48 protein-coding genes, 1 other RNA gene and 2 pseudogenes (1 of these 51 running past the window's edge) are annotated in these 57671 nt (G+C 37.3%); 18 read left to right on the top strand and 33 right to left on the bottom strand.

Annotated features, from left to right (window positions below):
* Positions 1-1591, bottom strand: a 1591-nt coding sequence (locus DHD80_RS08325) for a hypothetical protein (RefSeq protein ID WP_251740708.1), incomplete at its 3' end; no start/stop codon positions are given.
* Positions 1592-2167: 576 nt separating this feature from the next.
* Here DHD80_RS08325 and pdxH point away from each other — a divergent pair.
* From pdxH to DHD80_RS08345, 4 genes are read left to right on the top strand one after another with little or no spacing between them, the layout of a single operon-like run.
* Entirely contained in the window at positions 2168-2812 is a 645-nt protein-coding gene (pdxH, locus tag DHD80_RS08330) for a pyridoxamine 5'-phosphate oxidase (protein WP_251740709.1), read from the top strand.
* A gap of 1 nt (position 2813) precedes the next feature.
* Entirely contained in the window at positions 2814-3299 is a 486-nt protein-coding gene (locus DHD80_RS08335) for a histidine phosphatase family protein (RefSeq protein ID WP_251740710.1), read from the top strand.
* 5 nt (positions 3300-3304) lie between these two features.
* Complete coding sequence (gene ppk1 / locus DHD80_RS08340) at positions 3305-5419, top strand: polyphosphate kinase 1 (RefSeq protein ID WP_251740711.1); 2115 nt, start codon at positions 3305-3307, stop codon at positions 5417-5419.
* Positions 5416-6315: a rod shape-determining protein gene (locus DHD80_RS08345; RefSeq protein ID WP_251740712.1), complete on the top strand. Its 900-nt coding sequence runs from the start codon at positions 5416-5418 to the stop codon at positions 6313-6315. The genes ppk1 and DHD80_RS08345 overlap by 4 nt, the downstream gene beginning before the upstream one ends.
* Here DHD80_RS08345 and DHD80_RS08350 read toward each other — a convergent pair.
* Complete coding sequence (locus tag DHD80_RS08350; RefSeq protein WP_251740713.1) at positions 6312-6893, bottom strand: tRNA-(ms[2]io[6]A)-hydroxylase; 582 nt, start codon at positions 6891-6893, stop codon at positions 6312-6314. The two genes, DHD80_RS08345 and DHD80_RS08350, sit on opposite strands and share 4 nt — an antisense overlap.
* A 1-nt stretch (position 6894) precedes the next feature.
* Entirely contained in the window at positions 6895-8724 is a 1830-nt protein-coding gene (locus DHD80_RS08355; protein WP_251740714.1) for a DNA polymerase III subunit gamma/tau, read from the bottom strand.
* Positions 8725-8837: 113 nt separating this feature from the next.
* Between DHD80_RS08355 and rnpB the strand changes: the two genes are divergently transcribed.
* Positions 8838-9158, top strand: an RNA gene (gene rnpB / locus DHD80_RS08360) — RNase P RNA component class A.
* 23 nt (positions 9159-9181) lie between these two features.
* Here rnpB and DHD80_RS08365 read toward each other — a convergent pair.
* The 5 genes and pseudogenes from DHD80_RS08365 to DHD80_RS08385 form a co-directional block, all read right to left on the bottom strand.
* Positions 9182-9961: pseudogene (locus DHD80_RS08365) on the bottom strand (glycoside hydrolase family 16 protein); the annotation flags it as partial.
* A 2-nt stretch (positions 9962-9963) separates the two neighbouring features.
* Positions 9964-10341, bottom strand: coding sequence for a hypothetical protein (locus tag DHD80_RS08370; protein ID WP_251740715.1), 378 nt, complete (start codon positions 10339-10341; stop codon positions 9964-9966).
* 15 nt (positions 10342-10356) lie between these two features.
* Positions 10357-10890: an RsmD family RNA methyltransferase gene (locus DHD80_RS08375; RefSeq protein ID WP_251740716.1), complete on the bottom strand. Its 534-nt coding sequence runs from the start codon at positions 10888-10890 to the stop codon at positions 10357-10359.
* On the bottom strand, positions 10881-11732 hold the full coding sequence (locus DHD80_RS08380; RefSeq protein WP_251740717.1) for a DUF3822 family protein: 852 nt from the start codon (positions 11730-11732) through the stop codon (positions 10881-10883). Before DHD80_RS08380 ends, DHD80_RS08375 begins: the two co-directional genes overlap by 10 nt.
* Positions 11692-12354 (bottom strand): hypothetical protein, encoded by a 663-nt coding sequence (locus DHD80_RS08385; protein ID WP_251740718.1) that lies wholly within the window; start codon positions 12352-12354, stop codon positions 11692-11694. The genes DHD80_RS08380 and DHD80_RS08385 overlap by 41 nt, the downstream gene beginning before the upstream one ends.
* A gap of 122 nt (positions 12355-12476) precedes the next feature.
* Between DHD80_RS08385 and DHD80_RS08390 the strand changes: the two genes are divergently transcribed.
* Both DHD80_RS08390 and kdsB read left to right on the top strand, forming a co-directional pair.
* Entirely contained in the window at positions 12477-13913 is a 1437-nt protein-coding gene (locus tag DHD80_RS08390) for an AAA family ATPase (RefSeq protein WP_251740904.1), read from the top strand.
* Between the two features lie 26 nt (positions 13914-13939).
* The gene (kdsB, locus tag DHD80_RS08395; protein WP_251740719.1) at positions 13940-14674 is read left to right on the top strand and encodes a 3-deoxy-manno-octulosonate cytidylyltransferase; all 735 of its coding nucleotides are present in this window, start codon (positions 13940-13942) and stop codon (positions 14672-14674) included.
* A gap of 121 nt (positions 14675-14795) precedes the next feature.
* On the opposite strand, the gene DHD80_RS08400 is transcribed toward kdsB, so the two are convergent.
* From DHD80_RS08400 to DHD80_RS08410, 3 genes are read right to left on the bottom strand one after another with little or no spacing between them, the layout of a single operon-like run.
* Positions 14796-16103, bottom strand: a complete 1308-nt coding sequence (locus tag DHD80_RS08400) for a deoxyribodipyrimidine photo-lyase (protein ID WP_251740720.1) — start codon at positions 16101-16103, stop codon at positions 14796-14798.
* Positions 16103-16798 carry an SDR family oxidoreductase gene (locus DHD80_RS08405; RefSeq protein ID WP_251740721.1) on the bottom strand — a complete coding sequence of 232 codons (696 nt, stop codon included), beginning with the start codon at positions 16796-16798 and terminating at the stop codon, positions 16103-16105. Before DHD80_RS08405 ends, DHD80_RS08400 begins: the two co-directional genes overlap by 1 nt.
* A 4-nt stretch (positions 16799-16802) precedes the next feature.
* Entirely contained in the window at positions 16803-17312 is a 510-nt protein-coding gene (locus DHD80_RS08410) for an SRPBCC family protein (RefSeq protein ID WP_251740722.1), read from the bottom strand.
* A gap of 291 nt (positions 17313-17603) precedes the next feature.
* On the opposite strand from DHD80_RS08410, the gene DHD80_RS08415 reads away from it, so the two are divergent.
* Positions 17604-18446 (top strand): DUF2911 domain-containing protein, encoded by an 843-nt coding sequence (locus DHD80_RS08415; protein ID WP_251740723.1) that lies wholly within the window; start codon positions 17604-17606, stop codon positions 18444-18446.
* A 43-nt stretch (positions 18447-18489) separates the two neighbouring features.
* On the opposite strand, the gene DHD80_RS08420 is transcribed toward DHD80_RS08415, so the two are convergent.
* From DHD80_RS08420 to DHD80_RS08490, 15 genes and pseudogenes are all read right to left on the bottom strand, one after another.
* A complete protein-coding gene (locus DHD80_RS08420) occupies positions 18490-18792 on the bottom strand; it encodes a hypothetical protein (protein ID WP_251740724.1) in 303 nt (100 codons plus the stop codon).
* A gap of 27 nt (positions 18793-18819) precedes the next feature.
* Entirely contained in the window at positions 18820-20364 is a 1545-nt protein-coding gene (locus tag DHD80_RS08425) for a class I SAM-dependent DNA methyltransferase (RefSeq protein ID WP_251740725.1), read from the bottom strand.
* A gap of 79 nt (positions 20365-20443) precedes the next feature.
* Positions 20444-21535 carry a Fic/DOC family N-terminal domain-containing protein gene (locus DHD80_RS08430; RefSeq protein WP_251740726.1) on the bottom strand — a complete coding sequence of 364 codons (1092 nt, stop codon included), beginning with the start codon at positions 21533-21535 and terminating at the stop codon, positions 20444-20446.
* Positions 21536-21632: 97 nt separating this feature from the next.
* A complete protein-coding gene (locus DHD80_RS08435) occupies positions 21633-23078 on the bottom strand; it encodes a restriction endonuclease subunit S (protein ID WP_251740727.1) in 1446 nt (481 codons plus the stop codon).
* Positions 23078-24706 (bottom strand): type I restriction-modification enzyme R subunit C-terminal domain-containing protein, encoded by a 1629-nt coding sequence (locus DHD80_RS19995; RefSeq protein ID WP_347709966.1) that lies wholly within the window; start codon positions 24704-24706, stop codon positions 23078-23080. Before DHD80_RS19995 ends, DHD80_RS08435 begins: the two co-directional genes overlap by 1 nt.
* A gap of 42 nt (positions 24707-24748) precedes the next feature.
* Positions 24749-25894: pseudogene (locus tag DHD80_RS08445) on the bottom strand (DEAD/DEAH box helicase family protein); the annotation flags it as partial.
* A gap of 162 nt (positions 25895-26056) precedes the next feature.
* Positions 26057-27022 carry a Gfo/Idh/MocA family oxidoreductase gene (locus DHD80_RS08450; RefSeq protein WP_251740728.1) on the bottom strand — a complete coding sequence of 322 codons (966 nt, stop codon included), beginning with the start codon at positions 27020-27022 and terminating at the stop codon, positions 26057-26059.
* On the bottom strand, positions 27019-28725 hold the full coding sequence (locus DHD80_RS08455; RefSeq protein ID WP_251740729.1) for a sodium:solute symporter: 1707 nt from the start codon (positions 28723-28725) through the stop codon (positions 27019-27021). The genes DHD80_RS08450 and DHD80_RS08455 overlap by 4 nt, the downstream gene beginning before the upstream one ends.
* A gap of 111 nt (positions 28726-28836) precedes the next feature.
* Positions 28837-31326 carry a PIG-L family deacetylase gene (locus DHD80_RS08460; RefSeq protein ID WP_251740730.1) on the bottom strand — a complete coding sequence of 830 codons (2490 nt, stop codon included), beginning with the start codon at positions 31324-31326 and terminating at the stop codon, positions 28837-28839.
* Between the two features lie 249 nt (positions 31327-31575).
* Positions 31576-32115: a mechanosensitive ion channel domain-containing protein gene (locus tag DHD80_RS08465; RefSeq protein WP_251740731.1), complete on the bottom strand. Its 540-nt coding sequence runs from the start codon at positions 32113-32115 to the stop codon at positions 31576-31578.
* On the bottom strand, positions 32115-32966 hold the full coding sequence (locus DHD80_RS08470) for a septum formation inhibitor Maf (RefSeq protein WP_251740732.1): 852 nt from the start codon (positions 32964-32966) through the stop codon (positions 32115-32117). The genes DHD80_RS08465 and DHD80_RS08470 overlap by 1 nt, the downstream gene beginning before the upstream one ends.
* A gap of 53 nt (positions 32967-33019) precedes the next feature.
* Positions 33020-33610: a Maf-like protein gene (locus DHD80_RS08475; protein ID WP_251740733.1), complete on the bottom strand. Its 591-nt coding sequence runs from the start codon at positions 33608-33610 to the stop codon at positions 33020-33022.
* A gap of 1 nt (position 33611) precedes the next feature.
* A complete protein-coding gene (locus DHD80_RS08480; RefSeq protein ID WP_251740734.1) occupies positions 33612-34523 on the bottom strand; it encodes a geranylgeranylglycerol-phosphate geranylgeranyltransferase in 912 nt (303 codons plus the stop codon).
* Between the two features lie 3 nt (positions 34524-34526).
* Positions 34527-35042 carry an HAD-IIIA family hydrolase gene (locus tag DHD80_RS08485; RefSeq protein WP_251740735.1) on the bottom strand — a complete coding sequence of 172 codons (516 nt, stop codon included), beginning with the start codon at positions 35040-35042 and terminating at the stop codon, positions 34527-34529.
* Complete coding sequence (locus DHD80_RS08490) at positions 35026-35787, bottom strand: Rossmann-like and DUF2520 domain-containing protein (protein ID WP_251740906.1); 762 nt, start codon at positions 35785-35787, stop codon at positions 35026-35028. Before DHD80_RS08490 ends, DHD80_RS08485 begins: the two co-directional genes overlap by 17 nt.
* 126 nt (positions 35788-35913) lie before the next feature.
* On the opposite strand from DHD80_RS08490, the gene ccsA reads away from it, so the two are divergent.
* Positions 35914-39087 carry a cytochrome c biogenesis protein CcsA gene (gene ccsA, locus DHD80_RS08495; protein WP_251740736.1) on the top strand — a complete coding sequence of 1058 codons (3174 nt, stop codon included), beginning with the start codon at positions 35914-35916 and terminating at the stop codon, positions 39085-39087.
* A 919-nt stretch (positions 39088-40006) separates the two neighbouring features.
* On the opposite strand, the gene fumC is transcribed toward ccsA, so the two are convergent.
* The gene (gene fumC, locus DHD80_RS08500) at positions 40007-41404 is read right to left on the bottom strand and encodes a class II fumarate hydratase (RefSeq protein ID WP_251740737.1); all 1398 of its coding nucleotides are present in this window, start codon (positions 41402-41404) and stop codon (positions 40007-40009) included.
* 270 nt (positions 41405-41674) lie between these two features.
* On the opposite strand from fumC, the gene DHD80_RS08505 reads away from it, so the two are divergent.
* Positions 41675-41854, top strand: a complete 180-nt coding sequence (locus tag DHD80_RS08505; RefSeq protein WP_251740738.1) for a hypothetical protein — start codon at positions 41675-41677, stop codon at positions 41852-41854.
* 46 nt (positions 41855-41900) lie between these two features.
* Here the strand turns inward: DHD80_RS08505 and DHD80_RS08510 are convergent, their stop codons facing one another.
* The 4 genes from DHD80_RS08510 to prfB all read right to left on the bottom strand — a co-directional run bounded on the left by DHD80_RS08510 (position 41901) and on the right by prfB (position 46408).
* A complete protein-coding gene (locus DHD80_RS08510; RefSeq protein WP_251740739.1) occupies positions 41901-44399 on the bottom strand; it encodes an outer membrane beta-barrel protein in 2499 nt (832 codons plus the stop codon).
* Between the two features lie 87 nt (positions 44400-44486).
* A complete protein-coding gene (locus tag DHD80_RS08515; protein WP_251740740.1) occupies positions 44487-44855 on the bottom strand; it encodes a hypothetical protein in 369 nt (122 codons plus the stop codon).
* A gap of 9 nt (positions 44856-44864) precedes the next feature.
* Complete coding sequence (gene arsC, locus DHD80_RS08520) at positions 44865-45206, bottom strand: arsenate reductase (glutaredoxin) (RefSeq protein ID WP_251740741.1); 342 nt, start codon at positions 45204-45206, stop codon at positions 44865-44867.
* A gap of 103 nt (positions 45207-45309) precedes the next feature.
* Positions 45310-46408, bottom strand: a protein-coding gene (prfB, locus tag DHD80_RS08525; protein ID WP_251740742.1) for a peptide chain release factor 2 whose coding sequence is annotated in 2 segments (ribosomal slippage) — positions 45310-46344 and positions 46346-46408 — 1098 coding nt in all. Because the reading frame shifts where the segments join, the coding sequence is not laid out codon by codon here.
* Between the two features lie 99 nt (positions 46409-46507).
* Here prfB and DHD80_RS08530 point away from each other — a divergent pair.
* The 3 genes from DHD80_RS08530 to DHD80_RS08540 all read left to right on the top strand — a co-directional run bounded on the left by DHD80_RS08530 (position 46508) and on the right by DHD80_RS08540 (position 50790).
* Positions 46508-48901: a zinc-dependent metalloprotease gene (locus DHD80_RS08530; protein ID WP_251740743.1), complete on the top strand. Its 2394-nt coding sequence runs from the start codon at positions 46508-46510 to the stop codon at positions 48899-48901.
* 274 nt (positions 48902-49175) lie between these two features.
* On the top strand, positions 49176-50204 hold the full coding sequence (locus tag DHD80_RS08535; protein WP_251740744.1) for a GntG family PLP-dependent aldolase: 1029 nt from the start codon (positions 49176-49178) through the stop codon (positions 50202-50204).
* A gap of 70 nt (positions 50205-50274) precedes the next feature.
* Positions 50275-50790, top strand: coding sequence for a redoxin domain-containing protein (locus DHD80_RS08540; protein WP_251740745.1), 516 nt, complete (start codon positions 50275-50277; stop codon positions 50788-50790).
* Between the two features lie 33 nt (positions 50791-50823).
* Here DHD80_RS08540 and DHD80_RS08545 read toward each other — a convergent pair whose 3' ends face one another.
* Complete coding sequence (locus tag DHD80_RS08545) at positions 50824-51147, bottom strand: YbaB/EbfC family nucleoid-associated protein (protein WP_251740746.1); 324 nt, start codon at positions 51145-51147, stop codon at positions 50824-50826.
* Between the two features lie 60 nt (positions 51148-51207).
* Between DHD80_RS08545 and DHD80_RS08550 the strand changes: the two genes are divergently transcribed.
* The 3 genes from DHD80_RS08550 (at position 51208) to DHD80_RS08560 (ending at position 55858) form a co-directional block, all read left to right on the top strand.
* Positions 51208-53331 (top strand): S9 family peptidase, encoded by a 2124-nt coding sequence (locus tag DHD80_RS08550; RefSeq protein ID WP_251740747.1) that lies wholly within the window; start codon positions 51208-51210, stop codon positions 53329-53331.
* Between the two features lie 78 nt (positions 53332-53409).
* Entirely contained in the window at positions 53410-54450 is a 1041-nt protein-coding gene (locus DHD80_RS08555) for a cysteine synthase family protein (RefSeq protein ID WP_251740748.1), read from the top strand.
* Between the two features lie 142 nt (positions 54451-54592).
* Positions 54593-55858, top strand: coding sequence for an aminotransferase class I/II-fold pyridoxal phosphate-dependent enzyme (locus tag DHD80_RS08560; protein ID WP_251740749.1), 1266 nt, complete (start codon positions 54593-54595; stop codon positions 55856-55858).
* A 56-nt stretch (positions 55859-55914) separates the two neighbouring features.
* Here DHD80_RS08560 and DHD80_RS08565 read toward each other — a convergent pair whose 3' ends face one another.
* Complete coding sequence (locus tag DHD80_RS08565) at positions 55915-56889, bottom strand: transporter (RefSeq protein ID WP_251740750.1); 975 nt, start codon at positions 56887-56889, stop codon at positions 55915-55917.
* 108 nt (positions 56890-56997) lie between these two features.
* Between DHD80_RS08565 and DHD80_RS08570 the strand changes: the two genes are divergently transcribed.
* Complete coding sequence (locus DHD80_RS08570) at positions 56998-57276, top strand: DUF4834 family protein (protein WP_251740751.1); 279 nt, start codon at positions 56998-57000, stop codon at positions 57274-57276.
* A gap of 67 nt (positions 57277-57343) precedes the next feature.
* A protein-coding gene (locus DHD80_RS08575; protein WP_251740752.1) for a YfhO family protein crosses the window boundary here: on the top strand, positions 57344-57671 show its 5' portion. 2087 nt of this gene lie beyond the right edge of the window; only the first 328 of its 2415 coding nucleotides appear in the window; it begins with the start codon at positions 57344-57346; the stop codon falls past the right edge of the window.

A 57671-nucleotide genomic window follows, 5' to 3' on the forward strand; every position in this document is an offset into this window, starting at 1 on the left:
AGTCCCCGGCAGTGGCTACTTCAATAGCAGCAGTAGTGGCCCCGGTGTTCCACAGGTAATCAACATTGCCGGTAGTGGTGGCATCTAAAATGATACTTTTGGTCTCACAGTTTAATTCTTTGTTCCCGGAGATTGCTGCGTTCACGGCATCGGTATTTTTAGAAACCGTTACCATATCCTCATCGAAACATTTACTGTCATTATTGGTGATCAGTACGGAATAGTCCCCGGCAGTGGCTACTTCAATAGCAGCAGTAGTGGCCCCGGTGTTCCACAGGTAATCAACATTGCCGGTAGTGGTGGCATCTAAAATGATACTTTTGGTCTCACAGTTTAATTCTTTGTTCCCTGAAATGTCCGCAACTACAGGAGTGTTATCCTGCTTAATGATTACGAAAGCTGTACCAGTACAACCGTTCGCTGCAGTTGCAGTTACAGTAAAAGTTCCCGCGGTACTAACTTTAAGTAAAGCGTTAGTTCCTATAACAGAAGTTCCATCAGACCATAAGTAGCTTACACCACCGGAAGCGGTAAGTGTTGTAGAATCATTTTCACAGGTAAGATCTAGTCCATTATCATTACTAATAATAACGGAAGGTGTAGAAATTGTAACTGAAGTAGAGGTAGAGTAATCACAACCGTTAGCATTAAATCCATAGGTAATGGTATAAGTGCCCTCAGTAGTATTCGCTAAATCAATTTCTCCAGTTGAAGTATTTATAATTAAATTACTAGAAGAAGATGAATATTCACCGCCGGCAACTCCTGTTCTGTTAACTGTTGCAGAACCACTATTTGTACATAGAGGATCTGTATAGGATATAGAAGCATCGCCCGGTTCAAAAACCTCAACTGTTTTAGTTATTTCTTTAGTTAATATACCGTCTGAAGAAGCTAAAGTCACTTCATAAGTACCAGAGGGACTAAATTCATAAGTTGGATATTGATCATCTTTACTAAATAAAACATTTGTACCAGCTTCATTCTTAAAAAACCATTCATAAGTATATCCGGAAACGGGTGGGTCGCCACCAGTTGTTAGATCTGTAAATATCACCTTTTTAGAATTACATTCCTGTGTATAAGAAAAATTAGGCACAAGAGGGGTTTTTACTATAAATCCACCCGGATTAGCATAACATTGGGAATTTTTATTTGTATCAAAGGAAGCACATTCTGTATTATCAAGTTTAGGTTGACCAGTTTTCCAACGCATAAAAATATCGCGAATTTCGAGCTTATCTCCCCAGGTCCAATCAAAATCACCTATGTAAACCGCATCTCCTTGTGGTATTTTCTCAGTTAAAAATAAACACACTTCTTGAGGCATAACGAGGACATCATTTACATAAACGTTATACCTAACGTTTAAAGCATAAGAATTAGAAGTGCTTCCGCCAAATGTCGCAAAGATTTGCCCCTCGATTACGGGGTCTATAGGTTCGTAACCTTCGGTGAAAACTTCTCCCTTATCATTTCGGAATTCAACATTCGTTACAACTCCATTTTCTTGTGGACAGGAGAACTGGGCATAAATTCCCAAAGAGAAAAATAATGCAGCGATAAATGAAATAGTAGTTTTCCAAATCATATTAATAATGTTTAGAATTATAAATTATTGGTATGTCGCACAAACGACTTTAATTAAAATTTCAATAATGTGAACTGCAATATTTTATATTGCCTGTGGGGGATTCAAATTGTATTCAATGAGGAAAAAACAGTCGGTAATTATTAGAGGATTACCAAATAGAAGTACGTGGGGGTGACTCTAATTGTTTTTCAGATAGTAAAATTATATCAAAATCACAGCTAAAAAAGGATTCCTTAAATTTTTAGATATAAGGGGTTAGATATTCGTTAAAGTGCATAAAATTAAAGCAGAACTAAGTTTGATTACCTAATAGAAAATTGAATTTTTGTAGGAATTTTGTAGGAAAAATATAATTGGTATGCTTCTCAAAAGTCCCTAAAAGGCTAATTTTCAATTAATTCTTACAAATAATGTAAAATAAATCCGCACCTTTTATATTCCTATTTTGAAAATGTTAAGATGAAAGAAAACATCTATGTTGAGCTTTAAAATATATATGTTTTCTAATTTTTTGTTACAGTCATTCCTCCTTCATTTTATTCCTTGTAAATTGGTAGAATAGAAATTTCAATTATGAAGAATAATATTTCAGGGTATAGAAAATCCTACGAAAAAGGAACTTTATCGAAAAAAAATATTCCAGAAAATCCTTTAGATCTTTTTAAGACCTGGTTTCAACTTGCTGATGAAAATCATGCTATAGAGGAAGTGAATGCAATGAGCCTTTCTACAGTTGGTAATGATTTGCTTCCAAAAACACGCGTGGTCCTTCTAAAATCTTTTGATGAAAATGGATTTGTTTTTTATTCTAATTACACTTCACAAAAAGGACAGGATCTAAAAGAGAATCCGCAGTGTTGTATTTCATTTTTCTGGCCAGTGCTCGAGAAACAGATTATCATTAAAGGGAAGGTCGAAAAGATTAGTCGGGATGAATCTGAAAAGTATTTTCATTCCAGACCTCGTGGCTCACAGCTTGGGGCGTTGGTCTCTAACCAAAGTGCGGTTATTGATTCCCGCGAATATCTGGAATCAAAACTCCAGGATTATGAAAATGAATATAAAAATAAAGAAATTCCTATGCCAAATGATTGGGGCGGCTATGTAGTATCTCCAATTTCGTTCGAATTCTGGCAGGGAAGGGAAAACAGACTGCACGATAGATTACGATTTTCAAAAGCAGAAAAAAACTGGATTGTAGAACGCTTAGCACCTTGATATGAAAAGACTTATTTTAGTTAGACACGGGAAATCATCCTGGGATAATAATTTACCAGATAATAAAAGACCTCTCAAAAAGAGGGCAATTAAAGATGCAAAAGCGGTTCTAAAATCCTACAAGCATTTTTATTCAGGTACAGGGATGTTTTGGACCAGCCCTGCAGTACGGGCACATGAAACAGCGAAGATTTTCAAGAAGACGCTGGATGTGAAAGACGACAATTTTAATATCATTGAAGATCTATATACATTTAATCAAAATGAATTGCTCACTGAAATTCAATCTTGTCCAGATTCTATTGAGGAACTAACCATATTTGCGCATAATCCTGCCTTAACGGTTCTCGTTAATCATTTAGGGGATAAACCTTTGGACAATCTTCCTACAACCGGGTTGTGCCTCATAGAATTTGAAACAAATTCCTGGAAAGAAATTGAAAAAGGAAAAACTATTTTAACTTTATTGCCTAAAAATCTTCGCTAACCTAAATGCTCGAAAAACGTTATATCAACAGAGAATTAAGCTGGCTGTCCTTTAATGCCCGCGTTTTGCAGGAAGCAGCTGATGAAACGGTACCACTCATTGAAAGATTACGTTTTCTGGGGATCTTTTCAAATAATCTTGATGAATTTTTTAAGGTACGCTACGCCACAGTTAAACGTATTGATTTAGCCGGAAAAGCCGGTAAAAGTGTATTGGGCGGAATTAAAGCCAGTAAATTACTTGCTGAAATCACCAAAATAGTTATTGAACATCAGTCAGAAAGTTTGAAAATCCTGGATGATATCCAGACGAAACTTAAGGATCACGACATATATATTATTAAAGAAGATCAGGTTACCGAAAATCAGCAGGAATTTATTAGAAACTATTTTCTAAGTAAAGTAAGCCCGGCACTGGTGACCATGATTCTAAATGACCTTCCCGAAATGCCGTCCCTTAAGGATAGTGCGGCTTATCTTGCCGTCAAAATGGTGATGAATGAGGACGGGACAGAAGAGAATCAGCATGGAATTTCTAAAATTCTAAACAGGTCGGTACGTGAAAAACGTTATGTTTTAATTGAAATTCCGAAAAATATCGAACGATTTGTTGTGCTTCCTGAAGAGAATGGAAAGCAATACATCATCTTACTCGATGATCTCATTCGGTATAATCTTCATACGATTTTTAATATTTTCAGTTACGAGAGTTTAAGTGCGCATATGATCAAGATTACTCGTGATGCTGAACTCGACCTGGATAGTGACCTGAGTAAAAGTTTTATTGAAAAAATTTCAGATTCTGTTAAGGACCGACTTAAGGGCGATCCTGTTCGATTTGTCTACGATAAAAATATAGACCAGGACACGCTTTCCTATTTAATGAATAAAATGGGAATCGAGTCTACTGATAGTATTATCCCGGGAGGGAGATACCATAACCGGAGGGATTATATGGATTTCCCAGGCTTAGGTCGGGAAGATTTGCATTATGAAGTTAGGGATCCTTTGCCAATTCAGGGCTTGATCTTGCAAACCAGTGTATTAAAAGGAATTGCCGAGAAAGATTATTTGCTGTATACCCCTTACCAAAGTTTTGCCTATGTTGTGAAATTTTTGCGAGAGGCGGCTTTAGATCCCAAGGTAAAATCCATCAAAATCACTATTTATAGATTGGCAAAGATTTCCCATATTGCCAGTTCCCTGATCAATGCAGTTAAAAACGGTAAAAAAGTTACTGTTCAAATTGAATTAAGGGCAAGGTTTGATGAAGTTGCCAATATAAGATATGCGGAACAAATGCAACAGGAAGGAGTGAAGCTGATATTTGGCGTTCCCGGTTTAAAAGTACATTGCAAAACCTGTGTTATTGAGCGGGAAGAAGAAGGTAAACTGAAACGTTACGGTTTTATAAGTACAGGAAATTTTAATGAAAATACCTCCCGCCTTTATACAGATTATACACTATTCACTGCCGATGCTGAAATATTAAAAGAAATAAATAAGGTATTTGATTTTTTTGAAACTAATTACAAGGTAAATAAATACAATCACCTTATCGTCTCCCCCCATTACACCAGGAATGCGATCTATAAATTAATCCAGAATGAAATCGATAATGCTAAGAGTGGAAAACCTTCCGGAATTCGGTTAAAATTGAATAGCCTCTCAGATAATGGGGTGATCGATAAATTATATACCGCCAGTAAAGCCGGGGTGAAAATTAAACTGATCGTTCGTGGAATTTGCTGTTTAGTGCCTGGAGCACCCGGAATTAGTGAAAATATTGAAGCTATTAGTATTATAGATAAATTTCTGGAACATCCACGTGTCTTTATTTTTGAAAATGAGGGAAATAAGAAAGTCTATATTTCTTCCGCAGATTTTATGACCAGGAACTTAGATCAGCGAGTGGAAATTTCCTGTCCTATTTATGATGAAGATATAAAACAGGAAATAATTGAAACTTTTGATATTAGCTGGAATGATAATGTTAAAGCAAGATATCATGGGCCGGGAATGATCAATGAATATAGAGAAACGAATGGAGCGAAAATAAGGTCCCAATTTGCCCTTTATGATTACTACTTAAATAAAATTGAATATAAAGCCACCAAATGATTAAACAGAGAACCTACGCAGCCATAGATATAGGATCAAACGCAGTGAGATTATTGATTAGCACCATCACTGAAAAGGAAGGCACGGAAACCAATTTTCGTAAAACTTCCCTGGTTCGTGTTCCCATTCGACTGGGGGCCGATGTGTTTTTAAAACAAAAGGTTTCTGAAAAAAATACGACCCGAATGATCGATACCATGCAGGCCTTTCAACTAATCATGAAATCACATGGTGTTGAAAAATATAAAGCCTATGCCACTTCTGCAATGCGCGAGGCAAAAAACGGAAATCAAATCGCTGAAATAATTCAGGAAAAAACGGGAATTGAAATCGAAATTATTGATGGATCTCACGAAGCGGCAATTATTGCGGCAACAGATCTTCATGCGCTAATCCAGAATGATTGTAATTACTTATATGTAGATGTGGGTGGTGGTAGTACGGAATATACCTTATATAGTAATGGTAAAACAATCACTTCCCGATCATTTAAAGTGGGAACGGTTAGAATGATGGAAGATCTTGTGGAGCATAAAACCTGGGATGAAATGCGTACATGGGTAAAAGAAGTGACCAAAGATTATGAAGATATAGACCTGATTGGTTCCGGGGGAAATATCAATAATATATTTAAAACAAGTGGAAAAGTGGAAGGAAAACCGCTTACATTAAAGTATATGAAAGATTATGATGAAAAATTAAATTCATATACCTACGAAGAAAGGATCACCGAACTGGATTTAAAAAATGATCGGGCAGATGTTATTATCCCTGCTTCCAAGATCTATTTAAATTCGATGAAATGGGCTCGTGCAAATCGCATCTTTGTTCCCAAAATAGGTCTGGCAGATGGTATTATTAAATCTCTTTACAACCGGTCAAAGAATAAAGCCTAACCGTGAATACTTTGATTTTTGCTAAGGTTTTTAATAATCCCCGCCTCAAAATCTAATAATTGCCCCCATTTTTGATCTACTTTTTCAAGATCGCCATAGTGTCTGGCAAATTTCAAAAACATGGTATAATGCCCCGCTTCACTAATCATGAGTTTTTTATAAAATTCGGCCAGCTCTTTATCTTCAAGTTTTTCAGAAAGCATTCTGAAGCGTTCACAACTTCTGGCTTCAATTAAACCTGCAATCAACAACCTGTGGACTAATTGATCGGTTCTGCTCCCACCTTTGGGAAAAAACTTCAGCAACGCAAGGACATATTCATCTTTTCTATCCCAGCCCATGGTATAACCCCTTTCCAGGATTTTATCATATACCATTTTAAAATGGCCCATTTCTTCGCGCGCCAATGCAGTCATTTCCAGGACTAATTCTGAATATTCAGGAAACGAAACTATTAAGGAGATCGCGGTGGAGGCCGCCTTTTGCTCGCAATAGGCATGATCAACAAGAATATCTTCAATATTTTTTTTGGCGATATCTGCCCAGCGTGGGTCTGTGGGTAATTTTAATCCTAACATATTAAACGTCTAAATCAAAAGTTGCTCTTAGTTTATCAATTAATGGGTTCGCTTCTTTTAGCTTCTCATATTTTTCCTGAGCGGTGAACGCATATTTTCGGGAAGTAGACTCATCCACATTTATTTGAAGCACAATATGTGTATTCCTAAGTTTTCGTTTTAAAAAACCCATCAACCTGGGTTCTTCTTTTTCAAGATCAATTTTCATTGTCTCATTGGGAAAGGTGAGCACGATATTTTTATCTTCCAGTTTGGGCTGTTGCGATTCTAAAATAGAAGCCAGGATTTTCTCTCCTTTATCCTTAAGTTTTTCGGTGTAAGCAATCCAGTTTTCAATAAGGTTCTCTTCGGAAAAACTTTCGTACATCACCTCTTCCTTGGGAAGGTTCGCCTGTATTTTTTCCTGAAGCTCCTTTTTCTTACTAATACTTTTTAGGGATAAACCTGACACTTTTCCAGTATCGATCCTCGAAATAGGTTTCTGTACTTCTTGAGCCTTTGGTTCTTCTTCTGAAATTGAAGTGCTGGCCTCTGGATCTAAATCTTTTTTATATTCAGTTGATTTCGGACTTTCTTCGGAATAATATTTTTCTTCTTTTTCTGAAGCACAGGTTTCAGGAGCATTTTTAGAATTGGGAAGGTTATTTTCCGTGGCTTCGGAATCATCATATTCCTGATCACGAATCACCTGTTTCTCTTCCGAAGAAATTTTTACGGGTTTTTCTATAAAATAGGAGGCGGGAATTATGCCAGATTCAGACTTTTTTTTTTCGCCGCTATACGTTATAGAGGCTAATTGCATGAGGCATAATTCTACAAGCAGTCGCTGGTTATGGCTGGTTTTGTATTTTTGATCGCATGAGTTGGCCATTTCAATAGCCTGCAATAAGAATTGATGCGAAGTTTTTTGCGATTGCTCAAAATATTTTGCTTTGGTTTGATCGCCAACCTCCAGTAATTCAATCGTTTTTTCATCTTTACAAACCAAAAGGTCTCTAAAATGAGAGGCCAGTCCACCAATAAAATGATGACCATCAAAACCACTGGAGAGAATGGAATTGTATTTTACCAATAACTCCGGAATGTCATTTTTAAGTATAAGATCTGTCACCTGCATATAGGTATCATAATCTAAAACATTCAGGTTTTCGGTAACTGCCTGGCGGGTTAAATTATTTCCGCTAAAACTTACTACGCGATCATAAATGGATAAGGCATCCCGCATGGCACCATCAGCTTTTTGAGCAATAATGTGCAATGCATCATCTTCAGCCTGAACCCCTTCCTGTTCCGCGATGTAAGCTAAGTATTTTCGCGCATCACTAACGGTGATGCGTTTAAAATCGAAGATCTGGCAACGGGAAAGGATGGTTGGAATAATTTTATGTTTTTCCGTAGTAGCCAGGATGAAAATAGCATGTTTAGGTGGTTCTTCCAAGGTCTTTAAGAAGGCATTGAAAGCCGCTGCCGAAAGCATATGGACTTCATCAATAATATAAACCTTGTAATGTCCTGTTTGTGGGGGAATTCGAACCTGATCTGTAAGTTCTCTAATTTGATCCACCCCATTATTAGAAGCGGCATCCAGTTCAAAGATATTAAAGGCAAAATCTTCATCGGGGCTTTGTGTCCCATCCTGATTGATCATTTTTGCCAAAATACGGGCGCAGGTAGTTTTACCAACACCTCTGGGACCGGTAAATAATAATGCCTGTGCCAGGTGGTTATTATTTATGGCGTTTGAAAGAGTATTGGTTATGGCTTGTTGCCCCACCACATCTTTAAAAGTTTGTGGGCGGTATTTTCTTGCCGAGACTACAAAATGCTCCATTAAAATCTATTGATCTACAAATATAAAAATCACAACGCTAAACGCCAGAGGTTAGGGGGTTATTTATGAACAATAGGAGAAAGAAATAAACATAATTAGACTTATCTTTGCTATAAGCAGGCCGCCTTATCGCTTCATTTAATTGAAGAGGAAAGTCCGGACACCAAAGGGCAGCGTAGTGGGTAACACCCACCGGTCCCGATAGCTATCGGGATCAGGACCAGTGCAACAGAAAGAATGTACAGGTAATGCTGTAGTGAAACCAGGTAAACTCTATGCGGTGCAATGCCATGTAAACCGGCCTCGCAGGATGACCCGTCCTCATGCCGGAGGGTAGGCAGCTAAAAATTAACGGTAACGTTAATTTCAGATAAATGATAAGGATCCTGATATGTATCGGGGTACAGAATCCGGCTTACAGGCCTGCTTTTTTATAAACCCTGATGTAATCGATTATAAATTTCTGTGGAAGGAGATTTTGATCAATTATTCCAGCCCAGTTTCCGCCAAGGGCGAGATTCAGTTTAAGAAAAAAAGGTTTTCTGAAAGGATTATTTTCACTTCCTGCTTTATCTAAATTGAAAGTGTGATAGATGTTCTCATTAATTAAGAACTTAATTTCATCTTCATTCCAAATCACGGTATACACATGAAAATTTTCAGAAGGATCCTCTATATATATTGAATTTCCATCTGAGCTATAGCCATTTTTATGATCTGAAGGATAGTGCACCGTCCCATGTATTTCGTTAGGAACTTTCCCTACATGTTCCATAATGTCGATCTCACCGGTTGCGGGCCAGCTGAGTTTATCAAAATCGGCACCGAGCATCCAAATTGCCGGCCAAACTCCATTACCGGAGGGAAGTTTTGCTCTTACATCTATTCGGCCATATTGAAATTCAAAATTTCCTTTGGTTTCAATACTTCCGGAAGTGTATTTGGAGAATTTTTCTGTATGCCGATAATTTGAAGAATCTGCTTTAAATTTTTTATTTCGGAAAGACTCTTTCCTGGCTATAATTTCAAGTTGGCCGTTTCTCACCCGAGCGTTTTTTCTTCGACTGGTATAATATTGTTCTTCTAAATTCCGAATAAAACCTTCTTCAAAATTCCATTTTTCAGGATTGGGTTTTCCGGAATAATCAAATTCTTCACTCCAGATTAGTATAAAATCCTGTGCCGCCATACGTTGAGAAAAGTTCAGAAAATATAAAATGAGAAAGAGAATTCTCATCGTTACTCATTTAAATAACCAGATGCCCAGGCTTTCGCTTCATCTAAAGAATTAAAAATCTCATAAGGAATAGGGCAGAACTGTTTTTCGAAATTGGCAATTTGTAGTCTGCTAAAACTTTCACTTACAATCCCAATAGCTTTTAAAGATTTAATATCAATTAGGCTGCTGTATAATAAAGGGTTTACGCTGTAATCGTTTTTGCGGTAGGAGAGGTAAATATATTCATTGCCCTTATAATAGTCTTCAACGATATCTTCAAGAATTCTAACTTGAGGCAAATCAAGATTCTCTTCAGGATTGATAATAGCCACTACGAAATTTGGATAAAACTCAATGGTGGCAAAGTCTATTTTTTGGATTTTTAGGGCGTCTACCATACTCTAAGTTAAGGATTATTCAAAGAAACTAAAGGTGCTGCCCCCATATTTTCGGGAATTTGAGAAATTTTTAGAATTCGAAAGATCGGTATGTTTAGAATGTTCGATGATCAATTGCCCACCCTCTTCCAGCATATTATTTTCAAAAACAAGTTCGGCTATTTTTAGAAACTGCCCAGTTTCAAAATTATAAGGCGGATCTGCAAAAATAATATCGGCTTTTACCGGAACTTTTTCCAGATATTTATAAACATCACTTTTAATGGCAGTTATAGGGAAATTGAGTTCCTCAGTAGTTTTTTTTATGAATTTTATGCAGTCAGGATTGGCATCTATAGCGATAATGTTCTGGCTACCGCGCGCAGCAAATTCGTAAGAAATATTTCCGGTACCACTAAAAAGATCCACGATTTTTAACTCCCGAAAGTTATACTGGTTGTTCAAAATATTAAAGAGCGCCTCCTTAGACATATCTGTTGTTGGGCGAACCGGTAATTTTGAAGGAGCGGTAATTCTTCTTCCTTTATGACTTCCTGAAATTATGCGCATTCAAAGGATTTTAATAATAAATATTCTGCCCGCTCTTCTTCAGGTTTTTCTTCCGAAATAAATGTATAAGGATGAAATGCTCCCAAAAATGAGACATTTTTCACATAATCCCATGTAATCCTATATTCTTCCGAATCCTTTTTAATATCCCCTAGCAGAATAAGATTGAAGTTTTTAGAATCCATTTTCAACTGCTCTGCAGTAAAGAGGAGATAATATAAAAAATCTTCCCTGGTTTCGAATTCGAAGGTATTGGCAAAAAGGAGCTTATCATTATCTAGAATTACCAAATCATAATTTTTGCCGTAAGTATGAAGATATACATTTTCCCGGCCATCCTTTTGATTATGTGCAATCAGGGAATTTATCAAAATACTAAGGCTATGCTGGTATTCATATTCACCATATTTATCAAAAAAGTAATTTGTGATATTGGCATAGGGGATATAAACATTAACGATTTCAGGATCCAGCCGATCAAAAGCAATAAAATCTGTCTTTAAAATCTTTGTATTGAATTTTAAATATCCGGAAGCGTTTTGTTCTTCAAATAATGTAGATGGAACTAAAGTAAATAGCGAATTCGTAAAGAAAACCTTTACTTCATCCACCTTAACATTCAAATTATGATCGTTCTCGTAAGCCAGTTCAATTTGTGCCAGCACCTTTATTGGGTCCAGCTGTTTTTCAAAAGGGATCTTTTTATAATAAATAATTTCTTTAGTTTCCTCATTTAGGATACAAAAAGAAAGTCCATTCAAGCTTACCTGAATGGACAATTTATTTTTATAAAGATTTTTGTTACTGGTTGTTTTTCTCCCCACCATACTTATCAAATCCATTACCACTGGTAGTCACTTCGGTCATGGAGCCAACACTAATATAACGACCATTCACATCATCTACCGATTGTATTTCATTTTCCTGCAGGACCATTGTTTTGTCCTGATCAAATAGAACCACAGACTTGGCAACTTTTGCTTCGAAAACAGGAATTTTATTCTCTCCTTTTTTGATGAAACCTGCATCAAGATCAAATTCTTTATCCACACCCTTAATAGGGATAAACCTCATATTTTCATAACGTTCACGGTCCCCGCCAAAAAGTGAATCTTTAACTGATGCGAACCCCAGCGTATCAATAACAACTTTTTCAATATTCTTGTCTACACCGTAAGTCTTTCTATACTCTTCATCCATCACCACAGTATCCCTACGCTGAGTAATTGCAAACTGTGCTGTATCTAAGAACTTAATTAATTTATCAAAATCTCCCTGGAATTCACCGGTTACTTCTTGATGCGCGATTTCCGCAGCTCTAATATCTTTAAGGTTCTTTATAACTTTCGTATACCTTATTTCTTTAACCTTATTAAATTGAATGGGTTCGTATACCGCATTAAATGTAAGATAGGCCAGTCCAATAATAACAATCCAAAGAAATATCTGAATTACAAATCTCATGTGTACTAAATTTTATTTTGTTGAAGGTTTAAGCTATAATAACAAATCTACAACTTTTTTTTATTCGTAAAAGTTTCTGTCATAAAAATCCATTGTTATCTTTGAGTTTTTATGCCCTTTCTATGCAAAAACCTACTCCCGATTCTTTTTTTAAAATTCTGATAGAAGATCTGGGATTTCCTCCAACTACCAATCAGGATATCGCTTTAAAAATGTTGGCAGATTTCGCGGTAACCGGTGGAAAGGATAAATTATTTGTGCTGAAAGGTTTTGCCGGGACTGGTAAGACAACCATAATCAGCACTTTAGTAAAAAATATCTGGAAAATTAGAAAAACAGGAATTTTACTTGCCCCAACGGGCAGGGCGGCAAAAGTAATCGCCAATTACTCTCAAAAGGAGGCTTTTACTATCCATAAAAAGATCTATTTTCCGAAGAAAACATCGGGTGGTGGGGTTCAATTTACCCTTCAGCCAAATAAGCATAAAAATTCTTTATTCATTGTAGATGAAGCCTCAATGATCTCTGATGATGGTGGAAATTCGAAACTTTTTGAGAATGGATCTTTGCTGGACGATCTCATTGAATATGTTTATAATGGTAATAATTGCCAGTTGATCCTTATTGGTGATACTGCCCAGTTACCGCCGGTAAAAATGGATTTAAGCCCCGCACTCGAGGAACAAAAGCTTCAGCAAAACTATAATAAAGAGGTTTCTTTTATTGAACTGGATGAAGTGGTTAGGCAAAGTGAAACCAGCGATATCCTGCACAATGCCACTTTAATTCGCGAAAACATACACGACTCGACCTATGAAAGCTTCAAGTTTGAACTTTCTGAAATTGGTGATGTAATCAGGCTAAAGGACGGTTATGAAATTATGGATGCCATTCAGGATTCCTATACAAGTTTGGGATATGAGGAATCCAGCATCATTGTTCGTTCTAACAAGAGAGCAAACATGTACAATAAACAAATTAGGTCCAGAATTCTTTTTCAGGAAGATGAAATATCTGCCGGGGATTATTTGATGGTCGTGAAGAATAATTATTTTTGGATCAAACCAACTTCAGAAGCCGGATTTATCGCCAATGGCGATATTTTAAAAATTCTGGAGATCTTCGGTTTTAAGGACCTCTACGGATTCCGTTTTGCTGAAGTACAGGTTCAAATGGTAGATTATCCCAAAATGCGGCCTTTTGAAACAGTAATTCTGTTAGACACTTTAGAAAGCAATACCCCATCCCTTACCTATGAACAATCAAATTCCTTATATGAAGAGGTGAAGAAAGATTATGCAGAAGAAAAGTCTAAATACAAGCAATTTCTAAAGATCAAAAACAATAAATACTTCAACGCCTTACAAATTAAATTTTCTTATGCCATTACCTGCCATAAATCCCAGGGAGGGCAGTGGGATACAGTATTTATAGAACAGCCTTATTTACCCAATGGAGTTGAAAAAGAATATTTGCGCTGGTTGTATACCGCGGTGACCCGGGCAAAAAATAAATTATATTTGATTGGTTTCGGCGATGAATTTTTTGTCGAAAACTAACTGCTGAAAACTTCCAATTAAAAAATATGAAGAATAAGATAATTGCGATGATTCCCGCGCGTTATGAAGCGTCTCGATTTCCGGGAAAACTGCTGAAGGATTTAAATGGAAAAACCGTGATACGAAGAACCTGTGAGGCTGCGGTAAGTACGGGATTATTTCAGGAGGTATATGTGGTGACAGATAGCGATGCTATTTTTGATGAAGTAATTAATTTTGGGGGAAAAGTTGTTCGGAGTATTAAAGAACATGAATGCGGAAGTGATCGTATTGCCGAAGCGGTTGAGAAGATGGAGGTGGATATCGTGGTGAATGTTCAGGGGGACGAACCGTTTATCGACAAGGAAAGCTTAACTAAATTGATCGAGGTTTTTAAAACCGATCCAAATAAAGAAATTGATCTGGCAAGTTTAAAAACTGCTTTGAGCGATAGTGATGAGATCACCAATCCCAATAATGTGAAAGTGATTACAGGCAAAGATGGTTTTGCACTTTACTTTTCAAGATTCCCGGTGCCTTATCCCAGAGATACTGAAGCATCTGTAACCTATTATAAGCATATTGGAATATATGCATTTAGAAAGGCGGCTTTAATGGACTTTTATACTTTGCCTATGTTGCCCTTGGAAGCTGCGGAAAAAATAGAATGTATTCGGTATTTGGAATACGGGAAGAAGATTAAAATGGTAGAGACAAATATACATTCCATTGGAATTGATACTCCTGAAGATCTTGAAAAAGCGAGGAAAATGCTTAGTTAGTTGTGGTTTTTCTGCTGTCTGTTATGTGATATCCATTCTGGTTTACAAAAATTTTGAATTCTGAATGCGAAATGTTGAATTGAACTATTCTTTATTCTAAAAAACTCCAAACTCATAACTATCAACCACTTACTGCTTCCTTAAACACCTTTAACGCCCTTTCCCTGGCTTCTTTATGATCGACCATTTTTTCCGGGTAAGCATCGGTTCCAAATTCCTCAACCCATTGCTTTATATATTCGTGGTCCTTATCAAATTTTTCAATTTGGGTAGTGGGATTAAATATTCTGAAATAAGGCGCGGCATCAACTCCGCTTCCGGCAACCCATTGCCAGTTCCCTATATTAGAAGACATTTCATAATCTAAAAGTTTTTCAGCAAAATAAGCTTCTCCCCACCGCCAGTCTATTAACAGATGCTTGGTTAAAAAACTTCCCACCAACATCCTCACCCGGTTATGCATAAAACCAGATGCATTTAATTGTCGCATACCTGCATCCACCAGGGGATAACCGGTTTTGCCCTGCTTCCATTTTTCAAAATCTCTTGAATCATTTCGCCAATTAATCCGATCGTATTTCTTTTTAAAAGCATTGGTAACTGTTTCAGGATAATGATATAAAATCTGCATAAAAAACTCCCGCCAGATAAGCTCTTCCAAATAGGTTTTTTTGGAGTATTTATCAGCTTCGCGAACAATTTGCCGAATGCTTACCGTTCCGAATCTTAGATGTGCACCAATTCTTGAAGTACCTTCCTGGCCGGGAAAATTTCGGGTGTCTTTATAATCCTTTATCAGGCCAGGTGTAAGTGTATAATTTGGAACTTTTAAAGCAGATTTTTTAAAACCAATATCGCTAAGCGTCAAATTTGGCAATCTTGAATTTTGGATCAAATTGTCCAAATATCGTTTTGTATAGTGGAATTCCAGATCGGTATTTTTGAATTTCTCCATCCAAACGTTTTTATAAGGTGTATAAACGAGATAGGGATCGCCATCCTGTTTTACCACTTCATCCTTTTCGAAAATAACCTGATCTTTAAAATCTTTAAATTCAATATTTTCCTTTTCAAGCAATTCTTTTATCGCGCCATCCCTTTCTTTGGCATACGGCTCATAGTCGCGATTGGTAAAAACTTTTTTGATGTCGTAATCTCTGATTAGTTTGTTGAAGACTTTTTCGGGCTTATCAAAATGCATAGCGATAGAACTTCCATGCTCTTTCTGAAGTTTTTCCCGCATTTTCTGCAATTCTTCATATATAAAAGTTACCCGTGCATCGTCTTTCGGAAGTTTTTCCAGGATTTCAGGATCGAATATAAAAATAGGCATTACTAGTTGTTCACCTTGTAAGGCAGCTTTAAAACCGGCATTATCATCTAACCTTAAATCTCTTCGGAACCAAAAAATAGTAATTGTATCCTTCATTAATTTACGTTAAGAGTGGAAAGTCCGCCGTCCAAACCAATTACCTGACCGGTCATCCAGCTGCTTTCATCACTAATTAAAAATTCAGCAAGCTTGGCAATATCTTCTGAAGTTCCCACTCGTTTTAGCGGATGACGGTTTTCCATTTTCTTCTTTTTCTCTTCCGAATTTAAGAGTTTCGCCGCTAGCGGAGTTTGGGTTAGGGAAGGGGCAATTACATTTACCCGAAAATTCGGAGCATATTCAGCGGCAAGTGACTTAGCAAAACCTTCCACGGCACCTTTTGCTGCAGCGACACTTGTATGAAAGGGCATACCCATCTTAACCGCGACTGTACTGAAAAATATCAAACTCGCCTGATCTGTGGCTTTCAATTTATCTAAAATGCCATGAACCGATTTTACCAACCCAAAAAAATTGAGATGCATTTCCTTTTCAAAATTTTCAGGTTTTAGCATTTTAAAAGGTTTTAAATCGATACTTCCGGGACAATAGATAAACGCATCAATTTTCTCAGGAAGATCTAAAGTGCCAATATCATCTTTCATCACGTCGAATTCAAAGTGATTTATAACATTTGGAAGGTCGTTTCCATTTCTTGAGGCAACCAGTATTTCATGCTCCTTTTTTAAATTCTCGGCTATTTTTCGCCCAATTCCTGAAGATCCTCCAATAAGTAAGATGTTCTTTTTCATAATTTTAATTTAAAATATCCTGTTTTAAAATTGCTTCAGGAGACTTATCTTCTTCATATTCTCCAAAAAGTTCAATCAATTTGTTCTTTCGATACTCAAAAATTTCCCGGAGTTTATTTTTAACGATTAAAGGATGGGCGATTCTTCCCAATATTCCGAAGGGTAATTTATAATCTATCACATCTTCCATTTCCACACCGCCGGGAATAGCCTTGATGAAATGTTTATGATGCCATAAGGCATAAGGCCCAAACCGCTGTTCATCTACAAAATATTCCCCTTCCTGAACATGCGTAATTTCAGTGACCCATTTAGTTTTTATGCCCACGACCGGCCTTACCACATATTGGATCATTTGTCCCGGAAACATGGGTCTTTCTGCTCCCGAAACAATTTCAAAACCCATATAATCTGGAGTAATAACTTTCAGATTTTTAGGATCTGATAAAAAATTCCAGGCTTTCTCTTTAGAAATGGGCAATTTTTGAATGCTTTTAAGCTGATAAAGCTTCATCGGTTTGATTTTCAGTAAAGATAAGGTTAGTTTTGTTTAATAAAAAATATAAACAGTTAAACAAAATTCAAAAGATTAAATCACCATCAAAGGTTTAAGACAATCAATTGCAGGTGTTTACCTCACCAGAACTGCGAAAAATCAGTTCCGACCTCTCCCAAGGAGAGGTAAGGTGGAAACCCCGAGGCAGAGCCGTCAGGAAATTATTTAGATCAATGAGGTAACTCTTAGTCAATCAATGAAAAAGAAGATTGTTCTGCTTATCTTTGGGAAAACAAAAAACTAAAATTCATGAAACAAGTAGCATTTTTAATAGTGGTATTCTTCGGTTTGCAGCTTAATGCACAAATTGAAGCACCACAACCAAGTCCGTTTGGTAAAATTGAACAAAAAGTTGGCCTTACCGATGTAAGTGTGGAATATTCCAGACCGGGAATGCGGGGGAGAACAATCTTTGGAGACCTGGTGCCTTATGGTAAAATATGGAGAACAGGGGCCAATGAGAATACCAAAATCAGTTTTAGCGATGATGTTAAGATTGATGGAAAAGATTTGAAAAAAGGAACTTATGCCATTTATACAATTCCGAAAGAAGGCTCATGGGAGATAATGTTTTATAGTGATACCAACAATTGGGGGAATCCGCAGGAATGGGATGAAAGCAAAGTTGCTTTAAAAACCACTGCCAAAACTATGGAAATGCCCATGGCTATGGAAACTTTTACCATTGTGATCGACGAATTAAAGAACGACGGTGGGCAGCTGAATTTTCTTTGGGAAAATACCATTGCCATGCTTCCATTCACGGTTCCCACCAATGAGAAAACACTGGCAAGTATCGAAAGAGTCATGAATGGACCATCTGCCAATGACTATTTTGCGGCAGCAAGTTATTATCACGATTCCAAACAGGATATGAACAAAGCTTATGAATGGGTGAGCAAAGCTGCTGAAATGGCCGGTGATGATGCTTTCTGGATTTTAAGAAGAAAGTCTTTGATCGAAGCTGAAATGGGTAAAAAAGATGCGGCTATTGCAACAGCAAAGAAATCGATGGCTTCCGCGGAAAAAGCTAAAAATGCCGATTATGTAAAAATGAATAAAGAGTCTATTGCAGAGTGGGAAGGCCAATAGAATTTTAATAACTACTTAAGAAGCCGCCTCGTGCGGCTTTTCTTTACGAATAGCTTAAGCCAATTTTCTTCTTCACTTTGTCGATAAGCCGAATTAAATTCAGGGATTTTTCAAAGCTCATAAGAGGACTTTCTTTTTTACCCTGCCGAAGCATTTCCGTGACATGTTTTACTTCAAAATAGTAAGCATTGGAAGGGATCTCAAATTCAAAATTTTCTTCATCTTCTGGTGTAAAAACCTTTACTGAAGTTGGTTCATGAAACCTGGAATCTACATGTATTTTTCCTTTTTCAACTATTGGCGAAGCGTTGGCTCGTGCGAATTGTAAACCTGCCTGGTGTACCACGCAGGTGTGGATGGCGCGTGCGTTGACTTATTCCGACTCTCCGTTCATAGTTTCCATTATTTCTCTAAAACTATTAAGTCCTGACTCAATATTTTCAATAATTTCTAATGCTAAAATGTCCGGATCTGGTAAATTATCCAAGTCAGTCAAACTTTTGTCTTTCAGCCAAAAAATATCCAAACTCGTTTTGTCTCTCGCTATTATTTCGTCATAAGTAAATTTTCTCCATCTTCCTTCTTCGTTTGCAGCCTGTCCTGAGCTTGTCGAAGCGCTCCACGTTTCTTTTCGCTTGCTAATATTCCTGCCATTGTAAAGTTCAATAAATTCTGAAAGATGTTCTTGACGCATTGGATTCTTCTTGGGCGTGTGATGCACATTTGTTCTGTAATCATAAAACCAAATATCTTTTGTCCATGCTTCTTTGCTCGCAGGTTTATTGTTGAAAAACAATACGTTTGCCTTAACTCCTTGTGCATAAAATATACCTGTGGGCAATCTTAAAATCGTATGCAGTTCCGCAGTTTTCATTAACTGTTTTCTTACTTCTTCACCTGCACCACCTTCAAACAAAATATTATCTGGAAGTACAACTGCTGCCTCCCCATTAATTTTTAGCTGAGTTTTTATATGTTGCAAGAAGTTTAATTGCTTGTTAGAGGTAGTTTCCCAGAAATCTTGTCTATTATAGCTTAAATCCTCTTTTACAATTTCACCTTGTTCATTGGTAAACGTCATACTACTTTTCTTTCCAAAAGGAGGATTAGCCAGCACATAATCATAGCGTTCGCCATCATCAGCAATTAAAGCATCATTCGGATTGATAAATGATTCCCCATCTATTTCGCCAATATTGTGCAAATACATATTCATTAAACACATCCTACGGGTATTGGCAACAATCTCATTCCCGTGAAATGTTTTATTTTTAAGAAATTCCTTTTCTTCTCGGTCTAAATTGTTGTTATCTACAATCCAATCATACGCTGCTAAAAAGAAGCCGCCAGTTCCACAAGCTGGGTCCACAATAGTTTTCATCGGTTTTGGCTGTACACAAGCCACCATTGTTTTTATTAATGCTCTCGGAGTAAAATATTGTCCTGCGCCACTTTTGGTATCTTCTGCATTTTTTTCAAGTAAACCTTCGTAGATTTTTCCTTTGATGTCTGCACCCATCATACTCCACTCTTCTTTGTCAATTAAATTTATAACCTTAAGCAATTTAGCAGGGTCTTGTATTTTATTTTGGCTCTTGGTAAAAATCTGTCCTAACGTCCCTTTTTCTGTGGAAAGTGTGCGCAATAACTGACTGTAAAAGGATTCTAATTCTGCACCACGCTTGCTAGAAAGGGTTTCCCAATTAGCAACTTCTCCATCGGAGATTTCCTTGCCTTCTACATCTTTTAATTTAGGAAATTTTAAACCTTTATTATAAGGAGGTTTATTAAGTTCATCTGCCATTTTTAAGAATAGCAAATAGGTAATTTGTTCTAAATAATCTCCGTAACCTACACCATCATCACGTAGTACATTGGCAAGGTTCCATATTTTGGATATAATTGATGAGTCTGTCATTTTTGTATTTATAACTTTTATTTTAAAAAATATGAGTCACAAATTAGTTTGTGACTCATTGATGAATAGAATACTGTTCTTATCCATTTACAATAGTTAGCAGCCTCTTAAATGCATAAATAGTGGGTCTTCTGCCTGCTCCAAGTTGCGCAATTTCAATGACCTTTTCTTTTACCAATATATCTAAAAGTCGAGTAACACTAGATTTTGGGATGCCCGAGTTTCTTGAAAAATAATTAGTAGAAAAAATAGGCTGAATGAAAATAGTATCTAAACAATGAATTGCATACTGGCTATGTGTGCTTTCTGTCACCTCTTTTTTTACTTGTTCATAAAGATTTATAATAGCTCTAGTCTTTTTAATATTTTGTTCTGCCTGCACAATAATTGCATTAAGAAAAAACCGGATCCAGTTAATCCAACTTCCACTATCTGTTATATCTTTTAAAGCATCATAATAGTCAGATCTATGACTTTCTAAATAATCACTCAAGTAGAAAACAGGTTCGTGAATAATGCGTTTATGATACAGAAATAATGGTATTAAAATTCTACCCATCCTACCGTTTCCATCTAAAAATGGATGAATTATTTCAAACTGGGCGTGCACAATTGCCAACTGTACAATCACATCTAACTCTTCGTGATGCATGTAGTGCTCCCAATCGCCCAAGGCCTCTTTCATCACTGGAACTGCTGGTGGAACAAACCTTGCGTTGTCTATCGCAGAACCTGGTGTCCCTATAAAATTTTGAATACGTCTAAAGTTGCCTGGATCTGCACTATTACCTCTAACATCGTGCATTAAAATTTCGTGCATCTTGCGAATAAGATTTAAAGTAAGTGGCTTAGTCTGCATTTGTTCACGGCCTTCGCGCAATGCGATACGATAGTTTATAACTTCATAAATATCTCCTTTTTTGTATTCTTCTACATCTTGGTCGCCTTCATACTCCAATACATCTTTTAAAGATGCCTGTGTCCCTTCGATTTTAGAGGATTGGACTGCTTCTTGGGTACGCAATGGTGCCAACAGCACATCTGGATTAATTACAGATTGTAACAAGCCATCATATCTGGCTATATAACGATTAGCTTTTCCCATAAGGTCTATAAGTTTAGACCAATCGATGTCATTTAATGGTAATTTATGAGGTTGATACGGTTTCATTTTGTGACTTATGTATGAGTAGCAATCTATTTTGTAAACCAAATATAACAAAATATGAGTTACAAATTAGTTTGTGATTAATTTGTGGGTTACAAGATTAAGGATGTTTTTCTGCTTTTATCCGCTCCAACAAAACACTGGCAGACTCGTAATCTTTATGTTGTTTGCATTGTTCAATTTCTTCTTCACTTAACAATTTCCCCTCAAAAGCTTTTTTAAGGATGCTCAGGCGGAGTGCTTGGGCTTTTTCTAAACTTTCTTCGATACTCTCCTCTACTTTATCACAAATCGATAAACGGCTTTCTATTTCTTGAACGATTTGGTGCTGTTCATCGATGCTACATAATGGAAAAGGAAGACTATTGCATTTAGTTTTATTTAAATATTGCACAGTAGTAGCAGTAGATGAACGTTCTAAATATGAAATATTAAATCTTATCAAATAAGCCAGATATTCAGGTAAATAGGTTTTTGAAGGTAAAAAAGCGTGTAATTGTTGATTAATCACTAACTCTTCCTCAACTACTGAACTAGTGCCAAGCATTCCAACACAAGTCATTATAACACTCTTAATTGGGATAATTCTAGCGTTATAATTCTGACATTCTTCTTTGGTTAATCCTTTTTCAATATTTCTATAATTGATTTTTATTGAGTTCAAATTTAAATCAGGTGTTGTAACCCAATGAATATTTCCGCTGAAAGATTTTGGTTTATCTCTATTTGGGACAATAGAACCAGTAATATTTCCAATTTTTTTATAAACCCAATTTTTAGGAATTGTAATTTCTGACTTTAATTCTTCAGTATTAATTTCAGGTAAATCTTTATATTTAGAAGGTTTCACAGGCATCTTACCAGTTTTATCACTTTTCTCCCAAAACTTAACAGCTTCTTTCCAATTAGCAACTTGCATTAGATAATGCTTTTGGCGTTCCTCTTTTATCTGTTCTAATAATTCATCAGCAGAAGGTAAGTTGGTTTGTTTCTCTCTCCATTCCTTGGTAAATTTTCCCTCAAAAGCCTTTTTTAAAACCGCTTGCCTATAAATAACCAATTGGTCTTGTGCTTTTTTAAGGTCTGCAATACCCCTATCTAAACTGCTAAAAAGTTCTTCTATTTTTTTGACAATGGCTTTTTGTTCTGGAACAGAAACTAGTGGGAAATTTTCCTTTTCAATATATTGGTAGTGTCTAGCATAGCCTTTGTCTTTTATCTTAAAGACTAGAACTTCAGTTATATAATATAAATAGGAAGGTGAAACATATGTTTTAGGTTGTAAAACCTTAGTTCCATCCGCTCCAGGTACAAAAGGAAATTTTATTAGTTTAACGTTTTTCGTATGGTCGCCAAATATAATGACTGGCAATTCACAATTTAGAATTCTATTTTTATCGTTTGTATATCCACCTATTATATATTGGCCTTGGTCAATAACAGGAATTTCTCCTATTTGTAAATATTCTTTCTGTTTTAATTTTTGTTTAGTAGTTGAAATTTTAAAAACAGCATCTTTATAATTTATTTCACAATATTCTTTCATTATGCTGCTAATACTTCATTCAATTCGTTAATAATCTCGTTCATTTGGTCTCCAAATAATTGATGCATTCTTCCTTTACCACCTTTGGCATCAAAAGGGGTGTAATCTAAATCATCAATTTCTATATGGTAACTGCTCACTACGTGGTCTTTTATCATTCTAAGCCAATCCAATTGTTCTTGCGTAAAGCGATTGTGTTGCCCGGTATGCTGTTTAAAAATCCATTTATTAAAGTTAGCTTCAATAGTACTGTCATAAGGCTTTAATTCTTTATCTATACCACAGGCTCTTCTAATTAGAGACACTAAAATAGTTAATTGGTCTTTGGGTTTATGAGACCCTTCGACTGCGCTCAGGGTGACATAGGCATCCCAAACATAGTCTGGAGCTAACAATGGTTTTTTCAATTGCAATTTTTCCATCACCTCTTGGATCATTTTAAAGGTGATGTTTCTTCGATTGTAAGGCTGGTCATAAAAAATGCTTAATGCTTTTATCTCGTCTTTGTTTGCTTCTAAATATTCGGTAAAATCTTTTATAATTTCTGTTGCTTTATCTATAGAAGTGGTATCCCATTCGCTTTTAATAATAGTATCTATGTTTATGCTGTCCATAATTTGTTCATGTTGTTTCCGAACGTTTTCAACATAGTTGTTTAATTCCTCGTTAAAGGTCTTGCTCGCATCTAAAATCAATTGTTCTTGGGCTTGCTTTTTAGCGTTTTCTATTAAAACAGGAGTTTGGTCTTCTATAGGAATTTTGTCAATCTCAATTTGAGCTTTAGAATCTATAGCATCATGATCGAAAGCTGTAATTAACTCTTTGGTAATTTGCTTTAGGTTTTTACCACCAGAAAACTCCATTAACTTATCTTTTTCCTTTTCTGTAATTTGCTTTTCTAATCGAATTAATCGGTTTGCTAGAGACAAAAACAAATCTTCATCTGCAACTCCCATTGTTACTGCTCCCAATAAATCTTTCATAGGGACAGAAGGTTTTCGCTCTAAAGGCCTACTATCTGTCTTTTTAGATTTGGTTGCACCCACAGCATCAACTATCACAAAATGTGTTTTGCTTTTTGCTGTTTTTGTAACTAGTTGTAAGGAATCGCTATTGATAGTCCGTGTTCCACGACCTTTCATCTGTTCAAAATAGTTGATGCTTTTTACATCACGCATAAACAACAAAACCTCTAAAGGTTTTACATCTGTTCCCGTGGCAATCATATCTACAGTAACTGCAATACGAGGATAATAAGAATTTCTAAAACGGTTCAGTACCGATTTTGGGTCTTCCTCAATTTTGTAGGTTACCTTTTTGCAAAAGTCGTTGCCTTCGTCAAATTCTTCTCTGATGATTTTTATAATATCATCTGCGTGACTGTCGGTTTTTGCAAAGACCAATGTTTTAGGCACTTCGTAATCACCGTTTTCATCTACTCGTTTTGGGAAAATAGTTGTTTTTAAAGCCTTCTTATATTCTCGAAAAATATTTCTAATCTGGCTAGGATTTACAACTTTCTTATCTAAATCGTTACGCTTATAATCTGTGTCTTCATCTTCCTGTTGCCAGCGTTTTGCCCTTGTAAGCTTATCTCGTCTATCCACCAACCAACCAGATTCTATCATTGCGCCATTTTGTGAAATATCGGTCTCAATTGTGTACACATCATAAGGCACATTCACCCCATCTGTTACCGATTCTTCATAGGTATATTGACTAACCACGTTTTCATTGAAAAAACCGAAAGTTCTTTTATCTGGGGTTGCAGTTAAACCAATAAGGAAAGCATCAAAATAATCCAGTACTTGCTTCCATAAATTATAAATAGAACGGTGAGCTTCATCTACTACAATAAAATCAAATTGTTCTATGGGCACTTTTGGCGTGTACTCCACGGGAACAGCTTTATTTTTAGAGATTTTATTCTGTAGCCACGAATTCTCGTTGGGATTCTCGAGCTCCGCACTTTCGTCTAAATCTTCTCCTTTTAAAATAGAGTAGAGGCGTTGTATTGTTGAAATACAAACCTAGCTGTCTGAAGCAATGTAGCTTGATGATAACCGCTGCACATTATATAATTCTGTGAATTTCCGATTATCGTCATTGGGCTGAAAGGTCATAAATTCCTGTTCTGCCTGCTCGCCAAGGTTCTTGGTGTCCACCAAAAACAAAATACGTTTTGCGTCCGCGTGTTTTAGCAATCGATATACAAATGTTGCTGCGGTAAATGTTTTACCGGCACCAGTTGCCATTTGAATTAAGGCTTTCGGTCTGTTCTTTTTGAAAGAATGTTCTAGATTATTTACTGCTACAATTTGAGCCGGACGAAGCCCTGTAATATCTAAAGCAGGTATTGTCAACAATCTTTCCCGAATACTTTTTCCCTTTTTTAACCATTCAGCAATCGTTTCCGGTTTATGAAAACTAAAAACATTTCTACCTCTTGGTTTAGGATCTCGATAATCTGTAAATCTTGTTATTGTTCCTGTGCTTTCATAAACGAAAGGCAGAGGGTCGTTATTTAAGTATTTTAATTTTGCGTTAGCATAATTAGTGGACTGATCTTCAACAACCGTAAGCCTATGCCCTTCATCCTCGCGTTTGGCTTCTATAATCCCGACAGGTTTTCGATCTACAAATAACACATAATCGGCTGGGCCAACATCTGTTTGGTATTCACGTACTGCAATTCCTTTGTTTGCAGATAAATCAATTCTGTTTTTCGACTGAACTACCCATCCAGCTTCTCGTAGCATTGCGTCTATCTTATCACGAGCTATTTGTTCAGGATTTTGGTTACTATTTACAGTCATTCACTGGTTTAATTTTTATTCAGTTCACAAAGTACTTATTTTTTTGGCTAACTGATGTCCAGCGTTGGGAAGAAACAGCTCGTTGGATTTTTGAGTTTTGGCTTGTCTGTCATTTTAAATATTTTATAGAAATACTGAAAGCGCCTCTCCTTGCGGCTTTTTTTATGAATAGCTTAAACCGATCTTACTTTTTACCTCGTCGATAAGGCTGATTAAATTCAGGGATTTTTCAAAACTCATAAGAGGACTTTCTTTTTTGCCCTGCTGAAGCATTTCCGTAACATGTTTTGCTTCAAAATAGTAACCATTGGAAGGAATCTCAAATTCAAAATTTTTTTCATCTTCTGGCGTAAAAACCTTTACTGAAGTTGGTTCATGAAACCTGGAATCTAAATGTATTTTTCCCTTCTCCAGGGTAATTTCAGCAGTTGTTGGCGTTTCCTGCTGAATAGTGGAGAAGAGTGAAGCTTTTACGTTATGCGGATATTGGAACTCCATGATACATTCTGAATCTACATTTGTTTCAGTAAATTTTGCATCAGCTACAATTTCATCGGGCATTCCTAATAGTTCCAAAGCTAAAAAAATAGGATAAATCCCTATATCCAATAAACTTCCTCCACCCAGGGATTTGTTGAACAATCGGCTTTCCGGGTCAAACTCTTTAAAAAAACCAAAATCAGCTTCTAAAGATTTAATTTTTCCCAATTCTCCGGAAGTTATTTTGTGCTTTACAAATTCAAAATGTGGTAAAAACTGTGTCCATAGGGCTTCCATTAAAAAGAGATTTTTCTCCTTTGCAAGCTTTATCATTTCCTCTACTTCAGCAGCATTGATCCCCATCGGTTTTTCACAAAGCACGGCTTTTCCATTTTGTAGGCATTGGATAGTTTGCCGGTGATGGAAAACATGGGGGGTTGCAATATAAATAACATCAACATCTGGATCCTGCATCAATTCCTCATAATTCCCATAGGACTTTTCCGCATTAAATTCCGAAGAAAATATTTTAGCTTTTTCTACTTCCCTGCTGGCGACGGCATAGAGTTTTGCTCCTTTTACATCTTTTAACCCGGTGGCAAACTTATGCGCGATTTTTCCCGGTCCTAATATTCCCCAGTTTATCATGTTGTAGTTAGTTTATTATCTGAATTATTATGAAATATCTGGAAGATGAAAGCAATTCCAATTACCAGTCCGCAGCCCAATAAGTTCAACCATAGATAAGGCATTAAATCTAACTTGAAGACAATGATCACAATCACCTGCGTAATAATCGCGGCGATGAATACGGCATTACTTCGAACAGATTTTATAAAAAATGCCAAAAGAAAAATTCCCAGAACATTTCCGTAGAAAATACTTCCAATGATATTCACCAGCTGAATTAAATTATCAAAAAGATCAGCGAGGCTGGCGAAAATAACTGCGATAATCCCCCACATTAGGGTGAACCATTTAGTCGCCAGTAAATAATGACGCTCAGATCTTTCCCCTTTTACATTTCGCTTGTATAGATCGATAGTGGTGGTAGAGGCCAGGGAATTTAATTCTGAAGCGGAAGATGACATGGCCGCACTTAAAATCACCGCAAGCAATAAACCTATAAAACCGCGGGGTAAATTATTCAGAATAAAATGGATGAAAACGTAGTCTTTATCATTGCTTTCAGCATCTTCACCGGAAGCGTCGATAAACTCGCGGGCATGTTTCCTAATTTTCTTTTCTTGCTGGTCCAGTCGCAAATATTCACTTTCAAAATAGGCAATATCTTCCTTGTTCATGGAAGATTTATTTTCAGCATAATTAAGACTCAACTGCTGTTTTTCCTCCTGAATGTCTTTATGATCCACAACAAGATCTTCGTACTGGTTGGCATATTCAGAATTCATGACCGTCTCGGTCGCCGCAGGATTAAAGTTAAGCGGGGAAGTATTGAATTGGTAGAATACAAAGACCATTACTCCAACCAACAGAATAAAGAATTGCAGCGGGACTTTTAACAAACCGTTAAAGATCAAGCCTAACTGACTTTCCCTTACCGAACTTCCCGTGAGATAACGCTGTACCTGGCTTTGATCTGTCCCAAAATAGGAGAGGGCCAGAAAAGTACCGCCAATGAGTCCGCTCCAGATCGTGTATCGATTTTCCAGATCAAAAGAATAATTCAAAATATCCATTTTGCCTGAAGCACCGGCGATTTCCAGCGCATTTGTAAACGTAACGGCTTCCGGCAAATAGCTTACAATAATAAAAAATGCCACGATCATCCCGGTAAGGATCACGGCCATTTGTTGCCTGTGGGTCACACTTACCGCTTTGGTTCCCCCGGAAACGGTGTAAATGATCACCAATGCTCCAATAATAATGGTAAGATAAGTTAGGTTCCAACCCAAAACTGCCGATAAAACAATAGCTGGAGCAAAAATGGTAATTCCCGCAGAAAGCCCGCGTTGCACAAGAAATAATAAAGCGGTTAAAATTCTTGTTTTTTTATCGAACCGTGTTTCTAAATATTCGTAGGCGGTGTAAACTTTTAATCGGTGATAAATGGGAATAAAAACAATACAAATGATCACCATTGCTATAGGAAGTCCGAAATAGAATTGTACAAATCCCATCCCGTCATGATAAGCCTGCCCCGGCGTAGATAAGAAAGTGATGGCGCTTGCCTGGGTTGCCATAACAGATAATCCTACCGTCCACCATCGAGCATCTTTTCCGCCACCAATATAATCGCGTACATTTTTACTTCCCCTGGATTTATACACCCCATACCACACTATAAAAGTAATAGTTCCAATAAGTACAATCCAGTCTATTAATTGCATATTAGGTGAAATGGTTCATGATGAAATAAAAGATGATGATATAGAGCAGATTGGCGATGAGCACCACCGTATAACTTCTTTTCCAGTAATATTTTTCCTTGTGCTCTTCCATTATTTTCCTATTGAAAGCATGTTGGCAAAAAGTCTAAAAGCTCCGGGAACTGCTTCAGGAAACTGTCTAAAAAAGCTAATTCCCGTATAGATAAAATATCCTTCTCCATAAGGGGCAACTAATAAACTTCCATTCCTTACCGGTTCATCCTTGTCGTGCATACTTAAGATAGGTGTAAATTCTTGAGACCATGAATCGGGAAAATATAAGCCTCTTTCCTGCACCCAGCCTTTAAAATCTTTCTGGGTCAATTTATTCGGAATATTTAATATGGGATGTTCAGGAGCGAGAAAAGTAACTTTTGCGTCTTCCTCTGTAACCCTGTCCCTTGATAGGTTTAAACTGAAAGGGGCCAGCTCATTTGTTACTAATCCCCGGTTGGTATTATACTGAATAATAAGTGTGCCTCCCTGTTTGGTATATTCTAAAAGTATAGATTGTTTATATTGAAGTTCGTCTACAACATTATAAGCGCGAATTCCCATCACCACCGCATCAAATTTTTTCAATTGCTGCAGGCTAATGGAGGAAGGTTGAATTTTAGTTACCTTATAACCAATTTGCTCAAGGCTTTCCGGAACAACGTCACCAGCGCCTTCAATATAACCTATATTTTGTCCTTTTTTAGTAATGTTTAGTTTTACTAAATTTAGTTTAGCCGGGGTGATCAGGTTTTGATTGGGAATATGATCGTAGTTTATTTCTGAAACTGATGAGGAATATGTTTTCCCATTCACTTCAGCTTCCGCTAAAAGATCAGTTTGATTTTGATCTTTTGGCGGAGTTACTTTAAATTTTAATGCCATGCTGCCTCCAGCCTGGGCAATCGAAAATTCCTGACTGATAGGTGCTATGTTCCACCCGGTTTTAGCCTTGAGTTTTAAATTGCCTTTAGTATTTGCCTGATTTGATGTTAAATTGACCAAAATTTCTTTTGCATCCCCATTACTGAATATAAGCAGATCTTCATTGAAACTAATAGCCAGGGATGGGACAATGTTAAAGGACTGGTAGGTTTCGCCAAAAACATTATCATTAAATTTATACACGATTAGTTTCTCAAATGATATGGGAATTCTGTTAATAGTCACCCTGAAAATTGCATTAGTGGCAGAAGGATTCTCTGGCTGGCCAATCAATTTTTGATCTTTTACGGCATACATCCCCGTTGTTCCCGGTTCATTGAGCCAATATGGGTTCGTATAACTAATTTCTTCGGGAATAGGGTAATTTAAATTTTCATTAAAATCCTCATTGAATTTGAGAGTTTTATTCGGTTTCAAATTTGCGTTTCCGGGCTGGATATTTATTTCATTTAAAATGATATTTTGATCACTTCTATTAATCGCCTCCAGTCTTACCTGCACATTTTCGCCTGGATTTACGGAAGAACTTTCCGCAGCTGCTTCAAAATAAAGGCCGGCGGCAGCGTAGATAATATCTTTAATCTCCTGAGTCTTAATTTCTTTCCAGTGCCCATTCTTCAGCTTCTGAATTTGCTGATAAGCTTTTAATAACTCCGGAATACTTTTCTGAGGATCGCTATAATCATAAGTATCCTGAACCGATTTTAGTATTTTTCCAATTTCCTCGCCTCCTTCAATTCGTGACCAGCTCGTATTAATACCCGCAAAAATATCTCCTTCAGCTGAAGGCATTTCGCCTTTTAGCAATTCCAAATATTCCATTTGCGTTCCACGACTTCCTGAAGAACCAAATCCCTGTGATTTGTGCTTACTTCTACTTAAAGCAGCAATTTCAGGATTGGAAAGTCCTTTTTGGGGGAAATAAGTTCCCGTATCGAAACTCAACATTTTAGATTTATCGGCCTTCTCAAATTCTTCATCACCTCCATAAAACCATGGAGAGGTATTGAAAAATAACCTTTTTGGCTGGTAGGCATCCACAAATTTTAATTGCTCAGGATAGGCATTTTTATCATTTACCAGATCAAAAGCTTCCACACTTAAAATTGCTGAAGAAGTATGATGGCCATGTGTACTGCCAGGAGTTCTGTGATCAAACCTATTTATAATAACATCTGGTTGAAATTTCCTGATCACCCAAACCACGTCACTCAAAACTTCGTCTTTATTCCAGATCTCCAGTGTTTCTGAAGGTGTCTTGGAATAACCAAAATCATTCGCCCGGGTAAAAAACTGTTGCCCTCCATCAATTCTTCTTGCGGCCAGGAGTTCCTGGGTTCTTATCACCCCTAATTTTTCACGAAGTTCAGGGCCAATCAAATTTTGTCCTCCATCGCCACGGGTTAGCGACAAATAAGCGGCTCGGGCATTTTCTTTATTCGAAAAATAGGAGATAAGCCGGGTGTTTTCATCATCGGGATGTGCCGCGATATAGAGCACAGAGCCAAGAAAATTCAGTTTTTCAATGTGCTCATATATTTGCGAAGAAGTCCATTTTTCAGGAGCCTGGGCGTTTAGGTTTAATAGACAGAAAAAAAAGGCTGCAAAAATTAATTTTCGCATAAGTAGTTGAGGTTTTGATCGTCCGTAAAATTTCATAAAGTAATAAAGTGCGTCATTCTGAATTTATTTCAGAATCTTCTAAAATTATAAATGTTTATAATAATTGAAATCCTGAAATCGAAGATTCGACGGAGTCAAATACATTCAGGGTGATGCGATAAACATTTTGATAAAAAACGGATATACATATTGAGTTTTATCAAATATAAAAACTTTAGAAGTCTAGGGGATACTAAATTGGAACTTCTTTTACAGGCCGTCTTTATCATCGCTGGTAAGCTCATCCTTGGTTACCAGGGTAACTGCTTTCTGCAATATCAAATTATTGGGATAAGTCACCAATTCCCCTTCAGGATTTCGTAAGTGCAAATGGAAAGCTTTCACGTCTTCAATCATGCCTTCAAAAGGAAAATCTTTATCGTGAATACGTATGGTATCGCCAATCTTATAAGGGAACGAAAAAAACAGGATCACGCCGGAAGTGATATTGCTTAAAATAGACCAGATGGCAAACAGGGCAACGCCAATTACGGCAAAGGTAGAAGAGAAAACCAGGGCAAGATCTGTTAAGCCTACTCCCCAGGCGAAAGCAAGTAAAAATATGGAAATTAAGATGATAAGAATATTGATGTATTTAAACATCAGCCGGGTCCTGTTCAAATTTATCCCCCCCTTTTCACCAACGCGGTGAGCAGCTTTTTTCAATATAAACTGGATGACAGAAATAAAAATAATAATGATCGCCGTGTAGATGAGCTCGCGCGTATGAATAAGAAGAAGGTCGTACATTATTTTAATTTCAATTGATCGCGTAAAGATATGTCAATCTTTGCATTTTTGTTCCAGTAATCGATTTTCAACCTGGCTTTTTTTACGCCTGTACTGGTCATCATTTTGGCATTTTCTCCAAATCCCGACTCGTAAGATTCTTCCCATTTTTCAATAGTAAACGGAAAATAAGGCCGGTAAAAAATTTTCAGTTTTCGTTTAATTTCTGAATATTCTACCTGATAAATATTGAGGGAATCTTCGGAATAATATTCTCCAAATGCATCATAGGCCTGAACAGGGATATGCTTTAACCGAAGGAACTCGAAGGCAGGGATCATTTTAAAATCGCCAACCGGAAGACTATCTGCAGCAATACGCAATTTTAACCAGAGATCATTTTCAAGATGTGCCTTTGGTACCGTAAAATCCTGATCGGCTTCGCCCTCAAAATAGGAGTGGCTGCTAATCTTGTAGTTACTGCGGTTATTGAGCTGCATATAAACCTGTCCGCACCACTCCTGAATCGATGTAGAAATCTTAATTGCATTTTCTTCACCATTCAGAGGAAAAAAATCGCTTTGCATAATGCTGTACGGATAAATTCCTGTAACGAAATTTTTCGTTGCATTGAGCTTTAAAACTGGAATGTTCGAAGCAGAACCTGAATTTGCCTTTACCTGTTCTTCAGCTAAAAAATCTTCGGTTACAAAGATCATCACCGTTTCACCCTCACGGTTTTCCCCATACCGGCTTTGCTGAAGATCGTATGAAGTTATTTCAGCTTCACCTGAAAACCAATAATCTTTAAACTCCTCAGTAAGTTTAAAATCCTTGGGAATTTCTTCTGAATCTTTACAGCTAAAAAGCATGAAAATCAAAAAAAAATTGATCCAGATCTTCATTTTTCTTTTAAAGATAACAATCAATTTTGTAACAAATCCTTTAAAGTGAAGTAAACAAGATGAGTGGGAAGTCCCACCACGTTATTGTAACTTCCTTCAATCTTTTCAATTCCAATCAAACCAATCCATTCCTGGATGGCATAGCCACCCGCCTTATCATAAGGCTCAAAGTTTTTTACATAATATTGAATTTCTTCTTCGGAAATATTTTTGAAATAAACCTTTGTCGTATGGTTTAAGGTTTTTTGCAAATCTGAAGTTGTAAAAGTCACCGAGGAGATCACATCATGGGATTTCCCGCTTAGTTTCCTGAGCATGGTACAGGCATCTTCAAAATCTTTCGGTTTTCCCATGGCGAGATTGTCTAAATACACGATGGTGTCACTGGTGATCAGAATTTGATTTTGTTTCAGACTATCCTGAAAAGCTTCAGCCTTTAGTTCGGCTAAAAAATCAGTGATCTCTTCCGCTTTTAAGTGATCAGGAAAAATTTCTTCTACGGGGTTTAAGGTTATAGTAAAAGGGATGTCAAGATCTTTAAAGAATTTTTGTCTTCTTGGGGATCCGGAAGCCAGAATAATTTCGTGATCTTTTAAAATTTCTTTCAGCATATTATAAATGGATAAATTGGAGCAAACCTATAGAAAGCAGGCCAAAGAATAGGACAGATTTGAGTACCAGGCTTAATCTTGAATATTGCTTTTTCTTTTTTGCCTCCCAAATATTGATTTCAAAATAGAGTAGGGGTGCAAGCAGTAATAAAAGGGCGTAAATCACGGCTCCTGTGGTTTCAAAGAGATATGTATAAATGTAATAGACCAAAAAACCAACTGGAATCAATCCCAGGGCGAAAACTACCTTATTGGTTCTTGATTTTCCCAAGACTATGGGGAGTGTTTTGTAACCGGCATTATAATCACCATCAACGTCTTCCGCATCTTTTACAATCTCCCGGATAAAATTTATCAGAAATGCGAAAAGGGAATAATCGAGCAAAATACTGAAGATGACCGATTGTGATTGCTGATTTTCCGGAGTGATTGCCGGGTATAGATCATAAAGCCCAACTCCAACCGGAATTAATCCTACAATAACACTCACTAAAATATTCCCCGCCAAAATAGTTTCCTGGAGTTGTGAATTATAGATATACAAAATTGCCGAACCAAAAATAAAAAATGCTGAAAAACCCGGCTGACCGATCATATTGGAAAGGTAGAACCCAAGCCCCACGCCAATAATATTCAGCATAATAAAAATAGTGTAAGCTGTTTTCTCCGGGATATGTTGGCGAACAAGGGTTTTTTCGGGTTTATTATCAAGATCTGCCTGGTAGTCGTAAATATCATTGATTACATAACCTGAAGCGGCAACACACACCACTGCAAGAACCAAGAGCGTAAATCCTAAAAAATCGAGGCTAACATCCACACCAAACGGATGAAAAAGTCCGTATTTTACCAGGTACATGGTGGTAGCGATAAAGGCCAGGTTGCCAGCACGTATTAGTTTTAAATAATGCATCCTTTAGGAATTAACCTCCATCCATTTTCCCTGTACTTTCATTACCTGCTCAATCACATCACGAACACACCCCTGGCCTCCTTTTTTATGAGAGATGTAAAGGGAAATATCTTTCACTTCTGGAACAGCGTCCTGGGGGCAACAGGGTAGCCCCACCAGTTTCATTGGGTAATAATCTGGAATATCGTCACCCATATATAAAACCTCTTCAGGAGTTATGTTATAAATATCGAAGAATTCATCCAGTTTCTCCACTTTATCATCAACCCCAAGATAAATATCATTTATTCCAAGATCCCTCAATCTTTTGCGCACGCCTTCATTTTTACCACCGCTGATAATGCAAACCGTGTAACCGGCATTTTTGGCCTTTTTCATCGCATAACCATCTTTGGTGTTCATCGTTCTTAAAAGTTCGCCATGCGTACTAATTTGGATATTACCATCGGTAAGCACCCCATCTACATCAAAAATAAAAGTGGATATATTATTTAAATGTTCTTTATAACTCTTTTCCATGTATTTTTTGAATAGATGCGGTTAACAGTTTATATATTTTTTTGTGTTCTTCATTGAGCATTTCCATGTGGGCCATGATGGTTTTTTTATCATTTCTTATGGCAGGTCCTGTTTGTGCGGAATAGGGCGGAAGCGTATCCAGTTTTGAGACTGTTTCCTTCATTAAAGGTTTTAAAATATCAAAGGGAATTCCATTTTCACTGCAAAAATCTGAAGCAATCGTGTAAAGGTGATTGGTGAAATTATTCACAAAAACCGCGGCGAGATGTAACGCTCTTCTTTTTTCAGAATCAACTTCAAAAACTTTTTCGCTCACAAGGCTGGCAAAATCTTTCAATTTTTGCAAATTTTCTTCAGAATTTGCTTCAATACAAATGGGAATATTTCTGAAATCGATTCGTTTATCTTTAGAAAATGTTTGCAAAGGATAGAAAACTCCATGATTCTCAAATTCTGAAAGAACCTTCAATTCATTCCCGCCGGAACAATGCACAAAAAAGCCATTTTTTATGGATAATTTCTGGGCAACTTCTACAATCGCCTCATCTTTTACCGCAAGAAAAATAATATCTGGATCGCCTAACTCTTCAAGTGAATGGGATTTTAATTCGTTTTCCTGAACAAAACTAAGACGGCCCGCCTTTCTGCTAAAGATTTTTTCCAGCTGTATTTCATCATTATGAATGAAAGTTCTATAAAGGTGAGAGGCCAAATTTCCTGCCCCAATAATGCTCACTCGAATCATTTGGCTAAAATACCAAAAAAACATCTGAATAAAATTAACATATATCCATGAATATTGAGTTCGATCCAACCTGTTAAAACGATTATATATACTTAAATTTGCACCCGTTTAAAAGATCTATTTTCCATGCAGAAAAAAATAGCCTCTCTCCTTTTTTCTACCCGTTTAATGGCCGTTCTGTTTATCATTTTTCCTATTGCCATGGCAATGGGAACTTTTATAGAGAACTGGTACACCATAGAAACCGCCCGAATCCTCATTTATAATACCTGGTGGTTTGAATTGATCATGTTATTGTTCCTTATCAATTTCATAGGAAATATCAAGCGTTATCAGCTTATTCAAAAGAAAAAGTGGAGTACGCTACTGCTTCATATGTCGTTTATTTTAATTCTAATTGGCGCCTTTATTACCAGATATATAAGTTACGAAGGCATCATGCCCATTCGGGAAGGTGAAACAACGAACCAGTTTATGAGCGAGGAATCTTACCTTACTTTTTTTATAGATGGGGAAATTGATGGCGAGCCTAGAAGACGCATTTTGCAGGAAGATGTGTTGTTTGGGCCTGAAGTGGAAAACGATTATTCGTTGAATACCGATTTTAACGGACAAAAATTAAGCTTTGAAGTTACCAATTTCATCAATGGTGCTGAGGAAGCTTTAGTGCCCACAGAAGATGGTGAAAATTACCTAAAAATTGTAGAGGCTGGAGATGGTTCCCGTCACGATCATTATCTAAAGGAAGGTGAAGTTAGCAACATTCATAATGTTTTATTTACACTGAACAATCCTCAGGATGGGGCTATTAATATACGTGTTGATGACAATGAGGAGTATTTGATAGATTCTCCTTTTGATGGTTCTTTTATGCGCATGGCAGATCAGTTAGAGGGCCAGCTGGTAAAAGATTCAACCCAAACTTTGATGTTACGTTCCCTCTATTCAGTTGGAACGATGCAGTTTGTGATTCCGGAGCCGGTAGTTCGGGGAACCTATGATATCGTTTCTACGAATCCAAAAAGTAAAGCAGACATGGATGCGGTGACCATAGAGATTTCTTCAGAAGGGGAAAAGGAAACGGTGACTCTTTTAGGTGGAAAAGGGGTAGTTGCAGATCCTCAGGAGATCAATATTGCCGGCCTCGATATTTTCGTTAATTATGGCTCGATCAATAAAGAACTTCCCTTTGCTTTAAAACTCAATGATTTTATAGCTGAAAAATATCCCGGTACGGCCGATAGGGCTACGCCTGGTTATGCATCATTCAAGAGTAAAGTTGAAATTGTTGAAGAAGGCAAACCCAATGTGCCTTATGAAATATTTATGAACCATGTATTGGATCATGGCGGATATCGTTTTTTTCAGTCCAGTTTCCAGCCTGACGAAAAAGGTACCGTACTTTCTGTGAACCATGATTTTTGGGGAACCTGGATCACCTATATTGGGTATTTTCTTTTATACTTCGCTTTAATGTGGATCCTTTTCGATAAAACTTCAAGATTTGGCGATTTAAAAGTTAGACTGGATAAGATCAAGGATAAAAAGAAAAATCTGGCGGTAATATTATTGATTTTTGGTTGCAGTTTCTTCGGAAATGCCCAGGAGGATGAACATGATCATACAGAAACTTCTTCTACCCAAATCGATAGTGTGATCGCCCATAACGCGGTTGCTCCCGAACATGCCGAGAAATTTGGAAGATTGATCATTCAGGATGCGGGCGGGCGTATGAAACCCGCAAATACCTATTCTTCTGAATTGCTTCGGAAATTAAGCAAATCTGATACCTACGCCGGTTTATCTTCAGACCAGGTATTGGTTTCCATGACTGAAAATCCTGTTTTCTGGTATGGTGCTCCTCTGATTTATGTGAAGAAGAAAAACGACAGTTTACATCATATTCTGGACGTTGAAGAAGGTAAAAAATATCTCACTTTAACAGATTTCTTTGATGGAGAAGGAAATTATAAATTATCTCCATTCCTCGAATCGGCGTATAAAGCTGCCGTGCCCAATCAATTTCAAAAAGATTTTATCGATACTGATAAAAAAGTAAACCTGCTTTACCAGGCGCTTCAGGGTAAAATTCTAAAAATATTCCCCATCCCCGATGACGAAAATAACAAATGGGTTTCTTTTCCTGAAGTGGAAGAATCCAACCTTACCGGGATGGATTCAGTGTATACCAAACAAATTTTGCCATTATACATGAATGCGCTTAGAACCGCGCGAAAAGACGGGGATTATTCCAAAGCTGATCAATATCTGGAAAGTATCAAAAGCTACCAGTCAAAATTTGGTGCAGAAGTTTTGCCTTCAGAAGATAAAGTAAATGCTGAAATTCTCTATAATAAATACGACGTTTTCAGGAATTTGTTTTGGATGTACATGGCCGCCGGCCTGGTCATGCTGGTATTTGTGATTTTTCAGATATTTAAGGATACTAAAATTATTCGACGATTGATAAAAGGCAGTGCTATCATTATTCTGCTGCTTTTTATGGTACATACTTTAGGTCTTGCTGCGAGATGGTATATTTCCGGGCATGCCCCATGGAGTGATGCCTACGAATCGATGATCTATGTCGCCTGGGCAACCATGTTTTTTGGTCTTGCTTTCGGAAGAAAATCAAATCTTACTATTGCCTCCACAGCCTTTGTCGCTTCTATGATCCTTATGATCGCGCACTGGAACTGGATGGATCCGGCAATTGCCAATTTGGTACCCGTACTGGATTCTTATTGGTTGATGATCCATGTTTCTGTAATTGTGGGTAGTTACGGGCCATTTACCCTAGGGATGATCCTGGGAGTTGTTTCCTTGTTATTAATGATCCTTACCAATGATAAGAACAGGAAGAAAATGGATCTCAACATTCGTGAGATCACGATAATTACAGAAATGGCCCTAACGGTGGGTCTGGTTATGCTAACGATAGGTAACTTCCTGGGAGGCCAGTGGGCAAATGAAAGCTGGGGTAGGTATTGGGGCTGGGATCCAAAAGAAACCTGGGCATTAATAAGTATTATGATCTACGCCTTTGTAATCCATATGCGTTTAGTGCCGGGATTGCGTAGCCGCTGGTTTTTTAACCTTATGGCTGTAATCGCCTTTGCCAGCATTATGATGACTTACTTTGGGGTGAATTTTTATCTTACCGGCCTTCATTCCTATGCAAGTGGCGATAAGGTGATCACACCAACTTTTGTGTATTATTCCATCGCGGTGGTGGCAGTCTTAGGAGGACTTTCCTACTGGAAATTTCAGAAGTATTTTTCTAAAAACACTAGAAAGTAAGAAAGTTGCATGTGAAAATGTACCAATCTACCAATTTGAAAATGTTCTAATTTGAAAATCTGTGTCTCTGAGAGCGTAACAGAATATAGTGCGGCAGTCTCATGATTTCAGTTCGATCTCTAAGATTGCTTCGCTACGCTACCATTAACGTTTTTTATTTGGTGACGATGCTGGTTTTTAGAATTGCCGTCATGCTGTCCCGATAGCTAACTTAAGTTTGTTTCAGCATCTTATTTGATATGCTAAAAAATACATCAATTTCCTTCGCTAGAAATTTTTTAGGAGTTCCACAATGGCAAATGATTTGTCACTTAGCGCAATAGAAATATGTAAGCAGGATTTCGGTAAATTCCTTTTTGCTAATTGATCATGAGATTTCTCCCTTTGGTCGAAATGACCTGGGTGATATTCTTTTAATTATTTATTATTCTGAAGCATTTAATAGTGGAAGTCATTCCGAACGTAGTGAGGAATCCCATAGAGAAACTGCTTGATTTTCGTTTTTTTCTTTTCCATTGCTGAATCCTTCGTCTTTGCTCAGGAGAAACAAAAAAGCTAGTCTGCAGTTTCTCGTTCACCCGTAACGGTTTAAATCCTAAAAGAATTGAACTCACTTCGCTCAAACAGCAATTCTTTTGAACGGATTTTGCGCCTACGGGTCCCGAATCCGAAACTGAGGACGTTTCCCTGCTGGTTGTCATTGCGAACCTGCCTGCGGTAGGCAGGCGCAGTGAAGCAATCTATTATGGAGACTGCTTCGTTTCACTCGCAGTGACGTTTTATTAGCAGAATAATTCATAATTCAAAATTTTCAATTTTGACTACCAACTACCAACTACCAACTACCCACAACCCACAACATAGAACCGAATTTATGATTCCCGAGCTAAAAGACATTGTACATTATAATTTTTTAAAATTATCGTGAATTTCCAACCATATCTTTCGGTTGTACCCATTCATCAAATTCATCTGCGGTCACATAACCTAAATTAACTGCTTCTTCTTTTAGGGTTGTTCCATTTTTATGTGCCGTATTGGCAATTTCAGCAGCTTTATAATAGCCAATTTTAGTATTTAGAGCGGTTACCAGCATTAAAGAATTATTCAGGTGTTCTTTAATCCTTTTTTCATCAGCTTCAATGCCACGGGCACAATGTTCTTCAAAGGAAATACATGCATCACCAATCAATTCTGCACTTTGTAATAAGGCTGCGGCCATTACGGGCTTGAATACGTTTAATTCAAACTGCCCCTGCATCCCTCCAACTCCAACGGTGACATCATTTCCTATCACCTGTGCACAAACCATGGTTAAAGCTTCAACTTGAGTGGGATTTACTTTTCCCGGCATGATGGAAGAACCTGGTTCATTCGCCGGGATGATGATTTCTCCAATCCCACTTCTTGGTCCTGAAGCCAGCATCCTTATGTCATTTGCGATTTTATTTAAAGAAACCGCCAGTTGCTTGAGCGCTCCGTGGGTTTCAACCAATGCATCATGGGCTGCAAGTGCTTCAAATTTATTTTGAGCAGATACAAAAGGCATATCTGTAAACCTTGCGATAAATTCTGAAACCCGTTTTGAATATCCTTTTGGAGTATTAAGTCCGGTTCCCACCGCAGTTCCGCCTAAAGCAAGTTCAGAAAGATGTGGTAAGGTGTTTTCCAGTGCTTTTAAACCATACTCTAACTGTGCGGCATATCCACTAAATTCCTGACCTAAGGTGAGGGGAGTGGCATCCATAAAGTGGGTTCTCCCAATCTTTACGGTATTCTTAAATTCTTCGGATTTCTTTTTCAACATTTCCTGAAGTTTACGAACTCCCGGAATCGTCTTTTTGGTCACTTTTCGATAGATCGCAATATGCATTCCCGTGGGAAAAGTATCGTTGGAAGACTGAGATTTATTTACATCATCATTTGGCTGTAGCGTCTTTTCGCCCTCACCAACCTTTTTACCTGCAATTTGATGGGCGCGATTTGCGATCACTTCATTTACATTCATATTACTTTGGGTACCACTTCCGGTTTGCCAGATTACCAGAGGGAACTGATCATCATGCTTTCCTTCCAGGATTTCTTCGCAAACCTGAGCGATAAGATCTCTTTTTTCAACTGGTAAAACGCCGAGTTCACAATTTGTGTAAGCCGCGGCTTTCTTAAGATAGGCAAAACCGTAGATAATATCAAGGGGCATTGATGCTGAAGGCCCTATTTTAAAATTGTTTCGGGATCTTTCAGTTTGCGCCCCCCAGAGTTTATCTGCCGGCACTTTTACCTCGCCCATGGTATCTTTTTCTATTCGGTAATCCATATTTTTTAAATTGATTGTGTCGCAAATTTAAGATTTCAAAACAGTGATCATCGTAAAAAAAGTTTAAAATATAATGCAACCAAAAATTAATCATATTTACTTACAGCATTATAATACCATGCTGTTATTTAAAATTTTTTGGTCGCTTTTGAATGTTCCGAGGATTATTGGAAAAATGTTAAAACAATTCCTGAATAAAATTGAAATTAATTTTTTATAAACTTTCAAGAGTTCCTATATTTGTGGCAGATTCAAAAATTTCTGAAAGTTATGTTCGATTTTGATCAATATCTTGGATTTTTAGCCTTCCTTACAATTTTAACCATGGGTTTCTGGTTAATGTTTTTCCTGGTTGCTTTTGTACCGTATTGGATTGCGGGCGCAGTAGGAGAATTAGTGAAAGAAAAGCGGGCGGCAAGAAAAAAAGCAAAAGAAGAAAAAATTAAATAAAAAAAGGGACATTTTAAAGTCCCTTTTTTTTGTGCTCATTCTATTTTTATCCCCCGAAGCCTCCCTCATCAAAATCTTCATTATCCTCACCACGTTTTTGTTGACGTTGTTTTTGCTGATTAAATCGATAGATTAAAGACAAGGAAATGTTTTGTCCCTGTCTCCATTGAAATTCACTATCCCTTTCATACGTATCGGTTAAGGTATAAGATCTTCTTTTTCTTGAGTTGAAGATATCCCTACCATTAATTGAAATAGTTGCATTATCGTTTAGGATTTCTTTGCTAAGGGCAACATCCAGAGAGAAAATACCTTCCTGCGTACCCTGTACCCCTTCAGAAGCACCGCCATAAAACGCATTGGTTTGCCAGTCGATTTTTAGGGGCAATGAAACTTTACTGCTAAACCTGGCAAAATAACTGGAATTTTCAGCATTGTAACTGGTTCCATCAAATTCACCTTCGGTTTTAAATTTAAAGTAATTAAAACTTCCATTTAATCTTAACCAGTCTGCCGGGTTATAAAGCAAGCCGAGTTCTGCGCCAGTCCTGTCATTACTGGAAAGGTTTACAGGAATAGTTCTTACAATATTTGAACCTGCAACGTTTCTTTCAATTCTCTCAAAGGAATTTGTTTCGTGCTGGTAATAGATAGAAGAAGTTAAGGTCAACTTTTCCCATCTTTTCAAATAGCCAAGATCAAAAGCATTTGAATAAGCCGGGTTTAAGCTTGGATTTCCCTGGAAGATGTTGTTATTACTACTTCTGGAAGGAAAAGGATTTATGAACCAGCCTCGAGGACGATTAATTCTTCGGTTATAACCTAAAGTAATATTTTCCTCTTCGGCCAGTTCATAAATAAGGTTTATCGTAGGGAATAAACCTAAATAGTTCCGGTCAAAATCTGTATCAATAGGAATTCCGAAAGCATCTGCAAGTTCAGCATCGGTTAGTTCACTATCAATTTTTCCTTTTAATTGCGTGTTTTCCAATCTTAATCCAAGAAGGAAGGATAAATTTCCAAATTTTGTCCCGTACTGTGTATAAACGGCCATTACGTTTTCATCGTAATCAAACACATTAGAAAGCGTATCATTGGCAATAAACTGGCCGGTGTTCAAATCTTCGCTGAATAAATTATAATCTGTCACTTCATTTTCCCAGTTTCCACGAAAACCAGCTTCAAATTGAGAATCTTCGTTAAAGGGCAAGACATAATCTGCCTGAAGCAAGTATTCGGTTTGATCTTCTTTTTGGTTGATCATTTCATCCTGATTGAAAAATGGATTATCCGTAAGGTTTATAGGCGTATTCTCATTAATTTCAGTAAGCTGGGTTTCCTTGTCCGATTCTACCTGAAAGTCGGCGGTTAACTTATGACCCTTATTATTGAAATTATTAATGTAATTAAGCGCAAATTGCCAGCTGTTATCGTCTTCCTGTTCATTTTCTTTTCTTATTGAATTAATCACCCTCGAACCATTCTGATAATAATCTGAATCATTTGTGGTCACATCTTCATCCTGTCCCCAACGGTAAAAAATACTTCCGGTTAAAGAAGATTTTTTAGTTAAGAAATATTCCATTCCAAAATTTGTATTGAAATTTCGGTTTATTCTATCAATATCGCGATCTTCATAAATGCGATCATAAGGCACCTGGCTGGATTCAAAATAGCGGGTATCAAAAAATCCACCACCGGGAGCTTTAAAATATCGGTACCCAGTTGTGGTAAAAAGATTAAATTTCTCAGTCCTGTAATTCAGGTTTGCGGTAAGTCCTGCATTTACCGGGGTTCCTATCGTGGCGTTAAGAGATCCATTAAATCCTAAAGTTTCTTTCTGGCGAAGGATAATATTCAGAATTCCGGCAGTTCCTTCCGCATCGTATCTGGCGGAAGGTGAAGTAATTACTTCTACGCGTTCGATAGCTTCTGCAGGCAACTGGTTCAATACATTGGTATCTCCAAATCCAGCCATGGCAGAAGGCTTCCCGTTAATTAGGATTTTAACGTTCCCATTTCCACGAAGACTAATTGCCCCGTCGATATCTACAGTTACCGAAGGGACATTATTCAAAGCATCGCTTACCGTTCCACCAGCAGTGGTAAGGTCTTTACCAATATTATAAATCTTTTTATCGAGCCTTACATCTACCTGCGTAGTTTCTGCCCGAACTACAACTTCATCAAGACTTTCAGCGCCAAGACCAAGAGTTATAGTTCCAAGGTTTAGATCACCCTTAAGAGTTTGATTATTGAATTCCTTGGTTTCATAGGAGATAAATTCTACCACGATATTATAGTTTCCTGAGTCCACATCAATGGAAAATTCACCTTCAGCATTGGTTACTCCACCGGTAAGATCTTTAGGATCATTTACATTTATTACGGAAATGGTTGCATATTCCAGCGGAACTCTTAATTCATCATCAATTATTTTTCCGGTAATTTTGTAGTCGCCTGATTTTTGCGAAAATGCGGAAAAGTTTATTATTGAAATTAAGCTCAATAAAAAGCTAAGAGTGGAGATTCTTTTAAGGGTCATTGAATTGTTTTTTCTTTTGACCTCTTATGCACCCTATAGTTTAATCAACATAGGTTAATTTTCCGTTAAAGGGATTTAAATTGAAGCTTACTCTTTGCGGGTGAGTCTTTTATTCAGCGATAAATATTTTTTAAACTGATCTTCACTTAGAAAATTCTGAAGATTTCTATGTTCATTACGCTGAATGGATTTTAGTTTCGAGATTTGATTTTCCATGGCAAGATTGGAATTGATGATCTCATTTTTCTTAATAGTATACTCAATAATACTGTCCAGCAATTTCTGCGTTTGGATATTGCTGAGATCTAACTGACTTTGCCAGGTGCAGGCAAGCTCTGTAGCAACATCTATAACCTCGCGCCTGTTCCTTTTGTGAATGTGGATTTGGGAATAAACAAAACCTGCTACAGCTGCGGTTGCAATGGTTATAAGCGCTAAACGGTGTTGAAGTTTCATTTTACTAAGTTATAATATTGTTTCTATTTTTTCAGCAGGTCTGCCAATTACTGCCTTATCATTATTGGTTATAATGGGTCTTTCTATTAAAATTGGGTTTTTAATTAAGATGGAAATAAGTTCATCGTTATTAAAATCCTTTCCTTTAAATTCCTCCTTCCATATTTTTTCCTGAGTGCGAACCAGTTCAATTGCGCCAATTCCTAATTTGTTTAAAAGCTCTTTCAATTTTTTCTCCTCGATTGGTACTTTTAAATATTCAATTACTTCATATTCTTTCCCACTAACTTTTACAACTTCCAAACCTTCCCTGGACTTTTTGCAACGGGGATTATGATAGATTGTGATCATTTTATATTCCTTTTAATTTACTCATTTTATTCAACTAACAAAAACCCCGGCGTTATACTACCAATGTATTGTCTCGCTTTGCCGAACTTTAGCAAATTTTTTTCTACGCCTCATTTTTTTGCCCCATCATCATAAGATACGCCTTTAAAAAAGCATCAATCCCGCCATCCATTACCGCATCTACATTTCCTGTTTCTTCAGCGGTACGAACATCTTTTACCAGTTTATAAGGATGCATGACATAATTCCGAATTTGTGAACCCCATTCTATTTTCATTTTAGAATCTTCAATTTCCCTCCTTGCTTCCAGTCTTTTCTGAAGTTCCATTTCGTATAACTGACTTTTCAGAAGTTGCATCGCTTTATTTTTGTTTTCCAGTTGAGATCGGGTTTCAGAATTTTCTATAACTATGCCGGTAGGAGCGTGGCGCAACCTCACCGCGGTCTCTACTTTATTCACATTTTGACCACCCGCGCCTGAAGATCTCATGGTTTCCCAGGAAAGATCAGCCGGGTTAATATCTACTTCAATACTTTCATCAACCAGCGGATATACATAAACTGAAGCAAATGACGTATGCCTTTTAGCGTTACTGTCAAATGGTGAAATTCGTACCAGCCTGTGAACACCATTTTCACCTTTCAGCCAACCAAACGCAAATTCACCTTCAATCTCCAGGGTAACTGTTTTGATCCCGGCAACTTCTCCAGCCTGATAGTTCAGCTCTTTAATTTTATAACCGCGTTTTTCAGACCACATTAAATACATTCGCATCAGCATTTCAGCCCAATCACAACTTTCAGTTCCGCCTGCACCTGCAGTAATTTGAAGCACCGCGCTCATGGAATCTCCTTCTTCAGAAAGCATATTTTTAAACTCAAGATCTTCAATAAGATCGATTGCTTTCTCATGCCGCTGATTCACATCCTCTGCTGTCGCCTCTTCTTCTTTGTAAAATTCATAGATCACTTCAAGATCCTCCACCAAAGTTTCGGCCCTTTCATAATCTTCTACCCATTTCTTTTCAGAATTAACTTCGCGCATAATCACCTCAGCTTTTTTAGGATCATCCCAAAAATCTGGCGCAAATGTTTTTTCTTCCATATTGGTAATCTCTATTTTCTTGGCATCAACGTCAAAGATACCTCCTTAACGCAACCAGGCGCTCTTTGAGATCTCTTATGTTCTCTGTGTTAATCATAGTTTTGTTCGATTTCAGGTAAAAATAGAATTTAGCCCAGTTACCTAAAAGTATTTAACGAATATTTTTTAGTTTTAGAAACTTTTAAAAATCCGCTAAATGCTCCGTTTCTTATCTATTTTCCTCGTTATCAGTTTCTACCTTCCCGTTCAGGCCCAGTTTCTAGATAAAAAAGAAGACCTTAAAAAATATGAAGGCTATTTTAACTTTTATTACAGTGAGAAAGACGATGAAATTTATCTGGAAGTAGATAGTCTGGAAACTGAATTTCTATATAACCACTTTCTTAGTACAGGTGTGGGATCAAATGACATTGGTTTGGATCGCGGACAATTAGGCGGAGCCGATGTGGTTAAATTTCAGAAAGCCGGAAATAAATTATTACTGGTTCAGCCAAATCAAAATTATCGTGCGATTACAGATAATGAAGCTGAAAAAGCTAGCGTTGCTGAAGCTTTTGCCAAATCAGTTCTATTTGGTTTTAAGATTGAAGAAGAAAAGGATGGAAAATATGTGATCAACTTTACACCTTTTCTAATGCAGGATACACATGGAGTAGCAGACCGTTTGAAAAATGGCAATTTCGGGGCTTATAAGCTAGAGAAAGATAAAAGCGCTCTTTCACTCGAAAGGACGAAAGCCTTTCCTGAAAATGTGGAATTTGAAGCACTCTTAACTTTTGAAGGTGATCCAAAAGGCAGTGCGCTAAGATCTGTAGTTCCCGATGCCAAAAATATAAGTGTAACCCAACATCATTCCTTCGTAAAGTTACCGGATGATAATTATAAAAAACGAATTTTTGATCCGCGCAGCGGGGCTATTTTTATATCCTATTACGATTATGCCAGCCCGGTTTACGAACCTATTCAAAAAAGATATGCTGTAAGATACCGTTTGGAAAAGAAAAATCCTGAAGCTGCAATTAGTGAAGCGATAAAACCAATCGTTTACTATTTAGATCCTGGAACTCCGGAACCTGTTCGCTCGGCTTTGTTGGAAGGAGCAGGTTGGTGGGACCAGGCTTTTCAGACTATTGGATATAAAAATGCCTTTCAGGTAAAAATGCTTCCCGAAGCAGCCGATCCTTTGGATGTTCGATATAATGTCATCCAGTGGGTGCATCGTTCTACCCGGGGCTGGAGTTATGGAGCGAGCGTAGTTGATCCCAGGACCGGAGAGATTATTAAAGGCCATGTGAGCCTTGGCAGTTTACGCATTCGTCAGGATTATATGATCGCACAGGCTTTGCTGAATAAACCTTTTGCTGAAAATGATACTGCAAATAAACCTATGATGGATCTGGCTTTGTCGCGAATTCGGCAGCTTTCGGCACATGAAGTAGGTCATACTATTGGGTTTGCGCATAATTTCGCGGCCAGCCCAACCCAAAGAGCTTCAGTGATGGATTATCCACATCCGCAGTTTGAACTTATAAATGGAGAGGTTTCAGCTGCTAATGCTTACGCAACCGGTATTGGAGACTGGGATAAAGTAACAGTAAGTTATAGTTATGCTGATATTCTTGAAAATGAAGATGAAAGAACCTATTTAAACACTGTTTTAAATGATGCGCGGGAAGCGGGACACCAGTTTATCTCTGATAGTGACGCGCGTGCAGCCGGAGGCGCCCATGCGTTTGCACATCTTTGGGATAATGGTGAAAATCCTGCTGATGAATTGGAAGAAGTTTTAAAGATCAGGAAAACTGCGATTCAAAATTTTTCTGAAGATAATTTTAAAAAGAACGAACCATTTTCAGTTTTGGAGGATGTTTTTGTGCCGCTCTATTTTTTCCATCGTTATCAGACGGAAGCTGCAATTAAAGTAATTGGTGGTTTAAACTACAATTATGCGGTTAAAGGAGACCAGAATTTAGTGGTTGAACCCGTGACAGCAAAAATCCAAAAGCAGGCTTTAGACATTGTTTTAAAAACCTTATCTGCGGAAGAACTGGCTATCCCGAAGGAGAAACTGAAACTTTTCCCACCCAGGGCTTATGGGTATGGAAGGGACAGGGAATCTTTTAAAAGTAATGCCGGGGTAGCTTTTGATGCTTTGGGCGCCGCCGCAACTTCTGCTGAAATGACCCTTACCTTCCTTTTCCATCCTGAAAGGGCCGAACGTTTAATGCAACAAAATGGTTTGGATTCAAAGATGATGGGTCTGGAAAAAATGTTGGAAACGGTAATTTCAGCAACTATTAAAAAGGAGGAGAAAGATGATTATTTACAAAATGTTCAGAATACCATAAAATTTGTGGTTTTTCAGCATTTGCTGAATCTTGCCATAAATAAAAAAGCTACTCCCATGGTAAAAGCAATTACTAATGCAAAAATTGAAGATCTGCAAAACTGGTTGCGCGGAAAAGATGATCTTGTTTACCAAGAAATGTCTCGTGAAATAAGGGATTTCAGAGAGCATCCGGAAAATTTTGAGCTCAACTTAAATATTCCGAAAATTCCTGACGGTTCGCCTATTGGGACTTTTGAATAACTTACTGCTATTGTTATTGTTGGGATGAAACCTTTAGGTGATATTCAGTTTCATTCTTGCTTGCAGTGTAAACAATTCCTTTAGGTGGGGAAGAATCAGTATAATCTTTTAGGTGACTTACTTTGATATGATTTTTCGCAGTGTTTATATTATTGGTAGGATCGAAGCCAATCCATCCATTTTGGGATAAGAAACATCTCCCTAAAATTTTAAAAACTCAATATTTCAGATTCGTCATTTTAGTTATTACATTCGTGATTGAAAATTTTAATACATGCAGGAAATAGACCTTAGGAGTGATACGGTCACACGACCCACCAAAGAAATGTTGCAGGCAATGATGACCGCCAAAGTAGGGGATGATGTTTATAAGGAAGATCCAACGATCAATGCATTGGAGGAAAAGCTTGCCAAAATGTTTGGTAAGGATGAGGCCTTATTTTTTCCTACGGGAAGTATGGCCAATCAGGCGGCAATAAAGTTGCATACCCAGCCCGGTGAGCAGTTAATTTGTGACAAATGGGCTCATGTTTATAATTATGAAGGCGGCGGCGTTTCCTTTAATAGCGGTGTATCCTGCAAACTGGTAGATGGTGATCGAGGGATGATAAAAGCGGAACAGGTGGTTGAAAATATAAATCCGCCAGATTTTTACCATTCTCCCCTTACTACCCTGGTATGTTTAGAAAATACCACCAATAAAGGGGGTGGTGCCTGTTATGACCTGGAAGATATTAAAGAAATTAGAAAGGTTTGTGATGAACACCAATTGGGTTTACATCTTGATGGCGCCAGATTGTTCAATGCTTTGGTGAAAAAGAAAGAAAACCCAAAAGACTTCGGGAAATTATTTGATACGATTTCAGTTTGTTTGTCTAAAGGTTTGGGGACACCAATGGGTTCTGTTTTAATTGGCGATAAAAAACTGATGAAAAATGCCATTCGAGTTCGGAAAGTCTTGGGTGGTGGAATGCGCCAGGTGGGATTTATGGCCGCTGCCGGAATTTATGCCCTGGACCACCATTTTGACAGATTAGCTGAAGATCATCGTCGTGCCTTTGAAATAGAGGAAGTATTAAAAACACTGCATTATATTGGAAAAGTTGAAAATGTTGAAACAAACATTATCATCTTCAATTTAAGAGAAGCCGAAAAAGAGAAAGAGTTCACGGAATATCTGCAAAAGCATAATATCCGCATCAGCAATATGGGACAGGGAAAATGGAGGATTGTGACCCATTTAGATTATTCCGAAGAAATGCATCAACGATTTCAGGAAGTGCTTAAAAATGCCAGTTTATAAAACTTAACTAAAGATTAGCGTTCAAAATTCAGCTTAAAAAAGGAATACGGGTATTTTTAAAAAAAAATTTATGAAAAATCTGTTACCAGGAAAAGAAGTTCCAAATTTAATCATTCCAACCACCAAAGGCATTGAATATAATTTAGCTGAAAGTATTCCTGAAAATTTCAATCTGGTTATTTTTTATCGCGGACTGCATTGTCCTGTTTGTAAAAAATACCTGGAAGAGCTGAATGAAGAGATCGACGATTTTTACGATCTGGGAGTTAATGTGATTTGTATAAGTGCGAACAATAAAGAACTTGCCTTAAAAACTGTAGAGGAGTGGGATGTTCCCGATATCCATATTGGCTACGGGATGAGTATCGAGGAGGCTCGAAAATGGGACTTATATATTTCAAAAGGAATAAAAGAATCTGAACCCGAATACTTTTTTGAACCGGCATTATTTTTAGTTCGGCCAGATGATACGCTGTATTCAGCAAGTATCCAGAGTATGCCTTTTGCCAGGCCAAAATTTAATGAGCTTAAAAAGTCGATTTCCTTTGTACTTAAAAACGATTATCCAGCTCGGGGAGAATCTTAAAACAACAAAGCCCTGAATTTCAGGGCTTTTTTATTACATAAATCCGTCCAGGCCAGGAATATCCGGCATGCCATCTTTTGCGGCGGCAGCGAGTTCAGTTTCATTGATATCGCCTGCTTTTGCTATGGCTTTGTTAAGAGTAAGTACCAGATAATCTTCCAGTTGCTCTTTATCTTCCAGTAATTCCGGAGCCACACTAATATTTTTAATCTCTCTGCCTGCGGTAATGGTGACTTTTAAAAGTCCGTCACTGGATTGCTCATCAATTAATACGGTTTTTAAACGCTCTTTGGTTGCTTCAACTTTTTCCTGGGCTTCTTTGATCTTATTCATCATACCCATCATATCTCCAAACATAATTTCAATTTTAAATTTCTAACTTCAAATTTAGTAAATTCAGCTTGTAAAAGAATCATTATGAAAAGACTATTAGTAATTTTCCTTGGATGCGTTACCTTTGCCTCCGCTCAAAATAACACAACCTTGAAAAAAGACAATCCGGCGCCGGTAGCAAAAAAAAATCCTCATACACTAGAGAAACATGGAGACATACGAATAGACAATTATTTCTGGATGAACAAGCGGGAAGATCCTGAGGTTATTGATTATCTAAATTCAGAAAATGATTATTATGAGAAGAGCACTGCTCATACTAAGCAATTTCAGGAAGATTTATTTGAAGAGATGAAATCTCGTATTAAAGAGGATGATGAATCTGTTCCTTATAAACTTAACGGGTACTGGTATATCACCAGATTTGAAAAAGGATATGATTATCCAGTTTATAGTAGGAAAAAAGAAATTCTAGATGCTCCCGAAGAAATTTTGTTCAATGTGAATGAAATGGCTGAAGGCTTCGATTATTACAGCCTTGGAGGACTCAATGTATCTTTAAATAATAAATTGATTGCCTTTGGAACCGATACGTTAAGCCGAAGACAATATACCATTAGAATAAAAAATCTTGAAACCGGCGAAATTTTAGAGGAAGAGATCAAAAATACCACGGGAGGTTCAACCTGGGCCAACGATAACAAAACTTTGTATTACACCAAAAAAGATCCGCAAACCCTAAGAAGTTTTAAGGTCTTTAAACATATTCTGGGCACAAATCCGAAAGAAGATCAACTAGTCTATGAGGAAAAAGACGAAACTTTTAATACCTATGTTTATAAATCCAAATCCAGAGCATACATCATCATTGGTTCCAGTAGCACCCTTACTACGGAATATAGATTTTTAGATGCAAATAAGCCTGAAGGGGAATTTCAGGTATTTCAACCAAGACAAAGAGGCCTGGAATATAGTATTGCCCACTTTGAAGGTGATTTTTATATCGTTACCAACAAAGATGAAGCAACCAATTTTAAGCTAATGAAAACTCCGGTGGATAGCACTACAATGGAAAACTGGAAAGATGTCATTCCGCATCGGGAAGATTTCCTTTTGGAGGATATTGATATTTTTAAGGATTATCTGGTAATCACTGAACGAAATAATGGTTTGAATAAAATTAGGATCATAGGTTGGAATGACCAATTGGATTTTTACATTCCGTTCGATAATGAAACCTATACCGCTTTTACTTCCATTAATCCAGATTTTGATACCGATTTGTTGAGGTATACCTATAATAGTATGACCACACCCACTTCAGTGGTTGAATACAACATGAAAACAGGTGATAAAATTATCCTAAAGGAGCAGGAAGTTCTAGGTGATTTTAATAAGAACTTTTATGAGTCTGAAAGGGTCTGGGCTGTGGCTAATGACGGGACATTGATTCCAGTTTCCCTGGTCTACAAGAAAGGTTTGGACAAGACCGGAAAAAATCCCGTTTTACAATATGCTTATGGATCTTATGGTTCCACCATTGATCCTTATTTTTCTTCAGTTAGATTAAGCCTTTTAGATCGCGGTTTCATTTACGCGATCGCACATGTTCGCGGTGGGGAATATTTAGGACGTGGCTGGTATGAAGACGGAAAATTATTTACCAAGAAAAATACATTTACAGATTTTGTAGATGTTTCAGAATATCTGATCAAAGAAAATTATACCTCTCCCGAGCATTTGTATGCTATGGGAGGCTCGGCCGGAGGTCTGCTCATGGGAGCTATTGTAAATATGGCACCACAATTATATAATGGAATAATTGCTTCGGTACCTTTTGTAGATGTAATTACCACGATGCTGGATGACAGTATCCCCTTAACGACTGGAGAGTACGACGAATGGGGAAACCCGAATAATAAGGAATATTATGATTATATGAAAAGTTATTCTCCCTATGATAATATAAAAAAGCAGGATTATCCAAATATGCTTGTAACCACCGGTCTTCATGATTCTCAGGTGCAATATTGGGAACCGGCAAAATGGGTGGCGAAATTAAGAGAATATAAGACAGATAATCACGTTCTTTTATTACATACCAACATGGATACCGGGCATGGCGGGGCATCAGGAAGGTTTGAAGCTTTAAGAGAGGTAGCCGAAGAGTATGCGTTTTTACTAGATTTGGAAGGCATCAAAGAATAATTCAAAATTTTGCCTTAAATTTGACCGGAATTTCAGAAAGTATTATTTCTGATTCATTTTGTAAAAGAAGTTCGACTTATGAGAGAAGACCTGCATGTTTACGATAACATATTGCAATTAATAGGAAAAACCCCTTTGGTTAAGCTGAATAAGATAACTGAAAATTTTAAAGGTGAATTCCTGGCTAAAATTGAAAGTTTTAATCCCGGTCATTCTTCTAAAGATAGGATTGCCCTTTATATTATAGAGCAAGCCGAGAAAAACGGGATTTTAAAACCCGGTAATACTATAGTGGAAACTACTTCTGGTAATACAGGTTTTAGTATTGCCATGGTGAGCATTATCAAAGGTTATAAATGTATCCTTGCGGTAAGTTCAAAATCCTCTAAAGATAAGATCGATATGTTGAAAACCATGGGCGCGAAAGTATTCGTTTGCCCTGCTAATGTTCCGGCAGAAGATCCTAGATCTTATTATCAGGTGGCTAAAAGAATTCATGAAGAAACTGAAGGATCTGTATATATCAATCAGTATTTTAATGAACTTAATATTGAAGCACATTTTCAAAGTACAGGTCCTGAAATTTGGAAACAAACAGAAGGAAAAATAACCCATTTGGTAGCATGCAGTGGAACCGGTGGGACTATCTCTGGTACTTCAAGGTTTCTCAAACAACAAAATCCCGAAATTGAAATAATAGGGATTGACGCTTTTGGTTCAGTTCTGAAAAAATATCACGAAACAAAAGAATTCGATGAAAAGGAAATTTATCCTTACCGAATTGAAGGGCTTGGTAAAAATCTAATACCAGGAGCGACAGATTTTGATTCTATAGATCGTTTTATAAAAGTATCTGATGAAGATGCAGCGCATACTGCACGGGAACTTGCCAATACTGAAGGTATGTTCCTGGGATATACCAGCGGGGCGGCCATGCAGGGGTTAAAACAATTAAATGCAGAAGGAGCTTTTGATGAAAATTCAAAGGTTGTGGTGATATTTCCAGATCACGGTTCGCGATACATGAGCAAGATTTATAGTAATGACTGGATGAACGACCAGGGATTTTTTGATTTTCAAAATGAAGACAAAACTGAAGACATAAAGGCTATCAATTAAAAAATATATTAACATTTATTAACAAAAGCATCCTAATTTTTGTAGGATGCTTTTGTTTTTCATAGATTTCGCATATATAAAGTTGGGGTTGTGAATTCGCGCCAAATTTCAGTATTTTTGCGGTTCCTCTAAAAAATGATCGATGAAGGATTTATTTGATAAGATATATAAGGACAAAGGTCCTTTAGGAAAATGGGCAGAGCAAGCAGAGGGATACTTTGTATTTCCGAAATTAGAAGGGCCTATTTCAAATAAAATGAAATTTCGCGGCAAGGAAGTTATAACCTGGAGCATAAATGATTACCTGGGTCTGGCAAATCACCCGGAAGTTCGAAAAATTGATGCGGAAGCAGCTGCAGAATATGGATCGGCCTACCCAATGGGAGCCAGGATGATGAGTGGTCATACAAGTTTGCATGAAAAACTTCAGGATGAACTGGCTTCTTTCGTGCATAAACAAGCGGCTTATTTATTGAATTTTGGATATCAGGGAATGGTTTCTACCATAGATGCCCTGGTCTCCAAGCAGGATGTGATTGTATATGATGTAGATGCGCATGCATGTATTATCGATGGGGTGCGCTTGCATTTAGGTCAGCGTTTTACCTACAAGCACAACGATATGGAAAGTATCGAAAAAAACCTTCAACGTGCGACTAAAATTGCCGAGCAGACCGGCGGGGGGATTTTACTGATTTCCGAAGGTGTTTTTGGAATGCGTGGGGAACAGGGAAGACTTAGGGAAATTGTTGAACTTAAGAAAAAATATAATTTCAGGTTGTTCGTAGATGATGCTCATGGTTTTGGGACACTGGGAAAAACAGGTGCCGGAGCAGGAGAGGAGCAGGGGGTCCAGGATGAGATCGATGTTTATTTTGCCACCTTTGCTAAGTCTTTGGCAAGTACCGGGGCTTTTATTGCCGGGGACAAAGAAATCATGGATTATCTTAAATATAATTTAAGATCTCAAATGTTCGCAAAATCATTGCAGATGCAATTGGTGGTGGGAGCATTAAAAAGACTTGAAATGTTGCGCACTATGCCAGAGTTGAAAGAAAAACTTTGGGAAAACGTAAATGCTCTACAAAACGGATTAAAAGATCGTGGTTTTGATATTGGCACCACGCAAAGTTGTGTCACACCGGTTTATCTAAAAGGAAGTATTCCTGAAGCAATGGCTTTAGTAAAAGATCTTCGGGAGAATCATGGTATTTTCTGCTCTATTGTAGTGTACCCGGTTATTCCAAAAGGTTTAATTCTTTTAAGAATGATCCCTACGGCAACGCATACCCTGCAAGATGTTGAAGATACTTTGGTTGCTTTTTCAGCAATTAGGGAAAGGCTGGAAAATGGAACCTATAAAAGGCTATCTGCATCTGTTGCTTCAGCAATGGAAAGTAAGTCTTAAGAAATATAATTAGATTAAAAAAAGACCCGCTGTTTCAAAGCCGGTCTTTTTTATTTCTATAGATCACCTTCGCCCTCGTTTTCCTGTTCGTCGCCATCCTGCTGGCTTTCTAATTTTTTGCTTCTTTTACGTCTTTCATTCCCTTCTTTAGATTCCTCCAGGAATTCATCAATTTTATGAAGGTCAAAACGATACGAAACCCCTGCGGCCACTTGCCATCTCGAAGGTGTATCTTTAAAATTTGTTAGTGCAGAAAGGTCAAACTGAAAATTGTTTCCTACCAGGTAAGCTCCACCAGCACGAATAATATCATCAGCATAGATATCGCTAATGATTCCCTGATATTCCCCAAAAAGTGCCAGATGCTCACTTAAACTATGGGTAACGGTAATAATCCCGGTATAGGATCTAAATTCTTCGGAAAGTTTATCAGCAATAAAATTGGTTACTAAAACCCAGCGGCCCCAATTATTCTGGGAAATAATTGCCGCTTTGGGACTATATTTTCCTTCACCGGGATATAAATAGGGATTGTCCCCAAAAGAAAAATTTAATCCAGCATAAAGTGAAATGGCCGGAATTAATTTTTTCCATTTGAAGCGTTGATTTGCCTTCCAGCTATAAAGGTTGGGCTTGTCTTCTTCCAGCGTTTTATAAGGATCGAATATCAAATACTTCGCACCAAAAGTATTAGCTCTAAAATTCCTGTATTTATAGCCGTCTTCGGTTCCTAAAAACTGGAAAGTTGCATCCTGATTTTCAAAAGCACCGGTCAAGCTTAATTCCAAACTTTCAAAGAACAATCCATAACGCAATTGATAATCAACTCCCCAAACATCAACATTAGAATTAAATCCCTTATGTTCTTCATTTCCCAAATAAGCACCCGCCTCTAATTGAATTACATTCGTGCCTACGGCAAAAGCTCCCTGACTCTGCCCGGGACGGTTTGAATTAATAGTTTCGGTATATTGTGCCTGGATGGTATAACTGAAGGTAAGAAAAAGGCTAAGAATGGTTATTTTACGCATATTTTGTAGGCTGTTTGATCTCAAAGATATAAGTTTTATTATAATTTTATTAAGGAAGGTTTTAGTATTCTGAAGCCTTCCTTTATTTTTGTAAAAATCTTTTTAAAGATGAATGAATCTCTTTACGCTGTTTTAAAAACGGTTTTTATTATTCTTCTGGTATATTTTGGTTTTAAAATCTTCATTCGATTTTTTGGACCCTTGATTCTCAAATATTTTATGAAAAAAGTTGGGAAGAAGTTTGAACAGCAGTTTAATCAGCAATTTGGAGGATTTTCTCAAAATCAGCAGAAAAAGGAAAAAGTTAGCATAGATAAAAAGCCCAAATCCAATCCTTCAGGCGATAAAAAAGTGGGAGAATATATCGATTACGAAGAAATTGATTAATTTCGGATTTTGACTTCAATATTTAAGCTTGAAGCAACTTATCCAAATAAATTAAAAAGTTCTTTTAATGGCTCTACTAAAGCGCTTTCTTCCGCATCTCTTAGTCCTTCTGGGTTTTGTGGTTCTTTCACTTTTTTACTTTAGTCCTGTATTAAAAGGAAAAGAAATTTTCCAAAGTGATATCGCCCAATATATTGGAATGTCTCATGAACAATCTGAATTTCGTGATGCTACCGGCGAAGAACCCTATTGGACAGACGCTGCATTTGGCGGTATGCCTACCTTTCAATTAGGAGCTTATTATCCTCATAATTATATTAAAAAACTCGATTCGGTTTTGCGGTTTTTACCGCGACCGGCAGATTATCTCTTTTTATATTTTATTGGCTTTTACA

It is taken from the genome of Gramella sp. AN32 (assembly GCF_023718305.1).
In the GTDB taxonomy this organism is placed as follows: Bacteria; Bacteroidota; Bacteroidia; order Flavobacteriales; family Flavobacteriaceae; genus Christiangramia; species Christiangramia antarctica.

What these genes read in the sequence shown, in the direction of transcription:
- pdxH (WP_251740709.1), top strand. Translation starts at nt 2,168, where the DNA reads ATGAAGAATAATATTTCAGGGTATAGAAAATCCTACGAAAAAGGAACT.
- DHD80_RS08335 (WP_251740710.1), top strand. Translation starts at nt 2,814, where the DNA reads ATGAAAAGACTTATTTTAGTTAGACACGGGAAATCATCCTGGGATAAT.
- ppk1 (WP_251740711.1), top strand. Translation starts at nt 3,305, where the DNA reads ATGCTCGAAAAACGTTATATCAACAGAGAATTAAGCTGGCTGTCCTTT.
- DHD80_RS08345 (WP_251740712.1), top strand. Translation starts at nt 5,416, where the DNA reads ATGATTAAACAGAGAACCTACGCAGCCATAGATATAGGATCAAACGCA.
- DHD80_RS08350 (WP_251740713.1), bottom strand. Translation starts at nt 6,893, where the DNA reads ATGTTAGGATTAAAATTACCCACAGACCCACGCTGGGCAGATATCGCC.
- DHD80_RS08355 (WP_251740714.1), bottom strand. Translation starts at nt 8,724, where the DNA reads ATGGAGCATTTTGTAGTCTCGGCAAGAAAATACCGCCCACAAACTTTT.
- DHD80_RS08370 (WP_251740715.1), bottom strand. Translation starts at nt 10,341, where the DNA reads ATGGTAGACGCCCTAAAAATCCAAAAAATAGACTTTGCCACCATTGAG.
- DHD80_RS08375 (WP_251740716.1), bottom strand. Translation starts at nt 10,890, where the DNA reads ATGCGCATAATTTCAGGAAGTCATAAAGGAAGAAGAATTACCGCTCCT.
- DHD80_RS08380 (WP_251740717.1), bottom strand. Translation starts at nt 11,732, where the DNA reads ATGGATTTGATAAGTATGGTGGGGAGAAAAACAACCAGTAACAAAAAT.
- DHD80_RS08385 (WP_251740718.1), bottom strand. Translation starts at nt 12,354, where the DNA reads ATGAGATTTGTAATTCAGATATTTCTTTGGATTGTTATTATTGGACTG.
- DHD80_RS08390 (WP_251740904.1), top strand. Translation starts at nt 12,477, where the DNA reads ATGCAAAAACCTACTCCCGATTCTTTTTTTAAAATTCTGATAGAAGAT.
- kdsB (WP_251740719.1), top strand. Translation starts at nt 13,940, where the DNA reads ATGAAGAATAAGATAATTGCGATGATTCCCGCGCGTTATGAAGCGTCT.
- DHD80_RS08400 (WP_251740720.1), bottom strand. Translation starts at nt 16,103, where the DNA reads ATGAAGGATACAATTACTATTTTTTGGTTCCGAAGAGATTTAAGGTTA.
- DHD80_RS08405 (WP_251740721.1), bottom strand. Translation starts at nt 16,798, where the DNA reads ATGAAAAAGAACATCTTACTTATTGGAGGATCTTCAGGAATTGGGCGA.
- DHD80_RS08410 (WP_251740722.1), bottom strand. Translation starts at nt 17,312, where the DNA reads ATGAAGCTTTATCAGCTTAAAAGCATTCAAAAATTGCCCATTTCTAAA.
- DHD80_RS08415 (WP_251740723.1), top strand. Translation starts at nt 17,604, where the DNA reads ATGAAACAAGTAGCATTTTTAATAGTGGTATTCTTCGGTTTGCAGCTT.
- DHD80_RS08425 (WP_251740725.1), bottom strand. Translation starts at nt 20,364, where the DNA reads ATGACAGACTCATCAATTATATCCAAAATATGGAACCTTGCCAATGTA.
- DHD80_RS08430 (WP_251740726.1), bottom strand. Translation starts at nt 21,535, where the DNA reads ATGAAACCGTATCAACCTCATAAATTACCATTAAATGACATCGATTGG.
- DHD80_RS08435 (WP_251740727.1), bottom strand. Translation starts at nt 23,078, where the DNA reads ATGAAAGAATATTGTGAAATAAATTATAAAGATGCTGTTTTTAAAATT.
- DHD80_RS19995 (WP_347709966.1), bottom strand. Translation starts at nt 24,706, where the DNA reads ATGATAGAATCTGGTTGGTTGGTGGATAGACGAGATAAGCTTACAAGG.
- DHD80_RS08450 (WP_251740728.1), bottom strand. Translation starts at nt 27,022, where the DNA reads ATGATAAACTGGGGAATATTAGGACCGGGAAAAATCGCGCATAAGTTT.
- DHD80_RS08455 (WP_251740729.1), bottom strand. Translation starts at nt 28,725, where the DNA reads ATGCAATTAATAGACTGGATTGTACTTATTGGAACTATTACTTTTATA.
- DHD80_RS08460 (WP_251740730.1), bottom strand. Translation starts at nt 31,326, where the DNA reads ATGCGAAAATTAATTTTTGCAGCCTTTTTTTTCTGTCTATTAAACCTA.
- DHD80_RS08465 (WP_251740731.1), bottom strand. Translation starts at nt 32,115, where the DNA reads ATGTACGACCTTCTTCTTATTCATACGCGCGAGCTCATCTACACGGCG.
- DHD80_RS08470 (WP_251740732.1), bottom strand. Translation starts at nt 32,966, where the DNA reads ATGCTTTTTAGCTGTAAAGATTCAGAAGAAATTCCCAAGGATTTTAAA.
- DHD80_RS08475 (WP_251740733.1), bottom strand. Translation starts at nt 33,610, where the DNA reads ATGCTGAAAGAAATTTTAAAAGATCACGAAATTATTCTGGCTTCCGGA.
- DHD80_RS08480 (WP_251740734.1), bottom strand. Translation starts at nt 34,523, where the DNA reads ATGCATTATTTAAAACTAATACGTGCTGGCAACCTGGCCTTTATCGCT.
- DHD80_RS08485 (WP_251740735.1), bottom strand. Translation starts at nt 35,042, where the DNA reads ATGGAAAAGAGTTATAAAGAACATTTAAATAATATATCCACTTTTATT.
- DHD80_RS08490 (WP_251740906.1), bottom strand. Translation starts at nt 35,787, where the DNA reads ATGATTCGAGTGAGCATTATTGGGGCAGGAAATTTGGCCTCTCACCTT.
- ccsA (WP_251740736.1), top strand. Translation starts at nt 35,914, where the DNA reads ATGCAGAAAAAAATAGCCTCTCTCCTTTTTTCTACCCGTTTAATGGCC.
- fumC (WP_251740737.1), bottom strand. Translation starts at nt 41,404, where the DNA reads ATGGATTACCGAATAGAAAAAGATACCATGGGCGAGGTAAAAGTGCCG.
- DHD80_RS08505 (WP_251740738.1), top strand. Translation starts at nt 41,675, where the DNA reads ATGTTCGATTTTGATCAATATCTTGGATTTTTAGCCTTCCTTACAATT.
- DHD80_RS08510 (WP_251740739.1), bottom strand. Translation starts at nt 44,399, where the DNA reads ATGACCCTTAAAAGAATCTCCACTCTTAGCTTTTTATTGAGCTTAATT.
- DHD80_RS08515 (WP_251740740.1), bottom strand. Translation starts at nt 44,855, where the DNA reads ATGAAACTTCAACACCGTTTAGCGCTTATAACCATTGCAACCGCAGCT.
- arsC (WP_251740741.1), bottom strand. Translation starts at nt 45,206, where the DNA reads ATGATCACAATCTATCATAATCCCCGTTGCAAAAAGTCCAGGGAAGGT.
- DHD80_RS08530 (WP_251740743.1), top strand. Translation starts at nt 46,508, where the DNA reads ATGCTCCGTTTCTTATCTATTTTCCTCGTTATCAGTTTCTACCTTCCC.
- DHD80_RS08535 (WP_251740744.1), top strand. Translation starts at nt 49,176, where the DNA reads ATGCAGGAAATAGACCTTAGGAGTGATACGGTCACACGACCCACCAAA.
- DHD80_RS08540 (WP_251740745.1), top strand. Translation starts at nt 50,275, where the DNA reads ATGAAAAATCTGTTACCAGGAAAAGAAGTTCCAAATTTAATCATTCCA.
- DHD80_RS08545 (WP_251740746.1), bottom strand. Translation starts at nt 51,147, where the DNA reads ATGTTTGGAGATATGATGGGTATGATGAATAAGATCAAAGAAGCCCAG.
- DHD80_RS08550 (WP_251740747.1), top strand. Translation starts at nt 51,208, where the DNA reads ATGAAAAGACTATTAGTAATTTTCCTTGGATGCGTTACCTTTGCCTCC.
- DHD80_RS08555 (WP_251740748.1), top strand. Translation starts at nt 53,410, where the DNA reads ATGAGAGAAGACCTGCATGTTTACGATAACATATTGCAATTAATAGGA.
- DHD80_RS08560 (WP_251740749.1), top strand. Translation starts at nt 54,593, where the DNA reads ATGAAGGATTTATTTGATAAGATATATAAGGACAAAGGTCCTTTAGGA.
- DHD80_RS08565 (WP_251740750.1), bottom strand. Translation starts at nt 56,889, where the DNA reads ATGCGTAAAATAACCATTCTTAGCCTTTTTCTTACCTTCAGTTATACC.
- DHD80_RS08570 (WP_251740751.1), top strand. Translation starts at nt 56,998, where the DNA reads ATGAATGAATCTCTTTACGCTGTTTTAAAAACGGTTTTTATTATTCTT.